Origin of the sequence: Bradyrhizobium sp. CIAT3101 (assembly GCF_029714945.1) — a bacterium.
Classification (GTDB): domain Bacteria; phylum Pseudomonadota; class Alphaproteobacteria; order Rhizobiales; family Xanthobacteraceae; genus Bradyrhizobium.
The window spans coordinates 4,591,288-4,647,217 of record NZ_CP121634.1 but is presented as its reverse complement, the minus strand read 5'-3'; the positions used below and the strand labels follow the sequence as shown (position 1 = coordinate 4,647,217).

54 protein-coding genes, 1 tRNA gene and 1 pseudogene (1 of these 56 cut by a window edge) are annotated in these 55,930 nt (G+C 64.2%); 24 read left to right on the top strand and 32 right to left on the bottom strand.

Annotated elements, in window-relative coordinates; translation table 11 throughout:
* Positions 1 to 1,390 precede the first annotated feature (1,390 nt).
* Positions 1,391 to 1,627 (top strand): hypothetical protein, encoded by a 237-nt coding sequence (locus QA645_RS21945; RefSeq protein ID WP_283053027.1) that lies wholly within the window; start codon positions 1,391 to 1,393, stop codon positions 1,625 to 1,627.
* A 562-nt stretch (positions 1,628 to 2,189) separates the two neighbouring features.
* Here the strand turns inward: QA645_RS21945 and QA645_RS21940 are convergent.
* Entirely contained in the window at positions 2,190 to 2,483 is a 294-nt protein-coding gene (locus QA645_RS21940; protein ID WP_283053025.1) for a hypothetical protein, read from the bottom strand.
* 547 nt (positions 2,484 to 3,030) lie between these two features.
* On the opposite strand from QA645_RS21940, the gene QA645_RS21935 reads away from it, so the two are divergent.
* A complete protein-coding gene (locus QA645_RS21935; RefSeq protein WP_254131504.1) occupies positions 3,031 to 3,348 on the top strand; it encodes a hypothetical protein in 318 nt (105 codons plus the stop codon).
* Positions 3,349 to 3,517: 169 nt separating this feature from the next.
* On the opposite strand, the pseudogene QA645_RS43360 reads toward QA645_RS21935, so the two are convergent.
* The 3 genes and pseudogenes from QA645_RS43360 to QA645_RS21925 form a co-directional block, all read right to left on the bottom strand.
* Positions 3,518 to 3,652, bottom strand: a pseudogene (locus QA645_RS43360) (integrase arm-type DNA-binding domain-containing protein); the annotation flags it as partial.
* A 163-nt stretch (positions 3,653 to 3,815) separates the two neighbouring features.
* Positions 3,816 to 3,905, bottom strand: a tRNA-Ser gene (locus QA645_RS21930).
* A 303-nt stretch (positions 3,906 to 4,208) separates the two neighbouring features.
* Entirely contained in the window at positions 4,209 to 4,991 is a 783-nt protein-coding gene (locus QA645_RS21925) for a hypothetical protein (protein ID WP_254193748.1), read from the bottom strand.
* 100 nt (positions 4,992 to 5,091) lie between these two features.
* Here QA645_RS21925 and QA645_RS21920 point away from each other — a divergent pair, with 100 nt between their 5' ends.
* Positions 5,092 to 5,439: a hypothetical protein gene (locus QA645_RS21920; protein ID WP_283053022.1), complete on the top strand. Its 348-nt coding sequence runs from the start codon at positions 5,092 to 5,094 to the stop codon at positions 5,437 to 5,439.
* Here the strand turns inward: QA645_RS21920 and QA645_RS21915 are convergent.
* The 11 genes from QA645_RS21915 to pncA form a co-directional block, all read right to left on the bottom strand.
* On the bottom strand, positions 5,433 to 5,759 hold the full coding sequence (locus QA645_RS21915; RefSeq protein WP_254135410.1) for a hypothetical protein: 327 nt from the start codon (positions 5,757 to 5,759) through the stop codon (positions 5,433 to 5,435). The two genes, QA645_RS21920 and QA645_RS21915, sit on opposite strands and share 7 nt — an antisense overlap.
* A 237-nt stretch (positions 5,760 to 5,996) precedes the next feature.
* Positions 5,997 to 7,847 carry a dihydroxy-acid dehydratase gene (gene ilvD / locus QA645_RS21910; protein WP_254131506.1) on the bottom strand — a complete coding sequence of 617 codons (1,851 nt, stop codon included), beginning with the start codon at positions 7,845 to 7,847 and terminating at the stop codon, positions 5,997 to 5,999.
* Positions 7,848 to 8,008: 161 nt separating this feature from the next.
* Positions 8,009 to 8,869, bottom strand: coding sequence for an ABC transporter permease (locus QA645_RS21905; protein ID WP_283053019.1), 861 nt, complete (start codon positions 8,867 to 8,869; stop codon positions 8,009 to 8,011).
* A complete protein-coding gene (locus QA645_RS21900) occupies positions 8,866 to 9,795 on the bottom strand; it encodes an ABC transporter permease (protein ID WP_254135412.1) in 930 nt (309 codons plus the stop codon). The genes QA645_RS21905 and QA645_RS21900 overlap by 4 nt, the downstream gene beginning before the upstream one ends.
* Complete coding sequence (locus tag QA645_RS21895) at positions 9,795 to 10,787, bottom strand: ABC transporter ATP-binding protein (protein ID WP_283053017.1); 993 nt, start codon at positions 10,785 to 10,787, stop codon at positions 9,795 to 9,797. Before QA645_RS21895 ends, QA645_RS21900 begins: the two co-directional genes overlap by 1 nt.
* Positions 10,784 to 11,767, bottom strand: a complete 984-nt coding sequence (locus QA645_RS21890; RefSeq protein ID WP_283053016.1) for an ABC transporter ATP-binding protein — start codon at positions 11,765 to 11,767, stop codon at positions 10,784 to 10,786. The genes QA645_RS21895 and QA645_RS21890 overlap by 4 nt, the downstream gene beginning before the upstream one ends.
* A 4-nt stretch (positions 11,768 to 11,771) precedes the next feature.
* Complete coding sequence (locus tag QA645_RS21885) at positions 11,772 to 13,409, bottom strand: ABC transporter substrate-binding protein (protein WP_283053014.1); 1,638 nt, start codon at positions 13,407 to 13,409, stop codon at positions 11,772 to 11,774.
* Between the two features lie 29 nt (positions 13,410 to 13,438).
* The gene (locus QA645_RS21880) at positions 13,439 to 14,254 is read right to left on the bottom strand and encodes a sugar phosphate isomerase/epimerase family protein (RefSeq protein WP_254193752.1); all 816 of its coding nucleotides are present in this window, start codon (positions 14,252 to 14,254) and stop codon (positions 13,439 to 13,441) included.
* A 449-nt stretch (positions 14,255 to 14,703) separates the two neighbouring features.
* Positions 14,704 to 16,737, bottom strand: coding sequence for an NAD(+) synthase (locus tag QA645_RS21875; protein ID WP_283053011.1), 2,034 nt, complete (start codon positions 16,735 to 16,737; stop codon positions 14,704 to 14,706).
* Positions 16,738 to 16,906: 169 nt separating this feature from the next.
* Positions 16,907 to 18,025 (bottom strand): alpha/beta fold hydrolase, encoded by a 1,119-nt coding sequence (locus QA645_RS21870; protein WP_283053009.1) that lies wholly within the window; start codon positions 18,023 to 18,025, stop codon positions 16,907 to 16,909.
* 13 nt (positions 18,026 to 18,038) lie between these two features.
* Positions 18,039 to 18,677, bottom strand: a complete 639-nt coding sequence (gene pncA, locus QA645_RS21865; protein ID WP_283053289.1) for a bifunctional nicotinamidase/pyrazinamidase — start codon at positions 18,675 to 18,677, stop codon at positions 18,039 to 18,041.
* A gap of 268 nt (positions 18,678 to 18,945) precedes the next feature.
* Between pncA and glk the strand changes: the two genes are divergently transcribed.
* The 3 genes from glk (at position 18,946) to QA645_RS21850 (ending at position 20,561) form a co-directional block, all read left to right on the top strand.
* Positions 18,946 to 19,914, top strand: a complete 969-nt coding sequence (gene glk / locus QA645_RS21860; RefSeq protein ID WP_283053007.1) for a glucokinase — start codon at positions 18,946 to 18,948, stop codon at positions 19,912 to 19,914.
* Between the two features lie 144 nt (positions 19,915 to 20,058).
* Positions 20,059 to 20,262: a hypothetical protein gene (locus tag QA645_RS21855; protein ID WP_128966278.1), complete on the top strand. Its 204-nt coding sequence runs from the start codon at positions 20,059 to 20,061 to the stop codon at positions 20,260 to 20,262.
* A 137-nt stretch (positions 20,263 to 20,399) separates the two neighbouring features.
* The gene (locus QA645_RS21850; RefSeq protein WP_283053680.1) at positions 20,400 to 20,561 is read left to right on the top strand and encodes a hypothetical protein; all 162 of its coding nucleotides are present in this window, start codon (positions 20,400 to 20,402) and stop codon (positions 20,559 to 20,561) included.
* Positions 20,562 to 20,702: 141 nt separating this feature from the next.
* On the opposite strand, the gene QA645_RS21845 is transcribed toward QA645_RS21850, so the two are convergent.
* Positions 20,703 to 21,080: a response regulator gene (locus QA645_RS21845; protein ID WP_254131515.1), complete on the bottom strand. Its 378-nt coding sequence runs from the start codon at positions 21,078 to 21,080 to the stop codon at positions 20,703 to 20,705.
* Between the two features lie 111 nt (positions 21,081 to 21,191).
* The gene (locus tag QA645_RS21840; protein WP_283053287.1) at positions 21,192 to 22,013 is read right to left on the bottom strand and encodes a Spy/CpxP family protein refolding chaperone; all 822 of its coding nucleotides are present in this window, start codon (positions 22,011 to 22,013) and stop codon (positions 21,192 to 21,194) included.
* Between the two features lie 485 nt (positions 22,014 to 22,498).
* Here QA645_RS21840 and QA645_RS21835 point away from each other — a divergent pair, with 485 nt between their 5' ends.
* The 6 genes from QA645_RS21835 (at position 22,499) to QA645_RS21810 (ending at position 28,736) form a co-directional block, all read left to right on the top strand.
* Positions 22,499 to 23,842, top strand: a complete 1,344-nt coding sequence (locus QA645_RS21835) for an extracellular solute-binding protein (RefSeq protein ID WP_283053005.1) — start codon at positions 22,499 to 22,501, stop codon at positions 23,840 to 23,842.
* A 130-nt stretch (positions 23,843 to 23,972) separates the two neighbouring features.
* The gene (locus QA645_RS21830; protein WP_254131517.1) at positions 23,973 to 24,911 is read left to right on the top strand and encodes a sugar ABC transporter permease; all 939 of its coding nucleotides are present in this window, start codon (positions 23,973 to 23,975) and stop codon (positions 24,909 to 24,911) included.
* A complete protein-coding gene (locus QA645_RS21825) occupies positions 24,911 to 25,822 on the top strand; it encodes a carbohydrate ABC transporter permease (protein WP_254131518.1) in 912 nt (303 codons plus the stop codon). The genes QA645_RS21830 and QA645_RS21825 overlap by 1 nt, the downstream gene beginning before the upstream one ends.
* 21 nt (positions 25,823 to 25,843) lie before the next feature.
* Positions 25,844 to 26,944 carry a sn-glycerol-3-phosphate ABC transporter ATP-binding protein UgpC gene (ugpC, locus tag QA645_RS21820; RefSeq protein ID WP_283053002.1) on the top strand — a complete coding sequence of 367 codons (1,101 nt, stop codon included), beginning with the start codon at positions 25,844 to 25,846 and terminating at the stop codon, positions 26,942 to 26,944.
* A 33-nt stretch (positions 26,945 to 26,977) separates the two neighbouring features.
* Positions 26,978 to 27,967 (top strand): hydroxyacid dehydrogenase, encoded by a 990-nt coding sequence (locus QA645_RS21815; RefSeq protein ID WP_283053000.1) that lies wholly within the window; start codon positions 26,978 to 26,980, stop codon positions 27,965 to 27,967.
* 259 nt (positions 27,968 to 28,226) lie between these two features.
* Entirely contained in the window at positions 28,227 to 28,736 is a 510-nt protein-coding gene (locus QA645_RS21810) for a hypothetical protein (RefSeq protein WP_283052998.1), read from the top strand.
* A gap of 66 nt (positions 28,737 to 28,802) precedes the next feature.
* Here QA645_RS21810 and QA645_RS21805 read toward each other — a convergent pair whose 3' ends face one another.
* The gene (locus tag QA645_RS21805; protein ID WP_283053285.1) at positions 28,803 to 29,300 is read right to left on the bottom strand and encodes a DUF1993 domain-containing protein; all 498 of its coding nucleotides are present in this window, start codon (positions 29,298 to 29,300) and stop codon (positions 28,803 to 28,805) included.
* A 129-nt stretch (positions 29,301 to 29,429) separates the two neighbouring features.
* Here QA645_RS21805 and QA645_RS21800 point away from each other — a divergent pair, with 129 nt between their 5' ends.
* The 3 genes from QA645_RS21800 (at position 29,430) to QA645_RS21790 (ending at position 31,928) form a co-directional block, all read left to right on the top strand.
* On the top strand, positions 29,430 to 30,224 hold the full coding sequence (locus QA645_RS21800; RefSeq protein WP_283052997.1) for a transporter substrate-binding domain-containing protein: 795 nt from the start codon (positions 29,430 to 29,432) through the stop codon (positions 30,222 to 30,224).
* 260 nt (positions 30,225 to 30,484) lie between these two features.
* Positions 30,485 to 31,390, top strand: a complete 906-nt coding sequence (locus QA645_RS21795) for a DUF2147 domain-containing protein (protein ID WP_283052995.1) — start codon at positions 30,485 to 30,487, stop codon at positions 31,388 to 31,390.
* 181 nt (positions 31,391 to 31,571) lie between these two features.
* The gene (locus QA645_RS21790; RefSeq protein WP_254131524.1) at positions 31,572 to 31,928 is read left to right on the top strand and encodes a hypothetical protein; all 357 of its coding nucleotides are present in this window, start codon (positions 31,572 to 31,574) and stop codon (positions 31,926 to 31,928) included.
* 61 nt (positions 31,929 to 31,989) lie between these two features.
* Here the strand turns inward: QA645_RS21790 and QA645_RS21785 are convergent, their stop codons facing one another.
* Positions 31,990 to 32,394 (bottom strand): cupin domain-containing protein, encoded by a 405-nt coding sequence (locus tag QA645_RS21785; RefSeq protein WP_254131525.1) that lies wholly within the window; start codon positions 32,392 to 32,394, stop codon positions 31,990 to 31,992.
* 18 nt (positions 32,395 to 32,412) lie between these two features.
* On the bottom strand, positions 32,413 to 33,111 hold the full coding sequence (locus QA645_RS21780; RefSeq protein WP_027536148.1) for a ribonuclease activity regulator RraA: 699 nt from the start codon (positions 33,109 to 33,111) through the stop codon (positions 32,413 to 32,415).
* A 247-nt stretch (positions 33,112 to 33,358) separates the two neighbouring features.
* Here QA645_RS21780 and pxpB point away from each other — a divergent pair, with 247 nt between their 5' ends.
* Genes pxpB through QA645_RS21765 form a run of 3 tightly spaced genes read left to right on the top strand, consistent with a single transcriptional unit; the run spans position 33,359 to position 35,923 of the window.
* Entirely contained in the window at positions 33,359 to 34,090 is a 732-nt protein-coding gene (gene pxpB / locus QA645_RS21775; RefSeq protein ID WP_283052992.1) for a 5-oxoprolinase subunit PxpB, read from the top strand.
* A complete protein-coding gene (locus QA645_RS21770; RefSeq protein ID WP_283052991.1) occupies positions 34,087 to 35,124 on the top strand; it encodes a biotin-dependent carboxyltransferase family protein in 1,038 nt (345 codons plus the stop codon). Before pxpB ends, QA645_RS21770 begins: the two co-directional genes overlap by 4 nt.
* Before the next feature lie 28 nt (positions 35,125 to 35,152).
* Positions 35,153 to 35,923 (top strand): 5-oxoprolinase subunit PxpA, encoded by a 771-nt coding sequence (locus tag QA645_RS21765; protein WP_234685658.1) that lies wholly within the window; start codon positions 35,153 to 35,155, stop codon positions 35,921 to 35,923.
* Positions 35,924 to 35,949: 26 nt separating this feature from the next.
* Here QA645_RS21765 and QA645_RS21760 read toward each other — a convergent pair whose 3' ends face one another.
* From QA645_RS21760 to QA645_RS21735, 6 genes are all read right to left on the bottom strand, one after another.
* The gene (locus tag QA645_RS21760; RefSeq protein ID WP_187434626.1) at positions 35,950 to 36,102 is read right to left on the bottom strand and encodes a hypothetical protein; all 153 of its coding nucleotides are present in this window, start codon (positions 36,100 to 36,102) and stop codon (positions 35,950 to 35,952) included.
* A 306-nt stretch (positions 36,103 to 36,408) separates the two neighbouring features.
* Positions 36,409 to 38,022 carry a sulfite reductase subunit alpha gene (locus QA645_RS21755; RefSeq protein WP_283052986.1) on the bottom strand — a complete coding sequence of 538 codons (1,614 nt, stop codon included), beginning with the start codon at positions 38,020 to 38,022 and terminating at the stop codon, positions 36,409 to 36,411.
* The gene (locus QA645_RS21750; RefSeq protein WP_283052984.1) at positions 38,019 to 39,815 is read right to left on the bottom strand and encodes a NirA family protein; all 1,797 of its coding nucleotides are present in this window, start codon (positions 39,813 to 39,815) and stop codon (positions 38,019 to 38,021) included. The genes QA645_RS21755 and QA645_RS21750 overlap by 4 nt, the downstream gene beginning before the upstream one ends.
* Positions 39,816 to 39,828: 13 nt before the next feature.
* A complete protein-coding gene (locus QA645_RS21745) occupies positions 39,829 to 40,659 on the bottom strand; it encodes a formate/nitrite transporter family protein (RefSeq protein ID WP_254131531.1) in 831 nt (276 codons plus the stop codon).
* A gap of 349 nt (positions 40,660 to 41,008) precedes the next feature.
* Entirely contained in the window at positions 41,009 to 42,172 is a 1,164-nt protein-coding gene (locus QA645_RS21740) for a CmpA/NrtA family ABC transporter substrate-binding protein (RefSeq protein WP_283052982.1), read from the bottom strand.
* Positions 42,169 to 42,759: an ANTAR domain-containing protein gene (locus QA645_RS21735; protein WP_148772657.1), complete on the bottom strand. Its 591-nt coding sequence runs from the start codon at positions 42,757 to 42,759 to the stop codon at positions 42,169 to 42,171. Before QA645_RS21735 ends, QA645_RS21740 begins: the two co-directional genes overlap by 4 nt.
* A 112-nt stretch (positions 42,760 to 42,871) precedes the next feature.
* On the opposite strand from QA645_RS21735, the gene rimO reads away from it, so the two are divergent.
* On the top strand, positions 42,872 to 44,197 hold the full coding sequence (rimO, locus tag QA645_RS21730) for a 30S ribosomal protein S12 methylthiotransferase RimO (protein ID WP_283052979.1): 1,326 nt from the start codon (positions 42,872 to 42,874) through the stop codon (positions 44,195 to 44,197).
* A 100-nt stretch (positions 44,198 to 44,297) separates the two neighbouring features.
* Here the strand turns inward: rimO and QA645_RS21725 are convergent, their stop codons facing one another.
* Positions 44,298 to 45,239, bottom strand: coding sequence for a hypothetical protein (locus tag QA645_RS21725; RefSeq protein WP_254131534.1), 942 nt, complete (start codon positions 45,237 to 45,239; stop codon positions 44,298 to 44,300).
* Between the two features lie 123 nt (positions 45,240 to 45,362).
* On the opposite strand from QA645_RS21725, the gene QA645_RS21720 reads away from it, so the two are divergent.
* Together QA645_RS21720 and QA645_RS21715 are read left to right on the top strand one after the other, a co-directional pair.
* Positions 45,363 to 46,508, top strand: coding sequence for a tetratricopeptide repeat protein (locus QA645_RS21720; RefSeq protein WP_283052978.1), 1,146 nt, complete (start codon positions 45,363 to 45,365; stop codon positions 46,506 to 46,508).
* A 256-nt stretch (positions 46,509 to 46,764) separates the two neighbouring features.
* Positions 46,765 to 47,961 (top strand): acetylornithine transaminase, encoded by a 1,197-nt coding sequence (locus tag QA645_RS21715; RefSeq protein ID WP_283052977.1) that lies wholly within the window; start codon positions 46,765 to 46,767, stop codon positions 47,959 to 47,961.
* 121 nt (positions 47,962 to 48,082) lie between these two features.
* On the opposite strand, the gene QA645_RS21710 is transcribed toward QA645_RS21715, so the two are convergent.
* The 3 genes from QA645_RS21710 to pcsA all read right to left on the bottom strand — a co-directional run bounded on the left by QA645_RS21710 (position 48,083) and on the right by pcsA (position 50,601).
* On the bottom strand, positions 48,083 to 49,057 hold the full coding sequence (locus QA645_RS21710) for a quinone oxidoreductase (RefSeq protein WP_283052975.1): 975 nt from the start codon (positions 49,055 to 49,057) through the stop codon (positions 48,083 to 48,085).
* 75 nt (positions 49,058 to 49,132) lie between these two features.
* A complete protein-coding gene (locus QA645_RS21705) occupies positions 49,133 to 49,867 on the bottom strand; it encodes a TerC family protein (RefSeq protein ID WP_283052974.1) in 735 nt (244 codons plus the stop codon).
* Complete coding sequence (pcsA, locus tag QA645_RS21700; RefSeq protein ID WP_254131539.1) at positions 49,864 to 50,601, bottom strand: phosphatidylcholine synthase; 738 nt, start codon at positions 50,599 to 50,601, stop codon at positions 49,864 to 49,866. Before pcsA ends, QA645_RS21705 begins: the two co-directional genes overlap by 4 nt.
* 128 nt (positions 50,602 to 50,729) lie before the next feature.
* Here pcsA and QA645_RS21695 point away from each other — a divergent pair, with 128 nt between their 5' ends.
* Entirely contained in the window at positions 50,730 to 51,914 is a 1,185-nt protein-coding gene (locus tag QA645_RS21695) for a UbiH/UbiF family hydroxylase (protein WP_283052973.1), read from the top strand.
* Positions 51,915 to 51,917: 3 nt separating this feature from the next.
* Here the strand turns inward: QA645_RS21695 and QA645_RS21690 are convergent, their stop codons facing one another.
* Positions 51,918 to 52,871: an AEC family transporter gene (locus QA645_RS21690; RefSeq protein WP_254193768.1), complete on the bottom strand. Its 954-nt coding sequence runs from the start codon at positions 52,869 to 52,871 to the stop codon at positions 51,918 to 51,920.
* A gap of 106 nt (positions 52,872 to 52,977) precedes the next feature.
* Here QA645_RS21690 and hspQ point away from each other — a divergent pair, with 106 nt between their 5' ends.
* Positions 52,978 to 53,310, top strand: a complete 333-nt coding sequence (gene hspQ / locus QA645_RS21685) for a heat shock protein HspQ (protein ID WP_018317973.1) — start codon at positions 52,978 to 52,980, stop codon at positions 53,308 to 53,310.
* A gap of 77 nt (positions 53,311 to 53,387) precedes the next feature.
* On the opposite strand, the gene QA645_RS21680 is transcribed toward hspQ, so the two are convergent.
* On the bottom strand, positions 53,388 to 54,224 hold the full coding sequence (locus QA645_RS21680) for an invasion associated locus B family protein (RefSeq protein WP_283052965.1): 837 nt from the start codon (positions 54,222 to 54,224) through the stop codon (positions 53,388 to 53,390).
* Between the two features lie 260 nt (positions 54,225 to 54,484).
* Here QA645_RS21680 and QA645_RS21675 point away from each other — a divergent pair, with 260 nt between their 5' ends.
* Positions 54,485 to 55,930: the 5' portion of an extracellular solute-binding protein gene (locus QA645_RS21675; RefSeq protein ID WP_283052963.1), read on the top strand. Its footprint extends 402 nt past the window's final position; only the first 1,446 of its 1,848 coding nucleotides appear in the window; it begins with the start codon at positions 54,485 to 54,487; its stop codon lies off the right edge, out of view.

Sequence of the window (55,930 nt, the reverse complement as noted above, 5' to 3'; positions counted from 1 at the left end):
AGAGACCTGAGTCGAGAATGCGAGACAATGGCGCGGTGTAGAGTATTGCGATGCGTGCTCAAACGGCCACATTGATGTTTGCCGATTTCCGATAATCGCGACGCCAGCTTCACACAAGCTAGCCCGTCGTTACCGGTTGAACGGCATCGAATAATGGAATCTGCGGTTGCTTGCCGATTCCGCTCAAAGGCGTACGCTTCAACTGATTTGCAAACACGGAGGCACCGCATGACTGCAGTCCTCGTTTTCAAAGTCGCTATCGTTGGATTGAGTGTTTTTTCGACGGCTCTTGTTTATTCACTGATTCAAAGCTTTTGAAAAAAGACCGCCTCGATGGGCGGCCCATCTCAATTCATCGTTCGACCGAACACTAACCGTTGAGCCGCTCCGAGGCAGGCTTGTCGCGGACCGAAATCCTATCGCCAAGCGTCCCACGCGCGATCGCTGTTCACGTCGCGAGTGAGCGCGCGAAGCGTCGACTAGGTCGGCTTCACTGTCCTAACCTGACGTCACGTGTGTCATTACGCGACACAAAACGTTGGCACGATCTGTGCTGACTATCCCGGACCGGGTTTTTGCAAACCCACCCGGGGCTGGAAAGCCGCCGCCCGCGATCATTTAAGCGGGCGGCGTTTTTATTCGCGAAAAACGAAAGGCCCCAGCCCGGGGCCGGCCGGCTGAGGCCTTTGCGAGCACACGGCAATACGCCGCGCGTCTCATCGCAACACCATTGTCTCAGATCAAAATGTCCCAATTCGGATTTGCGGGTGTCCGAATTCGGACAGTAGCGGAGAGGCCGACGCCAGGGTAACGACCAATCGCCAAAGCCTCTCAGTCCCGCCCGGCAGCTTGAGCTCCTTACCTGTAGACTCGGCGTTCCGGCATTTCGAGTGACAGGAAAGAAGTCGGCATGGCGGGCGCGACGCCCCCACTTCTTCGCAGTTGCAAAAACAACAAATTCGCCTGTGGCATAGTTCACAGCCACGACGTACGGCTCTGCCTAGACTTGGCCCCATGTGGAGCCTCGTCATACGAGCCCTGATCGTTGTTGCCGTCGCGTTAGTCGCGGTGACTGCCATGTACGACGGACCGTTCAAGCCGCTAGCGACCGTGGCGATGCCTGCGGTGAATGTTCCCTGACAGCAGCACTAGACACAACGCTACCGTACGCGTGAGTCGTGGGGGATTTCATATCTCTCAAGGCGCTCAACGCCTGCCTGTCGCTGATGTTCTCCGAGCCACAGCACTAGAAACACATAAGCGCAGACTGCAGCCGCAAGGCCAAAATAGAGCCTTCGCATGTCTCACTAAATGCGGCAGCTAGCCTGCAGTTCCTGCCATGCAGCCGAACCAGCTTCCGTCCATAGCGTTACCCGCAATGGACTCAGATATGATCCAACAACACCTTGCCCAAGCCGAAGGGCACGTCGCCAAAGGCAGGCAGATTGTTGCGCGCCAAGAGAGACTAGTAGCGGACCTACATATGCATGGTCACGACACCACCGATGCCTGCAAAGTGCTCGACACTCTGGCAGATGCGCTGACCATCCACGAAGCTGACGTCCAGCGCCTTCGCGATGAACTGAAGGCTGCCAGCCGGCCGTTGGCGTCCGTTACCTCGCGCTAGCCTGAATCGACGCGTGCTGCTCTGGCGAACTTATGTGCTGTGTGACCACAATTGCGGTCGCGCCTGCCAGAAGAACGCAGGCGTAAAATACGACAATGCCGCGCGCCCAATGCTTCCGAGTGACCGTGTCTTCAGACGTACCGTTCGCAGGCTCTGCCAAGAACTGGCTCGCGACATGAGCGCAATCCTGCTGGAAGTCATCCATGGGACCAGCCTCCTAGTGGAAACTGCACAACACGATCTGCTCAGGATGCTTCCGCGTAACTTCGTGAGGGGTGGAAAATGGTTTCGTTGCCTTCGCAACAGATCGCCACCAGCGCGTTATCTGGCAGGGAGACTTACCCCAAACACCAGCCAGGCCTTCAAACGCACCACGAGCTCACGTTGGAGCCCGTCAATATTCCGGCGGCCAGCGACGACGCACCACCCGGAACGGTCGGACTTGCGAGGCCACACCCGCCGCTAGACCGCGCGCCCGGAGAACCGATATAGACGGTTGGCGGGCCTGCCGGAGTAAGTACTCGGTGCGGAGGAAGGGAGCCCGCCGTTTCACGCATCTTTGCTAATTGGCGGTGCTGCCGCTCTTGGCCTTGGACGACTGCTTCACAACCGGCTTGGCCGTCGCTGCAGACTTCTTCGACGCATCATCGCCACGGGCAGTTCCCCACGGGTCGACCGGCTTCTGGTCCGGAACACTGTTGAGGGAGCGTTGATAGGCGCGCACCGCCCGAGCATCGTCTTCCTTCTGCGTCGCCGTCTTCGCCTTGGGCTCTTCGCCAGGCCCTAGAACATGCTCCTCCGCCAGAGCTGGGGCGACCATCAGGGCAAGCAAGACGGCGACGGCAATTTTGTGCATCGAGAAACTCCCCCGTTCTGCGACGAACATAACACCGCGCCGATTGCGGTAGCAATGCAGCCGAGCGTGAGTTGGGTCATTGGCGGAAGGGGTGTCCGGTCAATCCTGCTGAAATTGCCAACACTTTTTCGCCGGCGGGGCGAGCGATCTACGGTCTTAGCCACGGTGGTCACCTGAAGCCGTAGCTTGGACAAACCACCGAATGCGAGATTCTTATCCTGCCCTCAGCACAAGGCGGGCGGACACGGTTTGCTAGATCCTGTTGGCAGTGGCGGTCGTGCTCGCCCTGCTCGTCTTGTGGTTTAGGCACATCACACGCGACGTCGACGCCGAGTATTGAGCGGGCAAGTTAGCGTTAATTGGGCGGGACATTCAAACGCACAGGCGCTCCATCCAGTTGATATCGGGCCGCTGCCATCCCATGCGTTGTTTTAGCTCCGGCCAGTACCTTCAACCCGTTACAGCCTACCCCTTTTTAGCCGTGGCCTTTCCGGCCGTTTGAGATCAGGTTCCAGTTCTGAACGGAACTCTAGTCAAGCGCGTTCTCATGGCTCAGTCTCCATCCATCGTGCCGCTGAGTGCGGGCAACCGCGATGTCTATATTGTGCTTGAGGACTTCGGCGGCCGTTTGGGACGGGCCTGGTCCGAAACGGCAGAAGAGGACAGCAATCGTGCGACTTTGCTGCGGCACCTGATCGAAGGCCATTACATTCGTCCAGCTCGCATCGTCGCCTTTAACACGACGGAGGGATGGTCGCGCGATGTGACCGCGGAAATCGCGGATGAGCTGCGCCGTCGCTTTGTTGAATTCGAGGAGGTGTCGCCCTCCATGCTGGAATTCCTTGAGAGAGCGGCGAAGCACTGAGCGAACTGCCCGCTTCTCCACATCCCGCGCCGTGCGCCGCTCCCGAACGATATCGACGCCGGGGGTGCCGCGATCGCCCTTCACCTTTAGCCGCGCAGCGTCCCGAACCAATCCGAGCATCCTTGAGCGAGACATCCTTGAACGAGTCGAGGCCGTGCCAGCGCTCCTTGCCGTCTTTCCAGTAGCGATACGCCCAGCTCCTTGACGTCGGACCGGTGACGATCAGATAGAGGCCGCCACCGTCGGCATACTTCCCGGGCTTGGTCTCCCGCTCGACGTCGAGCGCCTTCAATCTTCCTGACATGCGTTCCCCTCCGTAAAACCATCCTCCGAACCCACGGTCAAAATCTGCGGTCACAGCTCGAATTGAGGAGAACACTTGCGAACATGCAAGTATAGCGTCTTCGAGCAGACCTTTGATTTTGCTGTGAATTCCGAATAGGTGCGAATAGTGGAGAACAATATACTGGCGGAAGGGGTGGGATTCGAACCCACGGTACCCTTGCGGGCACGCCGGTTTTCAAGACCGGTGCCTTAAACCACTCGGCCACCCTTCCAAGCCTTGAAATTGTTTAGCTTTTCGCCACGTCGCAGAGACCATTTCGAGGACTATGCTACCGCTTTGCTACCCAACGTCGTCGGTTCGCTTCTTTATGGCGGCTCGCATGGCGTCGTCAACCGCTGCGACCGCTTCGCCCTGCATGTTCGGCATCAGACGGCTTTAAATGTCCATCGTGATCGCGATTGACAGGAAGCGCGACCAACGGCGGCTCGTGACGCCGCCTTCGACTGATGCGATGACAATTAGGCCCGCCGGCTCTCGCTGGCGGGCCTTCAGCATGTGTGCCGTTCAGGCAGCGCTAGAACTGACTTGAAGACAAAATCGGTCCGGATATGCCGCTGTTGTTTCGGTTGTTGCCATAGCTGATCACGTTTCCGGAGACGTTTTTGATACCGGTGGTGTTGTTGAAAAGGTCATTATTCGACAGCCGCGTCGTACCACCTTGATTCAAAATACCTGTTACGTTGTTTGAGATCGCATTGTTGGTTGCAGCAATGTTGGCACCTTCGTTGTCAATCCCGGCGGTGGTATTGCCGGACAGTTCGCTATTGGCGATGGTGGCATTGATGCTCGCGCCGAGGGAAATTCCGAACCCGTTGTTGAATGACCTGAAGTTGTTGATCTGCAATTTCAGGGCGCCACCTGTTGCGGCTCCCAATCCGGCCCCGGCAACGTTCCGTGCGACGGAATCGATGATCGTGAGGGTCCCGGCAGTCGGACGAACATCCGCAATCGCCTGCTGCGAGAAGTTCGACATCGTCACGTTTTCGATTGAAACGGAGTTCGCGGCGAGAATATTGATCGCCCTGAGTCCGAGAGTTGTCCCCGCACCGTCGATGCTGAGGTTGCGCAAGACGACATTGCTCCCGGGAGAGTTGACGTTGATGCCGTTGGTACCGGAGGCAAGGATGGAACCAAATGTTCCACCGCAGTCGATTGTGATGCTTTTGAGAATTGTTACCGTTCCAAATCCGCCCGCATCGACGCAATCGATTTCGCCGCCATCTGCCGTCTGGGCAATCGCCCCGGCAAAGGTCTTGCAAGGTGCGGCGCGGCTGCACGCATTCACGTCGTCGCCCACACCTGATACCCAGGTTCGCGTCGCCTGAGCCTGGGCAGGGACTGACGAGACTGACAGACAGGTAAGACCAACAAATAAGGCCCATCCAATTATTCGGCGCATGGCTTTCTCCAAAAATCCAAGGATAAGCCAGCCGTTCGTCGTCTGCCTCAACCGCACGGTTGAGATCGATCGTCTCAGCCGCGTTTCTTACAAAACGGCTGCCGCCGCCTGCCCCGCCTTTTCGTCGGAACGGGATCTGTCAGGCGCCCGTCAGTTTGGTGCTTTAGCCTCGGTCGGGACTGGCGATGCCACCCAGGGCGTCGCCGGTCGCGAGGCCCGGTTGGATTCGCCTCCATTTCCGGGCCTCGTTTGGCTTCGCCGGCAAAACAAAACGCGGCGCCCTTTTGGGGCACCGCGTGAAATCTTGTTTGTTGCGATGATGGTTGTTGTTGCGTCGGCTCAGTAGCCGCAATTGCCGCAAGCAGGCTGCACCGGTGCGTAATAGGAATAGCCCGGCGACACCATCTCGACGCGCTGGCGCGTGGCGTATTGCGGCGGGATGCGCTCGTACTGGACGCTCGGCGGCGCCACCATCACGGTCTGCGGAACCATCACGGTGCGGTACTGCGCCGGCGTGCGATGCGCGACGGTCGAACCGGGCGACACCATCACGGTTTCGTCGACCGTGCGGTATTGCGGCGCGACGTATTGCTGCTGATAGCAGGTCGTGCACGGCTGCGGCGGTGCGTAGCAATTGTAGCAGCCGGCGGAGGCCGCGGTCGTCATGGCAAGTGCAGCGACGGCCGTGGAGAAAACGACAGCAAGAGTACGAGACATTAGGTTGGTGCCCCAGTTGCCCAAAATGGATTTGCGAAGGTCGATCGCAGTATACGCCGCAAAATCCTGAGCTGCCGAAGTTCGTTGAGGCATCCTTAATGCGAACGGCCGGTTTTCACCGGCCGTTCAGAACTTGTTGACCATGCACGACCGCAACGTTTGCGATCGCGTCTACGCTGGGTGTGCTTACTTTGTGCGACGCTTCACTTCGCGCACCGCGCCGCGCGCAGCGCTGGTGGTGAGCGCAGCGTAGGCCTGCAGCGCGGTCGAGACGTTGCGCTTGCGCGCGGCGGGCTGCCAGGCGGCGTCGCCCTTGGCCTCTTCCGCGGCACGGCGATTGGAAAGCTCCTCGTCGGAGATTTCGAGGTTGATGCTGCGGTTCGGAATGTCGATCGCGATACGATCGCCGGTGCGCACAAGACCGATGTTGCCGCCTTCGGCCGCTTCCGGCGAGAGATGGCCGATCGACAGGCCGGACGAACCACCGGAGAAGCGTCCGTCGGTGACGAGCGCGCAAGCCTTACCTAAGCCCATCGATTTCAGATAGCTCGTCGGATACAGCATTTCCTGCATGCCGGGACCGCCGCGCGGGCCTTCATAGATGATGACCACGATCTCGCCGGCCACGACCTTGCCGCCCAGAATGCCTTCGACGGCCGCGTCCTGGCTCTCGAACACGCGCGCGGGACCGGAGAATTTCAGGATCGAGGAATCGACGCCCGCGGTCTTCACGATGCAGCCGTCCTGCGCGAGATTGCCGTAGAGCACGGCGAGGCCACCGTCCTTGCTGAAGGCATTCTCGAGATTACGCACCACGCCCTTCTCGCGATCGGCATCGAGCTCGTCGTAGCGGCGCTCCTGGCTGAAGGCGACTTGTGTGGGGATGCCGCCGGGCGAGGCGCGATAGAAGGTTCTGATAGCCTCGCTCTTGGAGCGCTTGATGTCCCAGCGCTCCAGCGCCTCGTTCATGGTCGGCGCGTGCACGGTCGAGACCGACGTGTCGATCAGGCCGGCGCGGTCGAGCTCACCCAGAATGCCCATGATGCCGCCGGCACGATGCACGTCCTCGACGTGCACGTCGGCGACCGACGGGGCGACCTTGCAGAGCACGGGCACGCGGCGCGACAGCCGGTCGATGTCCTGCATGGTGAACTTCACCTCGCCTTCATGGGCGGCGGCCAGGAGATGCAGCACAGTGTTGGTCGAGCCGCCCATCGCGATGTCGAGCGTCATCGCGTTCTCGAACGCCTTGAAGTTCGCAACGTTGCGCGGGAGCACGGAGGCATCGTCCTGCTCGTAATAACGACGAACGAGATCGACGATGGTGTGGCCGGCCTCGACGAACAGGCGCTTGCGGTCGGCATGGGTCGCGACCACCGTGCCGTTGCCGGGCAGCGCCAGGCCGAGCGCCTCGGTCAGGCAGTTCATGGAGTTGGCGGTGAACATGCCCGAGCAGGAGCCGCAGGTCGGGCACGCCGAGCGCTCGATCACCTTGACGTCCTCGTCGCTGACCTTGGAATCGGCCGCCGCCACCATGGCGTCGATGAGGTCGACGGCCTTGGTCTTGCCCTGCAGCTTGACCTTGCCAGCTTCCATCGGGCCGCCCGAAACGAACACGGCGGGGATGTTGAGCCGCAGCGCGGCCATCAGCATGCCGGGCGTGATCTTGTCGCAGTTGGAGATGCAGACGAGGCCGTCGGCGCAGTGCGCGTTGGCCATGTACTCGACGCTGTCGGCGATCAGCTCACGCGACGGCAGGCTGTAGAGCATGCCGTCATGGCCCATGGCGATGCCGTCATCGACTGCGATGGTGTTGAATTCCTTGGCGACGCCGCCGGCCTGCTCGATCTCGCGGGCGACGAGCTGGCCGAGGTCCTTGAGATGGACGTGGCCGGGGACGAACTGGGTGAAGGAGTTGACGACCGCGATGATCGGCTTGCCGAAATCGCCGTCCTTCATGCCCGTCGCGCGCCAGAGGCCGCGGGCGCCCGCCATGTTACGGCCGTGGGTGGTGGTGCGGGAGCGATAGGCTGGCATGGCGGTTTCCGTCCTCGGGTTTGACCGGCCGGGCGGGAAAATATGGAGCCGCCTCAGGCCTTTCCGGCCGGATAGCGCACGGGGTGGGCCGGCGCAACGGGAACTTGGCCTGGAGGGGGCCGGATCGGCCTATCGCAGGCCTCCCCTGCTCCCGGCGCGGGCTATTGCAGGGTTGGATCGAGCTTGTCGCGCAGCCAGTCGCCGATCACGGAGACGGCGAGCGTGGTCACCACGATCGTGGTCGCCGGCGCCAGCATGATCCAGGGCGCCCGGGTCAGGTACTCGCGGCCGTAGCCGACCATGTTGCCGAGGCTGGTCATCGGCGGCTGCACGCCGAGGCCGAGGAAGGACAGCCCTGATTCCATCAGGATCACCTCGGGAAACACCAGCGTGGTCGAGACGATCAGGGTCGAGGCGATGTTGGGCAGGATATGCCGCAGGTAGATCCGCGTCGGCGTCGCCCCCAGCTGCCGGACCGCGGCCGCGTAGCCCTGCGCATTGGCGGAAATGGCGAGGCCGCGGGCGATGCGGGCATAGCGCTCCCAGCCGAACAGGCCCATCAGGCCGATCAAGAGCGGCAGCGAATTGCCGAAGAAGGCGAGCACGGCGAGTGCCATGATCAGGAACGGCATGCTGGCCTGGAAATCGGTCAGCATCAGCACGAATTGCTCGACAACCCCGCGAAAATGCGCGGCCAGAAAGCCGAGCGTGGTCCCGACCACGGCCGAGATCGCGGTCGCGCCGAAGGCGATCAGCAGCGAGATCCGGATCGAGACGAGAAGGCGCGACAGCACGTCGCGGCCGAGCTCGTCGGTGCCGAGCCAGTGCGCGACATTGCCGGGCGCCGAGAGGCGGTTGCGCAGATCGAATTGGGTGTAACCATAGGGCGCGATCTTCTCGGCCAACGCGGCGATCACCAGCATGGCGACGATCCAGGTGACCGCAAGCGCAACGGAGACCGGGATCGCCGGCAGGCCGATGCGGCGGCGGATGGTCGCGTCCTTCAGCGTCGCGTCGGTCATGCGTGGGCCCCTTTGGCGCGCAGACGCGGATCGAGGAAGCCGTAGAGGAAATCGACGATCAGGTTCGACGTGACCATGGTCAGCGCCACCAGCAGCAGGATGCATTGCACGACGGCGAGGTCGCGGTTGGCGACGGCGACGACGAGGAGGCGCCCTACTCCCGGCCACGAGAACACGCTCTCGACCACCACCGCGCCCGCGATCAGCGAGCCCACCATGAAGCCCAAAATGGTCACAGTCGGGATCGCCGCGTTCGGCAACGCATGCGACGTCACCACCTTGCGCCACGGTACGCCCTTGGCCGACGCCGTGCGGATATAGGGCTGGCCCAGCACCTCCAGCATGGCACTGCGGGTGAAGCGCGCCAGCACGGCGGCGCCGCCCAAGCTGAGTGTCGCGATCGGCAGGATGGCGTGACGCCAGCTGTCCTGCCCGCCCGATGGCAGCCAGCCGAGCTGCACGGCGAAGACCAGCACCAGCAGCAGCGCGAGCACGAAGCTCGGCACGGTGAAGCCGGCGACCGCCGTCATCATCACGGCGCGGTCGATTGCCGAGCCCCGATGCAGCGCGGCGTAGATGCCGGCGGGAATGCCCAGTGCAACCTTGAAGACAAAGGCCGGCAGCGTCAGCGCCAGCGTTGCCGGGATGCGCTCCAGCACGAGCTGGATAGCGGGCCGCCCGTCACGCATGGAACGGCCGAGTTCGCCCTTGGCGATGGCCCCGAAGTAATCGAGATACTGAAACCAGATGGGATCATCGAGGCCCCACGCCTTGCGGAAGGCCGCGAGGACTTCCGGCGGCGCTTCCGGTCCCAGGATCATCAGCGCGGGATCGCCGGATAGCCGCAGCACCACGAAGGCGAAGGTGACGACGAGCACGATCGTCAGTGCAGCACGACCGATCCGAATGGCGAAATAGCGCCCCATCACGCCGCGTCCCGCGTCTCGGCCTGCGGCCCGGTGACGAGATGGCAGGCCACCTGGCGGTCGCCGCCGACCGCCGAAAGCGCCGGCACCTCACTCGCGCAACGCGCCATGGCGCGCGGGCAGCGCGGATGGAACGCGCAGCCGTTCGGACGAGCGGCCGGGTTCGGCGGATCGCCCGCCAACACGATGCGGCCGGCGCTGCGGCGGCCGGGTGCGGGCGAGGCAGACACCAGCGCCTGCGTGTATGGGTGCTCGGGCCGGGCAAAGAGATCGTCGGCGCTGCCGATCTCGACGATGCGGCCGAGATACATCACGGCGACGGTGTTGCTGATCTGGCGGACGACCCGCAGATCGTGGCTGATGAACAGCATTGTCAGCCCAAGCCGCACCTGGAGATCGGCGAGCAAATTCACCACTTGCGCCTGGATCGAGACGTCGAGCGCGCTGACCGGCTCGTCGCAGACGAGGAAATCGGGTTTTGTCGCCAGCGCCCGCGCCAGCACGATGCGCTGGCGCTGGCCGCCGGAGAGCGCGCCCGGATAGCGCGCGCCATGCGCGGGCGTCAGCTCGACGGCGCGCAGCAATTCGCGAACGCGGTCCTCGCGCTCGGAGGCCGTGCCGAGGCCATGAATGTCGAGGGGCTCGCGGATCTGGGTCGCCACCGGCAAACGCCGATCCAGCGCGCCGAGCGGGTCCTGGAAGATCATCTGCATGTGGGCGCGCTGTGCACGCCACGCCGGCGTCCCCGGTGCGGCCATCGCCTTGCCGTCGAACCGCACCTCGCCGCGATCGGGCGGCTCCAGGCCGAGCACGATGCGCCCCGTCGTGGATTTGCCCGAGCCGGACTCGCCGACGAGACCGAGCGTTTCGCCCTTGAGGATGCTGAGCGACACACCATCGACGGCGTGCACGGCCGTAGCCCGGCCGAACATCCCGGAGCGCATCGCATAGCTGCGCGAGATCGAGGACACCTCGACGAGCGGCGCGCTCATTCGGCGGCGATCCCGAGCAGCGCACGGCGCGAGGCTTCGGCGCGGATGCAGGCGACCGCGCGATCGTTTGCGATGGGCGCAAGCGTCGGCGCCGCAACCGCACAGGGCTCGGCTGCCAGTGCACAGCGTGGCGCGAAGGCGCATCCATCAGGCATGTGCGCGGGATCGGGGACGGTGCCGGGAATGGCGGTGAGACGCCGGCGCGGCCCATCGAGCGGCGGCAGCGCGCCGATCAGTCCCTGCGCATAGGGGTGCACGGGATCGGCAAAGAGCTGGTTGCTAGGTGCCTGCTCGATGATGCGGCCGGCATACATCACCGCGACGCGGTCGCAATTCTCCGCGACGACGCCGAGGTCGTGGCTGATCAGGACCATCGCCATGCTCATCTCGCGGCGGATCGTGGAGAGCAGCTCCAGGATCTGCGCCTGGATGGTCGCATCCAGCGCCGTGGTCGGCTCGTCCGCGATCAGCAGATCGGGATTTCCGGCCAGCGCCATCGCGATCATGATGCGCTGGACCTGCCCGCCGGAGAATTCATGCGGATAGGCGGACAGCCGCCGGCCTGCGTCGGGAATGCCAACGAGATTGAGCAGCCGCAGTGCCTCGGCCTTCACGGCCTCGCCCGAGAGATCGCGATGCAAGGCCAGCGCCTCGCAGAGCTGCCTGCGGATGGTCAGCACCGGGTTGAGCGCGCTCGCCGGATCCTGGAAGATCATGGCGACACGCCCGCCCCGCACCTGGTCGAGTTCCGACGACGGCGCACCGAGGATCTCGCGTCCATCGAGACGGACAGAGCCCGAGACTTTTGCGTGCCGCGGCAGCAGGCCAAGCGCAGCGAGCCAGGTTACGGACTTGCCGGAGCCGGACTCGCCGACGAGGCCCAGGGCCTCGCCCTTTTCCAAGGTCAGATCGACGCCGCGCAGGACCGGCACGCCGTTGAAGGCAACGCCGAGCCCCTGAATGCTGACGAGCGGCGCCACGGCCTCAAGCCTCGAAATTGCCAGCGCGGAAATCCATCGCGAAAGCGGGCGAGGCCTTCCACTTGATCGACTTCGGCTTGGCCGTGAAGGTCGCGTTCTGGTGCAGCACGGTGTAGGCGGGGTCCTCGCGCTCGGCGATCTCCAGCATGCGGTGGAACGCCTTCTTGCGCGCGGCGCGGTCGGTCGAGGTCTCCAGGAACTCCGAGAGCTTGTTCAGCTCGACATTGGTCCATTCGCCGATCTGCTGCTGCTGGCCGTTCGGACCGTGCTGGGCAACGATCGACGACACCGGATCGTTGAAGGCCGCGGAGTTCGACCAGTCGCGCACGGCGCGGGTCGGCGCGCGTTCCATGATCTGCGACCAGTTCTCCTTGGTCTCGATCTCTACGTTGAGGCCGACCGACTTCCACATCTCGACCAGCACCTGCGCGGTCGCGACCTGGTTGGTGTAGTAGTTGTTGAGCAGGCGATAGGGAATCGGATCGCCCTTGTAATTGGCCTGCTTCAACAGATCCTGCGCGAGCTTCGGATCGTAAGCCGGCACGCTCCAATCGGCGTTGAACATGTCGCCATAGAATTCCCACTGCAGGCCCTTCGGCACGCGGGTGCGGCCGGCCCACAGGCTGTCGACGATGGCCTGGCGGTCGATCGCGTGGGTGAAGGCGCGGCGGACCAGCGGATTGGCAAGCACGGCGTGGTTCTTGTCGAACACGGTCAGGCGATGATTGAGGATGGTGCCGCCCTGCACTTCGAACGCGGCATTCTTCTCGATCCCGGCGATCTGGTCCGGCGGGATGTCGCAGGCGAACTGGTATTCGCCGGACAACAGCCCATTGATGCGGCTCGCGACCTCAGGCACTTCCAGGAAGCGGATCCGCTTGAGCGGCGGACGGCCGCCCCAATATTCGTCGTGCGCTTCCAGCGTCAGCGAGACGTCGGGCTTGAGCTCGACGACCTTGTAGGGGCCGGTAGTGATCGGCTTGCGCGCCCAGTCGAGATAGCTTGCGGATTCATCCCAGGCGCGACGGTTGGCGATGTCGGAGCCGTAGCGCGACAGGCGGCCTTCGATGGTGACGTCGGGCGTCGCGTTGTAGAAGCGCACCGTGTACTTGTCGACGGCATCGACGCGGACGAGGTCCGGCCAGATGCGGCGCGCAACCGCGGGCACGTCCGGCGGCAGCTCCTTGCCGGGCTTCGGCATCGGGATTTTTTCGAAAGCCTGGATGGTGGAGCGGCTCTTGGCTTCGGTCTCACCGAACATGCGCTCGCGGCTGAAGGTGAAGACGACGTCTTCGGCGGTCAGCTCGTCGCCATTGTGGAATTTCACGCCCTGGCGCAGCTTCACCTCGACTGTCTGATCGTCGATGCGGCGCCATTCGGTGGCGAGCCCCGGCACGGCCTCGAGATTGCCGCGGAAATTCTTCGAGATGAGGCCTTCCCAGATCGAGGAGAAGAACACGCGCTCGCCGACATTGGACTGCTCGCGCAGCACGTCGAGCACGTTCGCATTCGTCACCTTCTGCACGGCGATCGTCACCGACGGACGATTGTCACCCTGCCCGATCGCAAAGCGCGGCAGCAGCAGCGTGCCGGCGGCAGCGCCACCGGATTTCAGGATGGTACGACGGGTAAGCTTGCTCATGACGATGACCCCTGCCCTCTGCGATCTGGTTATTCGGCGAGACCGAGCGCGGTGAGATGCGCGGCGCCCTTGCGGACGTCGTCGTGGTTGCGCAGCTCGAGGATCAGCCGCGGATTGGATGTCAGCCGGCCCAGCGCGCGGAACAATGCGACCCAGGGGATGTTGCCTTCGCCCGGCGCCCAATGCCGGTCGGCAAAGCCGTCGGTGTCCTGCAAGTGCACATGCGTCAACATGTCACCGGCGGTTTCGACGTAATAATCGACCGGCGGCGCGCCGGTGGAGATGTGGGCGTAGTTGGCGTGGCCGGTGTCGAGCGAGACGCGCACCTTGCTGCTTTCGAGCGCCTTGGCGAGACGCACGCGGTCGCGCGGGTCCTTGTCCTCGATGTTCTCGATGACGATCTCGCAGCCGATGGTCTCGGCGCGGGCGATCACCTCCGCCAGCGTCGCCTTGACGCGCTCGACGATGTTGGCGCGGCTGTCCGGATAGAGATCGAGATTGTTGTGGTCCCAGGTCGTGAACGGCGAATGCATCACCATCTGCGTCGCGCCGAGGAATTCAGCGGCATCAAGGCCCTGCAGCAGCCGCCTGGTCACAGCCTGGCGGATCAGGGGATCGTGGCTGTCGATCTTGAAGCCCCAGAACGGGCCGTGGATGCCGAGACGGCCGGTGTGGCCTGAGAGCATCTGCTTGATCTCGGTGGCGGCACTACGCCAGTCGCCGTCGAGCAGATCGGCACGGAAGAAATCCTGAATTTCGAGATCGCGTTGTCGCTCCAGAAGCCAGTCGCGGTGAGCGGGGATCGATTTGATGGATAGTGCGGCGCCCAACACCGGCTTCGACATGGCTTGCTCCCTTGGCCGTCAGCGATGACGGGGAGCAGCGCTAGACCAGTTCAATGACAGGCCGGTGAAATGCGGATTCGGGAGATGTGGACATCGCGTCGCGCGCTTGCATCGATTTCGGGGAGCACCGAGCGCACCGCGTGCAGGCGCATGCATGCGCGCGCGAAATCAAGCGCGATTAAGTCCGTAGTGATCCGGAATGGTATCCTATGCCGATCTCACGTACATCGCGGACATCGATCGGCGGCCTTCACGGGGCATCACCCTCTGATCGCGCACCACGGGGTTGGGGGACCACTTGGGGCGGGGGCATCAAAGGCTGGGGCAAGGTTACGAGGTCCGGACTCCTAGGCACTCCGGACCTCGTGCTTTCTGAGGTTGAACGTGATTTCGCGCCGCCGGCTTGATCAGCCGTGCGGCGCGAAGTCGTTCTGGATTGCCCTCTTCGCTTACTTCGGCACGTTCCGCTCGAGATCCTCGAGCCAGGCCGCCGCACTCGAATCCGACGGCGCACGCCAGTCGCCGCGCGGCGACAGCGATCCGCCGGCCGAGACCTTGGGCCCGTTCGGCATCGCCGAGCGCTTGAACTGGCTGAAGGCGAAGAAGCGACGCAGGAACACTTCAAGCCAGCGCCGAATTTCCGGAAGATCATAGGCGCGGCGCTTGTCGGCCGGGAATGCCGGCGGCCACTCGCCCTCGGCGACGTCTTTCCAGGCCTGGAACGCCATGAAGGCGATCTTCGACGGCCGCAGACCGAAGCGCAGCGTGTAGAACAGGTTGAAATCCTGCAGCTCGTAGGGTCCGACGGAGGCTTCCGTGCTCTGCGGCTTCTCGCCTGGCTTGACCGGAACCAGCTCCGGCGAGATTTCGGCCGACAGGATCGAGGCGAGCGTCCCGTTCACATCGCCGCTGAACTGTTTCGAGGCGATCACCCAGCGGATCAGATGCTGGATCAGCGTCTTCGGCACGCCGGCGTTGACATTGTAGTGCGCCATCTGGTCGCCGACGCCGTAGGTGCACCAGCCGAGCGCGAGCTCCGAGAGGTCGCCGGTGCCGATGACGATGCCGCCATGATGGTTGGCGAGCCGGAACAGATAGTCGGTGCGCAGGCCCGCCTGCACGTTCTCGAAGGTGACGTCGTAGACCTTCTCGCCCTTGCCGAAGGGATGGCCGATGTCCTTGAGCATCTGCGTGGCGGTGGTGCGGATGTCGAGTTCCTGCCAGTTGGTCTGCAACGCCTTCATCAGCGCCAGCGCATTGGTCTTGCTCTCGCTGCCGGTGGCAAAGCCCGGCATGGTATAGGCAAGGATGTTCTCACGCGGCAGGCCGAGCAGGTCGACGGCCTTGGCGGCGACGATCAGCGCATGGGTGGAATCGAGACCGCCGGAGACGCCGATCACGACGCGCTTGGTGCCGGTCGCGCGCATGCGCTGCACGAGGCCGGCGACCTGGATGTTGTAGGCCTCGTAGCAATCCTGTTCGAGCAGGCTTTCATCGCTCGGCACGAACGGGAAGCGTTCGACCTTGCGCAGGAAGCCGATGTCGTCGGCCGGCGGGGTCACGGCGAAGCTGATTGTACGATAGAAGCCCTCGCGCTGCCGGCGGTTGTCGTCGAATGTGCCCATCAGGGCGCGCTCCTGCCTGAGCAGGTCGAGGTCGACGTCGGCGAGCGTGATCTGGCCCTCCTGCCGGAACCGCTCACCCTCCGCCAGCAGCACGCCGTTCTCATAGATCGAGGTCTGGCCGTCCCAGGCGAGATCGGTGGTGGATTCCCCTGCCCCCGCGGCGGAATAGACATAGGCCGCAAGGCAGCGGGCCGAGGTCGATTGGCACAGCAGCGCGCGCGAGCGCGCCCGGCCGATCGTGATCGGACTGCCCGACAGATTGATCAGCACGCTCGCGCCGGCCAGCGCCAGTTCGGAGGCCGGCGTCACAGGGATCCACATGTCCTCGCAGATCTCGACGCCGATGGTCAGGCCCGGGACGTCCTCGGCCGCAAACAGCAGATCGGTCCCGAATGGCGCATGGAGCTTGCCGATGGCGATCGCCTCGCCGGCGATGCCGGCGCCGGAGGCGAAATGGCGTCCCTCGTAGAATTCACGATAGGTCGGCAGATAGCTCTTGGGCACGACGCCCAAAACATTCCCGCGGTGAACGACGACGGCGCAATTGTAGATGCGATGGCCATACCGCAGCGGCGCGCCGACGATCAGCACGGTCATCAGCGCTGTGGAGGCCTCAACAATGGTGGCAAGCCCGCGCTCGACCGCATCAAGCAGCGGATCCTGCTTGACGAGATCCTCGATCGCATAGCCGGACAGGCAGAGCTCGGGAAACACGGCCACCGCGACCGACTGCGCATCGCAGGTTTTCGCCGTCGCGATGACTGCCTTCGCATTGGCCGCGGGATCGGCCACATGGGAGGTGGTGACGCAGGCTGCAACACGCGCAAACCCGTGGGCGTAGATCGAGTGGAAGCTCATCGAGCACAGCACCTTTAAATCTTGTCGGACCGGCCGTCGCCGGCTCTGCTCTCTATTTAGCCCATCGACCGGGCCCCGTGCAGGCCATCCGCCATCATGCATAACGGAATTGCGGCTGCGCCGGCCTTGGCTTGCAGGCCTTTGCTTGCAGGCTTGGCTTCAGGTGCCGTCAGGCGCTGCGCGCAAGCACGCCGGAGAGGTCGTTGCGCAGCCATTCCGCGATCCGGGGCCAGGCATGGGCGTGGGTCCGCGCGCCCATGAACAGGCCGAGATGGTTGCTCGGTTCGGAGGCCGCGGCAACGAAAGCCGGCGGCGTGCCGACGAGGCTGGCGGTCGCGAGCGCCTGTGTGGCCGGCACGACATCGTCGTCGAGCCCGGCCAGCAGGAAGACCGGAGATTTGACGTTCTTCAGATCGATGGCGCGACCGAAAGCCGTGAAATTTCCGCCGGCGATGCGGTTCTCTCGAAAGATCCAGTTGACGACCTGGAGATAGTAGGTGCCCGGCAGGTTGAGCGTCTCGGTGTTCCAGCGGTCGAAGCGCGCGAGCAGGGCCGCGCCCTCCTCGTCCGAGAGGTCTTTCTGCAACGCCGCCGCGATGTCGTCACGGTCAGGCGCCTTCGACCAGACCCGCAGCATCTCCTCGCCGCTGACATTGCCACCGCCACGTGCGACGATCTGGTCGTAGACGATCTCGGGCGCGTTGCGGGCGAGTTGCGACAGCCTGGACTCGACCGAGAGGTCGACCGGCGCACCTGCCAGCACCAGCCGCCGCACCTTGGCCGGAAACCGCGCCGCATAGAGCAGCGACAACCAGCCGCCCTGGCACAGGCCGACCAGATCGACCGGCGAGCCGATCTCGTCGACAGCGACGTTGAGATCGCCGAGATAACTGTCGATCGAGAGATAGCGCATGTCCGACGTGGCCGAGCGCCAGTCGGTGAGATAGATCCGATCGATGCCGCCCTGCTGCAACGACTGCACCACGCTGTGGCCGGGCGCAAAATCGGCAATCAGGGCCCGGTGCAGCGCATAAGGCGCGCAGACCAAGGCCGGCTGACCGGATCGCGTGCGCGAACAATCGCGCAGCCGCATGGTGGCGAGCTCCAGCGCTGCAGTGCCGGGCGTGGTCCAGGGGAGTTCGCCCTCGCCCTGCTCCGCCGGGCCGCGCTCCAGCCACCAGAAGCAGGCGTCCATGGCAAGCCGTGCCGCCGCGAACGGCCAAAACACGGGGTCATCGGGGCCGCGCCCAGCGTCGCCGGGCTGTGGACCGCTCGTCCTCGCCACCATCACCGCATGATCCTCACAAGAATGCCTCCAGGCTGACGACGGAGATGCCCCGCTCCCTGAAGCTGTGATGGGTCGCTGCCACCGAGCCGTCGAGGTCGATGCCGCGGCAGGCGTCCTCGATCACGACGACCTCGAAGCCCGCCTTGCGCGCATCCTCCGCGGAAAAGCGGACGCAGAAATCGAGCGCCAGGCCGGCGACGAAAACCGTCCTCAGCTCGCGCTCGCGCAGATAGCCGAGCAGTCCGGTCGGCGTCTTGTGGTCGTTCTCGAACAGCGCCGAATAGGAATCGATGCCGCGGCGGAAGCCCTTGCGCACCACAAGGTTCGCGCGTGTGACCGCGAGCTCCCGGTGGAATTCGGCGCCGGCGGTGCCCTGGACGCAATGCGTCGGCCAGAGCACCTGGGTGCCGTAGTCGAGCTCGATGGTCTGGAACGGCTGCTTGCCCGCATGGTTCGGCGCGAAGGAGACGTGGTCGCCCGGATGCCAGTCCTGCGTCAGCACCACATTGGCGAATTTTTGGGCGATCCGGTTGATGGCCGGGACGACCTTCTCGCCCCCGGGAACGGCGAGCGCCCCGCCCGTGCAGAAATCGTTCTGCACATCGATCACCAGCAGCGCGTCGCGGTCGGTTATCTTCATCGCAAGCCCCATGTCGTCCGTCCGGCGCAATCGGCGCCAGCCGTCATCAATGTCGATCTTCCCACGCGGCTTCGCAACCTCCGACACGCGCAACAATGTCGCGCAAACGGCCGGCTGATCCCCGCGCCGATCTCCACCTGGATGCGACGCTTTGGCCTCGTCCGTGTTGACTAGCTGTACCCGAGGGCGGAATCTCTGATATCCGCGACGTGCGGATCGCGGCGAAGGCGTGGAGGAAAAGGGTTCCCGAAGCCTGCAAGGCTACGGGAGCCGGATGGTCATGAGTATCGGCAGGACAGGCAACATTCTTCTCGCCGATATCGGCGGCACCAACGCGCGGTTCGCGCTGAGCAACGGCGAGCAGATCGGCACCATCGACTATGTGAAGGTCGCGGACCATCCGACGGTCCGCGAAGCGATCGCCGACGTGCTGCGGCGGGCCGATAGCGAGAAGCCGGTCAGGGCCGTGCTCGCCGTCGCCGGTCCCGTCACCAACAACCGCTGCGTCATGACCAACAGCCCCTGGGTGATCGACGGCAACGAGCTCCAGCCGGCGCTCGGCTTCGAGAGCGTCCACGTGCTCAACGATTTCGAGGTGGTGGCCTGGTCCCTGCCCGCCTTGCAGCCGGCCGACCTGATTCCGCTCGGCGGCCAGGACGGCATATCCGGCGAGCCGCTTCTGGTGGTCGGACCCGGGACCGGTTTTGGCGTCTCCTGCCTGGTCGAGCGCCACGGCTCCCGGCTGGCTGTGGTCACTGAGGCCGGTCACGCGACGCTACCTGCCGAGAACGAGCGCGAGGAACGCGTGATCGCCGCCATGCGCCGGCGCTTCGGCCACGTCTCCATCGAGCGCGGCGCCCTCTCCGGCTCCGGGCTCCAATCCCTCTATGAGGCGATGGCCGAGGTCGATGAAGCCCAGGTGCCGCAACGCGATGCGGCCGGTATCACCAAGGCGGCGCTGGACGGGACCTGCGAGCTCAGCCGCGCGACGCTGGAGATGTTTTGCGCCATCCTCGGCTCGGTGGCCGGCAACCTCGCTGTAACCTTCGGCGCCAGAGGCGGCGTCTACATTGCCGGCGGAATCGTGCCGCGCTTTCCGGACTTCCTTTCGGCTTCAGCGTTCCGCGCGCGTTTCGAAGCCAAGGGGCGCTTCCAGGACTATTTGCGCAACATCCCGACCCGCCTCGTCATGAAGCCCGATGCAAGCTTCGTCGGCCTGAAGACGTTCGCCGACCACAATCTGGATTGAAACGCACCCGTTCGCGCATCTTCCGTTAAGCAATTCACAGCTGATTGCATCGTACGTGCGGTTCCACGTAGGATCGTGCTTGCCCCCTTGTTTCCGATGGGAAACAATTCGCGCCTGTGTGTGGCGTAGGTACGGGGGCGTGACATGCGTAAGCAGGATGTGGGCTTCGACTATCACCGTTATCACCGGCTGCTGACGGAGGCAGACGATGACGACAAGCGCATGGCGCTGATCGAGCTGTTGATCGAGGAGAAGGCCCGGGACCGGTTGGCGGCCCAGCGCGCCTCGGACCGCGCCGCGATGACGGCCCACACGATCGCCACGGTGCTGAGGGCCGGCCGCAACTAGCGCTTGCATGATCGGCTGCCGCGCAGCGACGAGTCTGCGATCAATTGCGATTCGATTAAGGATCTCTGGCAATCCTGTATCAAACTTTGTGCGCTACGGTTCCCCCACCTGATGCAATTCAGGATCAAACAGGGGGAATGAACATGAGCATGATTTCGCTCGCCGAAATGCCGGCTGCCGTCCAGACCCGGTCGATCGACTATTCTTTTAAAGCCATTATCATCTTCTGCGGCCTCGGACTTCTCGCCTCGTTCAGCCTGATGGCGAACGGCGTGGACCTCAGCGCCGGCCTGATGTGAGACACTGACGGACCTTCCGTCGCCAAATGGCCGCCCCTGTCGGGCGGCCATTTTCGTTTGACGACGTCTCGATCGATGACAATGTCAGTGTGCCGCCCTGGATCTGCGCCTGAGATCAGCGCCCTGGATCAGTGCCTTGGATCAGTGCGAAGCCTTGGCCGGTGCATCCGGAAACAGCGAGTCGATCATGATCTTGAGCTGCTCCATCGCAATCGGCTTGCGCAGGATCGGCCGGCGCCGGAGCAAGGACGGCAGCAATTCAGGCCCATAGCCCGTCGCGAACAGGAACGGCTTGCCGCGGCGCTCGATCAAATCGGCGACGGGATCGACGTAGACGCCCATCAGGTTGATATCGAGGATCGCGAAGTCGTACTGCGCCGTCATCGCAAAGGCGCTCGCATCGCGCACGTTGTCCGCTTCCGCAACGACATGGTGGCCAAGCTCCTCCACCATGTCGGCGATCATCATCCGGATCAACGCCTCGTCTTCAACCAGGAAAACGGAGAGTCCGTCCGCCATATCAACCCCGCAGCCAATCAAGCGGAGTTAAGCATACCCGATTTGCAAGAAAGATTCACGAATTCGTGGCCTCCAAATTCCACGAATACATGCAATCCGATTCAAGCTCGATCAATCCAGGCCGCGCTCGTGGCTGAGGCGAACCATCTCCTGGATGAACACCTCCTTCTGCTTGTCATCGAGGCTTGAGAACAACGGCTCGGCGGCATCGGCGACATTGCGCTGGTCGGCAGCGCGGTCGATCAGGAATTGCGACTCGTTGCGCATTTGCTCGATGATGTCGTCCGGCGGATCGCGCTTGGCCCGCGCGATGCGCAGGTTCAGCCGCTCCGCGCCATTGTGCCCGAGATAGTGCATTGCGCTGGAGAAGCCGAACCAGTGCTTCTCCTGATCGGGCGTGAGGTTCAGCTCGGTCTTGATACGCTCGATATAGGAATCGCTGTTGGCGACGATCTGGTCGGCGGTCAGCTGCGGCGTGCCGGGCTGGGTCAGGACGGTAACGTCCTTGTTGTCCTTATTCTCATTCTCCTTGGTGTCCGAGGGCGCGTTCTTGGCTTCCTTGGTCGCCTTGGCACCCTTGCCGCCTTTGGCGGTCTTGGCGTCCTTGTCCTTGGCGCCGCCGGGCTGCTTGGAGTCCTTGGCGGCATCCTTGGATGCGTCCTTGCTCGCGTCCTTGGCAGCCGGCGCCTGGCCACTGTTGTTGTTGACGCCGAGCACGCCGGTGAAGACGCCGACCACGCCGCCGATGGCGCCGCCGAGAACGCCACCGACGGGACCTGCCGCCTTGTTACCGGCCGCGGCCCCGTCCTGAACGCCCTTGACCAAACCTTGTGCATTCGCAACCGCGGCCGCGCCGATCAGCATCGTCAGCACGGAGCCGAGTGCGAGCCAATGCCGCAGGCCAAGCCGCACAGGCGGCGCGGGGGGGATGATTTGGGTCTTCATGTCGATCTGCTTGCCTTCCAGGAAACGGCAGGCCTCCTGCCGGTTGCAACTCTACCGTTTTCGCGACGCCGAGGTCTAGGCGCGGACCATCGCTGTCCCCGTTTGAAGGCCCTGTGGCGCGAAGCGGTGATGCAGGCTCATTCGGAACTGCGGCGTAATTGCGCACGGGATCGTCTCGAGCCGTCGCACGCGGAAGTGTGCGTCGCAATAAGAGTAGACGCAGCTCATCGCCGACAGAAGCGACGGGCATTCCGTACGCAACGTTAGTTCTAGAGCGCGAGGCTTCCGGCTTTCTCGACAGACGCAATCAATCATGATGTGATGGCGCTACCAATCTGGCCGCGTTTCCGGCGCGATTGACCGCCCGGAAACGACGGCGCGAACAAGAAACGCCAACCAACAAACGCAAAACAAACTCGGGAAATTCAGAGGAAATGACAGAACGATAAAACACACCAAGGCGAGGAAACGAGATGTCACGCAATAGACTGACGCGACGTCAATTTGTAGCAGCCACTGCAATGTCCTCCGCGGCGCTCATCGCAGCGCCCTATGTCCGAGGCGCCTACGCCGCCGGCAAGCTCTCGATCGGCCTGTGGGACCACTGGGTACCCGGCGCCAACGCTGCCTCCACCGACTTGATCAACGAATGGGCGGCGAAGGAGAAGGTCGAGGTTTCAATCGACTACATCACCAGCCAAGGCAACAAGCTGCTTTTGACGATGGCCGCCGAGGCGCAGGCCAAGTCCGGGCACGATATCCTGTCGTCTCAAATCGGCTGGCAGCCGCACGCCTATGACGACTTGCTTGAACCGGTCAACGACGTCATGGAGCCGATCGTCAAGCAGAACGGCGAGGTGAACGGCACGGTCAAGTATCTCGGCCAGGCCGGCGGCAAATGGCTCGCCGTGCCGGCGACCGCCGGCAGTCAGATCAAGGGCCCCTGCTCGCGTATCGACCTGATGAAGAAATACGCCGGCATCGATGTCCAGGAAATGTATCCGGCCGGTTCACCGCCCAAGGCCGACAACTGGACGATGGAGACGTTCCTCAAGGCGGCCGAAGCCTGCCAGAAGGGCGGCTTCGCCTTCGGCATCGGCCTTGGCACGACCCCGGACAACATCGACACCGCGGGCGCGATCTTCCAGTCGTTCGGTGCCGAACTCGTCAACGCCAAGGGCGACATCACCGTCAAGACCGACCAGGTCCGGCAGGCGCTGGAATTCTACAAGAAGCTGATCGCGGTGTTGCCGCCGGACGCCCCCTCCTGGGACGACGCCTCGAACAACAAATGGCTGATTGCTGGCAAGGGCGCGCTGATCATGAACCCGCCGAGCGCGTGGGCGGTCGCCAAGCGCGACGCGCCGCAGGTCGCGGAGCAATGCTGGACGCACGGCTTCCCGGCCGGGCCGAAGGGACGTTTTGCACCTTTCCAGCCGTTCTTCTGGAGCATCTGGAAATTCTCCAAGAACAAGGACGCGGCCAAGAGCCTGCTTACCCACCTGTCCCAGCCGTCGTCGATCGAAAAGTTCGTTCAGGTGAGCGGCGGCTACGATCTGCCGGCATACGCAAGCATGACGACGCTGAAGACCTGGGCCGAGGAAGGGCCTCCGAAGGGCACGCTCTATCACTATCCGAACCCCTACAATCATCAGATATTGTCGATTGCAGCCGCGCCGGCGCCACCAAAGATCGCGGAGCAGATCTATAATCAGGCGACGCTGACCAAGTTGGCGCTTCGTTACGCCAAAGGCGAGAAGATGGAAGACGCGCTCGCCTGGGCCGAGGGCGAGTGCGAGGGCTTCATGCGGAGCTGAGCCGGGTGTGTGCCGCGGTGGTTCACGCCTTCGGGCGTGAGCCGCCGAGGCCGCCTCGCGAAACCCGCCCGTCGATGCCGCTCGCCGCGCTGGCCTTCGGCGCCCTACGTCTTACGAAGAGGCTCGTGTCATGGCCGATGTCGTCGTTCAGCAAGGTCGTCTCGCCCGCGCTGCGAGCCCGCGCAAGGGGGCCAGTCTCCGCAATGTGCTCGGGCGCAAATCGACCGTGGCATTCCTGCTGACGCTGCCGCTGATCTTGCTGATCCTGCTGCTCGTGCTCTACCCCGCATTCTACTCGGTTTACCTGGCGACGCTGAACAAGGCGATGACGAAGTTCGTCGGCTTCGGCAACTTCACCTTCCTGTTCAAGCGCGAAACGTTCTGGATGGTGGTCAAGCAGTCCTGCATCTTCGCGGTCACCGCGGTGATCTTCAAGGCGCTGATCGGCTTCATCGTCGCGCATTTCGTCCACAACATCCCGGGCAAGAAGCAACGCAAATGGCGCGGCATGCTGCTGGTGCCCTGGGTGATCCCTCCGGCGATGAGCACGCTGGCCTGGCTCTGGCTGTTCGATCCCTCCTACAGCGCCTTCAACTACACGCTCTCCTTCTTCGGCGTCGGCCCGATCCCCTGGCTCGGTGACACCTTCTGGGCGCGCTTCTCCGTGATCCTCGTCAACGTCTGGTACGGCGCGCCGTTCTTCCTGATCATGTATCTGGCGGCGCTGAAGTCGGTCCCCGACCAGCTCTACGAGGCGGCGTCGATCGACGGCGCCAATTGGTGGCAGAAGATCTGGCACATCACCTTGCCGATGATGCGCAACATCATCGCCATCACCACGCTGTTCTCGCTGATCGTGACCTTCGCCAATTTCGACATCGTGCGCATCCTGACCGCGGGCGGGCCGCTGGATACGACCCATCTGTTCGCCACCTGGGCGTTCCAGGTCGGTATCCAATCGACCGACATTCCGCTCGGCGCCTGCGTCTCGCTGTTCATGGTGCCGATCCTCGCGATCGCGGCGGTCTTCATCCTGCGCGACGTCAACAAACGCGGAAACGAAGCCTGATGAGCACACTCACGATCGACAAGGCCGGACCGTCCCGCAAGCTCAAATACGGCAGCATGAGCCGGGACCGGGCCTGGGCACTGCGCTGGTCTTATTTCTTCCTCGTGTTGTTTGCGATCTTCTTCCTGACGCCGCCGATCTACATGCTGATCACCTCGCTCAAGAGCAGCGCGGAGATCTCGGCGGCGACCAATCCGTGGTGGGTGTTTCATCCGACGCTGTCGAACTATGTCGAGCTGCTGACCTCGAACCAGTTCCTGCGCTTCTTCTGGAATTCGGCGATCATCTCGATCGTGGTCGTGATCGTGACGATGCTGATCAGCATCCCCGCCGCGTTCGCGCTGGCGCGGATGAAGTTCTGGGGCTCGGCGACGCTCGCGACCGGCGTCTTCCTCACCTATCTCATTCCCGACAGCCTGCTGTTCATTCCGCTGTTCAAGATGCTCACCGTGATCCAGGACTTCACCGGCATCACGCTGCTGAACCGTTGGTATGTGCTGATCTTCGTCTATCCGACGCTGACCGTGCCGTTCTGCACCTGGATCATGATCGGCTATTTCGCCTCGATCCCGAAGGAGCTCGACGAGGCCGCGATCATCGATGGCGCCTCGTGGCTGCAGACCCTGCTGCGGATCTTCATTCCGGTGGCGCTGCCCGGGCTGATCGCCGCGACGATCTTCGCCTTCACGGTATCCTGGGCCCAGTTCCTCTATCCCCTGGTGTTCACCACGTCCGTGGACCAGCTCGTGCTGCCGGTCGGTATCACCACGACGCTGATCAAGGGCGACGTCTTCAACTGGGGGCAGATCATGACGGGTGCGCTGCTCGGCGCAGCACCACCGCTGATCATCTACGCCTTCCTGATGGACTACTACATTGCCGGCCTGACCGCCGGCGCGACAAAGGGCTGATGTCGAAAGGTTGAGGTTTTCATGGCTGACGTTGCATTGCGGAAGGTGGTCAAACGCTACGACGATGTCGAAGCGGTGCGCGGCATCGACCTCGATATCGCCGACCATGAGTTCATCGTCCTCGTCGGGCCGTCCGGCTGCGGCAAGTCGACCACGCTGCGCATGATCGCGGGGCTCGAGGACATCAGCGACGGCGACATCATGATCGGAGGCGACGTCGTCAACGACGTGCCGCCGAAGGATCGCGACATCGCCATGGTGTTCCAGAACTACGCGCTCTACCCGCACATGACGGTCGCGGAAAACATGTCGTTTGGGCTGCGGCTGAAGCACTACCCCAAGGCCGAGATCAAGGCGCGGGTGACGGAGGCCGCACGCCTGCTGGACATCACCGATCTGATCGACCGCAAGCCGAAGCAGCTCTCCGGCGGCCAGCGCCAGCGCGTCGCCATGGGGCGCGCCATCGTGCGCAATCCAAAGGTCTTCCTGTTCGACGAGCCGCTGTCCAATCTCGACGCCAAGCTGCGGGTGCAGATGCGCATCGAGATCAAGAAGGTGCACCAGAAGGTGCGCACCACCACCGTCTACGTCACCCACGACCAGGTCGAGGCGATGACGCTGGCCGACCGCGTGGTGGTGATGAACAAGGGGCGCATCGAGCAGATCGGCACGCCGAACGAGCTCTACCACAAGCCGGCGACACGCTTTGTCGCAGGCTTCATCGGCTCGCCCGCAATGAATTTCATCCCGTGCCGGCTGGAGGATGCCGCCGGCACGCTGCAGCTCCGCCTGACCGACCGTATCGCCTTTGCGCTGCCGCCGGCCCGCGCCGCGCGCTACAACGCGCTGCCGCGCACCGACAGGCTGCTGCTCGGCATCCGTCCTGAACACCTCACGGAATCGAACGCGCATCTGGAGCCCGGCGTCGAGACGTTCGACACCGTGCTCGACGTCACCGAGCCGATGGGGATGGAGACCCTGGTTTATTTCGGGCTCGACGGCACGCCGGTCTGCGGCCGTGTCAATCCCAATGCCGGCGCCAAGGACGGGGCTCCCATGCGTTTGGCGATGGACCTCAACAACATGCACCTGCTAAACGAGGAGACCGGGGTCGTGCTGTGACGCCGGCCAAGAAACGCAAGCAGGCGGGGAGCGATGGCGACCAACAAGAAGAAGATTTTCGTTACACAAACTTTGTCGCAGGGGGCACGAGCCCTCCTCACCCAGCGGGACGATATCGAGCTCGTCGAGTTTCCAAACCTGATCTCCGCGAAGGACTTTGAAGCTCTGCTGAAGAACCATGCGCCGGTTCACGGCGTGGCGCTCGGTGCCACCGCCTTCGGCGAGACCGAGCTCGAGGCGTCCAAGGACATGAAGGTGGTGACCCGCATCGGCGTCGGTTACGACGCCGTCGACGTGCCGGCCCTCTCCCGCCGCAAGGTGCCGCTGATGGTCGCGGGCAGCGCCAACTCGCCCTCGGTCGCCGAGCAGGCCCTGTTCATGATGCTCACTCTGGCAAAACGCGCGAATGAAATGCACGCCTGCGTCAAGGATGGCCAGTGGGCCAACCGGCTCGGCATGCTGCCGTTTGACCTCTACGGCAAGACCGTGCTGATCATCGGCTTCGGCCGCATCGGCACCCGCACCGCCAAGCGCTGCCAGGCGATGGAAATGAAGGTGCAGGTCTACGATCCCTACAAGCCCGCCGCCGACATCAAGGCCGCCGGCTGCGAACCGGTCTCTGACCTCGACGCGGCGCTGCCCAACGCCGACTTCGTCACCATCCACTGCCCGAAGACGCCGGAGACGGTCGGTCTGTTCGATGCGGCGCGGATCGGCCGGATGAAGCCAAGATCCTATCTCATCAACACCGCGCGCGGCGGCATCGTGAAGGAGGCCGCGCTGTACGACGCGCTGACTTCGGGAGCGCTCGCCGGCGCCGGCATCGACGTGTTCGAAGTCGAACCGCCGCCGGTCAGCAATGCGCTGTTCGCGCTGCCCAACGTCATCATGGCGCCGCACGTGGCGGGCGTGACCGTCGAGGCCGTGAGCCGCATGAGCGAGCAGACCGCGCGCAACATCCTGAGTGTGCTGGACGGCGATCCGATCCGGCAGAACATCATCAATCAGGACGTGCTGGGCTGAGGCAAATCCGAAGGCGGACGACTAAAGCGCGATGAACTATCATCGCGCTTTAGGTTATTGTTTGAACATGATCTTTTCGGAAAACCGCTACACACTTTTCCGGATCATGCTTCGTCCGCCCGCCTTCGGATGGCCAGAATGCGTCCCATTTTGGTGCAGATCGGGCCCCAACTCAGCCTTAATCAAACCCGCGTAATGTATCCGGCCGCGGCGGCAGTGGGACAGACTTGCCGGCCGCGTCGAGCTGGAGGATGGACACTTGTCAGAGATCGACCCGACCGACCAAGCGCTGGCGACCATCGCCAGCATTTTCGAGCGCCCCGAGCCCGTTCTCGTCGTCCGCGACACTGAGACCGAGACGGAAACGGAGGCTGCCGACGAGTATGCGATCGCAGACGAGTATGAGGTCGCAGACGAGCATCACACCTCCGACGATCATCAAGCCTCCGACGAGCATCCGATGGTCGAGGAGCAGCCGCTGGTACCCGACCACACCGATGCCGATGGCTACAGCAAGGTCGGGCCCGGGCCGATGGTCGCGATCCGCCTGAAATGGACCGTCCATCGCGGCGACGACGACCAGTACTACGTGCACGAAACCATCGGCGAGCAGTCCGCTCCCGTGGTCAGCGGCCCCATGACGAGCGAGGCCGCCGTGCATTTCGTCGACGAACACGAGAGCGAGGCGCATCGGCGCTTCGAGCTGTTGCGCAGCGAGATCGCCGGCCGCAGCTCGCTCGCCGACTACGAGCGCAAGGGCGAAGCGTAACGACTTCCGGCCCTATCTCTCCGTGCACCTCTCCCCACTGGGGAGAGGTGGAAATTGCGCCGCCTACTACTTCCTTCCCAAAAAGTCCTTCTTCACGAGTTCGACGCCCGCGTGCCGCAACAGGTCGTACGCGGTCGTGACGTGAAAGAAGAATTGCGGGACGCTGTTGGTGAGCAGCAGCGTCCGCCCGGTGAAGGGCAGCTCGGTCCCGTTCTTCAGCCTGAAGAACACCTTCAGCTCCGCCGCCGCATCGATCTCGGCACGCGGCAGGCTTTCAATGAATTCGATTGAGGTGGCGATCCGCGCCTGCAGCCCGGCCATGTCGTGCTCGAGCGGAGGCAGCACGACCGGTTCGCACTGCGCCAGCAAGGCCGGCGCGATGGTGGCATGGCGGCAGGCCTCACCAATCTGCTGCGCCAGATCGTACATGTTCGGCGCCATGCGCATCCCGAGCAGGACCGCCGGATTGAACTTGCGGGTCTCGGCATAGGCAACGCCCTTGTCGAGCAGCACCGACAGGTTGCGCAGGTAAGGCACGAACAGGCCGACCGAGGCCTCGTACATCGAGATCGTCACTTCAAGATTCCCTTCAATTTCCGTCTCGCCAGAAACTGGCATCTGGTCTAAATCCACGTTCAAGGGCTGCACAATGACAGCTTGGGCTTGGGTGGAAAAGACTTGGGTGGAAAAGAGATGACCGTTCGAATAACCGTCCGAATCCTGGCGGCTTTGGCCGCGATGTTGCTGGCAGGCCTCTCGGCGCAGGCGCAGCAGCCAGCACCTTCGCGCCTCGACGAGATCATCAAGCGCGGCACGTTGCGCGTCGGCATGACCGGCGACTACAAGCCTTTCACCTATCTGGACAAGGCCACGCAGCAATTCAGCGGATTTGACGTCGACATGGCGGAGGCGCTGGGCAAGGCGCTCGGCGTCAGGGTCGAGTACGTCGCCACCGCCTGGCCCAAGCTGATGAAGGATTTCGAGGCCGACCAGTTCGACATCGCGATGGGCGGCGTCTCGGTCACGCTCGACCGCCAGAAGAAGGGCTACTTCACGATGCCGATCATGCGCGAGGGCAAGACGCCGATCGCGCGCTGCGCCGACGTCGGCAAGTATCAGAGCATCGCCGATATCGACAAGAAGGGCACCCGCGTCATCGTCAACCCCGGCGGGACCAACGAGCGTTTCGCGCGCGCCAACGTCAAGGACGCCGACATCACGGTCTTCCCCGACAATACCGCGATCTTCGACGAGATCGCCAAGGGCAACGCCGACCTGATGATGACGGATGCTTCCGAGACCCGCTATCAGCAGAAGCAGCATTCCGGCGTGCTCTGCGCGGTGCATCCAGACAAGCCGTTCGACTTCTCGGAGAAGGCCTATTGGCTCCAGCGCGACATGGCGCTGAAGGCTTTCGTCGACCAGTGGCTGCATATCTCGATGGAGGACGGCAGCTACAAGAAGATCTACGCCGCCTGGTTCGATTAGAGCTCGTTTTCCAGCGAAGTGGGTACCGGTTCGCGCAAAGAAAACGCGTCAAAACTAAAATCTAAAGTCCCGTCCCGGACGGGACTTTAACCCGCGGCCTCCTGTCGCTAGCCACTCGCCAAACTTTGGACCGGCTCCAGGGCTATTGAACCCGGAACCGCTGGAGGACGACTCATACCGTGACAGTGATCTAGATCACTTTTCGCGATCGAACCGGGGCGTAAGCGTCGGTGTGGGGACCACCTGTTCGGGAGATGGAAATGAGGAAATGGTTGGCCACGGCCGCATTCCTTTTGCTGGCGAGCACCGCTGCGCAGGCGCAGTACACCTTCGAATATGGCGGACGCACCATCCGCATCGATCCGGATCGCGGCACGGTGCAGATTCCCGGCGTCTACGACAACACCGGCCAGGGCAAGGCCAAGAAGGCCAAGAAGAACGACACCAAGCCGGACCAGCAGGCCCCGCAGCAGGCCAAGGTCGATCCGCAAACGCCGGCCGCTCCCCCGCCGGCGCCGGCTCCTGCTCCTGTCGCCGCGCCCCCGGCGGCCGAACAGGCTCCTGCCCAGACGCCGGCGCCAGCGACAGCAGCGCCTGCCGCCCCGCCAGCTTCTCCGGCCACCACCGCCAACAACGCGCCGGCTGAAGATGCGATGGTGCCGCCGCCTCAACCGGCTCCGAGCGCCGTCCCGACGGTGGCCGCGGTACCGCCGGCACCTCCGCCGCTGGCTCCCGCCGTCGCAGCCGCGCCTCCGGCGCCGCCCGCGCCAGCTTCCCCGGCTCCGGCGCCGTCGCCTGCCCCCGCGCCCGTTCAGTCCGCCGCCGTCGCACCGCCAGTTCCGGCGGCAGCGCCCGCGCGCGATCTCAATTCACCACTCGGCGTCTGGCTCACCGAGGAGAAGGAAGGCAAGGTCCGCATCGAGCAGTGCGGCAATAACCTCTGCGGCTATTCGGTCGACAGCAAATCGAACCAGAACGGCGAACAGGTCCTGATCAACATGAAGCCCGGCAAGGACCAGAAATGGTCCGGCCGCATCCTCGATCCCAACACCGGCTCGACCTACGACTCGACGATCTCGCTGAAGGCAGGCGACCGCCTGCGTGTGCAAGGCTGCGCCTTCGGCGGCATGTTCTGCGGCGGCCAGACCTGGACGCGCGTGAACTAGATCCGCACCCCCATTTTCTTCGAGAGACAAGGGGCCCGTGATCCGGGCCCTTTGCTTTTGCCGGCAATGTCGTTGCGATGTGCGTCACCTCACAGAGAACCCTTCGCGCGTGACAGCCCTCACATCGCCGGTTCCGCGCCCGTGACACGATCCTCGCATGGTCAACCCCAAGGGGCGCGTCATGAACGGATTTCGCAAAGGACTCTTCGCCACCATCATCGCCATCGCCTTCCCGCTCACGCAAGCGGATGCCGCGGGCTCGACTTTCGACGGCACATGGAATGTCCGCATCTCGTCATCGAGCGAGACCTGCGGCAACGGCGCGACTGTCGCGATCGGCATCAGCAACGGTCAGATCGCGTCGAGCAGCGCTGCGGTGACAGCGTCGGGCCGCGTCGCGGATGCCGGTGCCATCAACGTCAGCCTGAGCACCGGCATCAAGCACGCCGTCGGCTACGGCCGGCTCAGCGGCACCTCAGGCTCCGGCACCTGGCGCGGCGCCCTGTGCTCGGGCACGTGGACGGCGGAGCGGATGTAGGTCCAGGCCGAGGATGGGTGACGCATCGCCCCAGGGCGATGCGTCTTGTCGGAAAATGGCGCTAGCCGAGCGGCGCGCCGTATTCGGCGTCCGTCACCGGCTCGAGCCAGGTCGAGAACACGCCGTCGAGCGCTTCCTGCATGGCGATGTGGCACATGCTGTTGCCCGGCGAGGCGCCGTGCCAGTGCACTTCATTCGGCGGGATCCAGACGGTGTCGCCGGGACGGATTTCCTTGACCGCGCCGCCCTTGGTCTGGACGCGGCCGACGCCCGAAATCACGTAGAGCGTCTGTCCAAGCGGATGATGGTGCCAGTTGGTGCGGGCGCCCGGCTCGAACGAGACGCGCGAGACGTTCAGCCGCGCCGGTGCCGGCGCCATGTTGATGGGGTCCTGCAGCACGGTGCCGGTAAAGTTTTCCTTGGGCGCGCGGCGGGTCGGCCGCGTGCCTGCGAGCGTGATGTCCATGGGATACCTCGTTTCCTGTTACTTCTTGCTGGCGGCGTAGCGCGCCTTGGTCTCTGCGTTCATGGGATAGAGGCCCGGCAGCACCGCGCCGTTGTTCACCTCGTTGACGATCCAGGCTTCCATCCGCTCCTGCTCGACGCCCTCATTGAGCACGTGCTCGAGCATCGCCTGCGGGATCAACACGCAGCCGTCCTGGTCGGCGACCACGATGTCGTTCGGGAACACGGCAACACCGCCGCAACCGATCGGCTCGCCCCAGCCGACGAAGGTCAGGCCCGCGACAGACGGCGGCGCGGCATAACCGTCGCACCACACAGGAAGGTTGGTACCGAGCACGCCCTCCACGTCACGCACTACGCCGTCGGTGACGAGCGCGGTGACGCCGCGCTTCATCATGCGGGCGCAGAGGATGTCACCGAAGATGCCGGCGTCGGTGATGCCCATGGCATCGACCACCGCGATGCAGCCTTCCGGCATCGCCTCGATCGCAGTGCGGGTCGAGATCGGCGACGACCAGGATTCCGGCGTCGCCAGATCCTCGCGCGCCGGCACGAAGCGCAGCGTGAAGGCAGGGCCCACCAGGCGCGGCAGGCCCGGGCGCAGCGGGCGCGCGCCGCGCATCCACACGTTACGCAGGCCCTTCTTCAGCAGGACCGTGGTGATGGTGGCAGTGGTGATGCCGGCGAGGGTCTTGCGGGCTTCAGGGGACAGCGACATGGAAACAGACGAGCTCCGGATGGGCGGGAAAGAACGCGCGCATCTTGCGAGCCGGACGCTTGCCGTCAAGGCCCAAAGCTCTGACGAGAACGCGGCCCAGCCGGGCTGTTATGCGACGCGATAACAAGGCTTTATCGCCACCCCTTGCATTAATTTATTGGACTTGCGGGCGCATTTACGCGAAGCAAGGTGACGCGGAACTCAAGGCCGAGCCCGCGCTTTTCCAAAGGCCCGATTTCGAAATCTCATGGCCGCGACGCTCCCCCCGCCCCGCCTTTTGCCCAGTGGCGACAGCGCCGTCACGGTCGAGTTCAGCCGCACCATCGACGACGCCGCCAATGAGCGCGTGCTGGCGCTCGACAAGGCCCTTGCAGCTGCGCCCATCGAGGGCATATCCGAGACGATCCCGACCTACCGCTCGCTGCTGGTGCATTACGATCCCGGCAGGATCGGGTTCGACGCGCTCGGCGAAAAGCTGCTCGCGATCGCCAGCCAGCCGCTGCCGCCCACGACGAAAGCGCGGCGCTGGCGCATTCCCGTCGCCTATGGCGGCGAGCACGGCATCGACCTCGAGGACGTCGCGAAAGCGCTGAACACCACGCCCGACGATATCGTGGCCCGCCACGCCGGCGGCGATTATCGCGTCGCCATGATCGGCTTCACGCCGGGCTGGTCCTATCTCAGCGGCCTCGACAAATCCCTGCACATGTCGCGGCGGGAGAGCCCGCGGCTGTTCACGCCTGCGGGCACAATCTCGATCGGCGGAATCCAGGCCGGCATCCAGTGCCTGGCCGCGCCGAGCGGCTGGCATCTGCTGGGCCGCACGCCTGTTAGAACCTATCAGCTCCACCGGAATCCGACCTTCCTCACCGAACCCGGTGATCGCGTGACGTTTTTCGCGATCGACCACAAGTCATTCGAGGAGCAGGACCGCGCTGCGGAAGCCGGCGAGATCATTGCGGAGCGGGTGGACGCATGAGCAGGCTCGTCGTCGCCAGCATCGGTCCCGCAAGCTCTGTCCAGGACGGCGGGCGTCACGGCGCGCAGCGCTACGGCCTGACGGTCAGCGGCGCAATGGACCGGCTGGCGCTGGCCGCGGCGAACACGCTGGTCGGCAACGAGCCGTTCGCAGCCGCGGTCGAGATCGGCCCATTTGGTGCCACGTTCACGGCCAAGGACGGCGCCGTGCGCGTCGCCGTCGCGGGCGCGCCGCGCAACGCCGACGTCGCCGGGAAACCCGTCGCGATGGACACGTCCGTCACGCTGAAAGACGGCGAGACGCTAACGCTGGGCTTCGCCCGCGGGGGCGCATTCACGTATCTGGCGATCGAAGGCGCCATCACGGGCGAGCTGGTGTTCGGCAGCCTCGCGGTGAATGCCCGCGCCGGTCTCGGCAGCCCCTACCCGCGCCCGCTCCAGGCCGGCGACGAATTTACGGTCGATGCCGCGAGCGGTGCACCCGAACTGCGGATCGAATTGCCGAAGCCGGTGAGCGGCCCGATCCGCGTCGTGCTGGGGCCGCAGGATGACGAGTTCGACGACGCCAACAAGGCGCTGTTCCTCGACAGCGAGTGGAAGATCTCGGCGACCTCCGACCGCATGGGCTACCGGCTCGAGGGCCCGGCGATCAAGCATCTGCACGGCCACAACATCGTCTCCGACGGCACCGTCAACGGCAGCATCCAGGTGCCCGGCAATGGTTCGCCGATCGCGCTGATGATGGATCGCGGCACCTCCGGCGGCTATCCCAAGATCGCAACCGTGATCACGGCCGATGTCGGCCGACTGGCCCAAACCTCGGCCGGCACGGCGTTCCGCTTCAAGGCCGTCACCATGGCCGAGGCGCAAGACGAGGCGCGCAAATTCCAACAGCTGATCCGCACCCTGCCCGATCGCCTGCGTTCGTCCGACACGGTCGAGCTCAACATCGAGGCGCTGAGCGATGCCAACGTCGCGGGCTATGCGGTGAGCGCGGTGGATGCCGGGACCTGGCAGGTGACGGCCGAGCCGTAAACGACAAGACCAAAGGCGGAGAGCAGCCATGAAGACGATCGATCTCAATTGCGACCTCGGCGAAGGTTTTGGCGCGTGGGAGATGGGCAACGACGCCGCCATGATCGACCTCGCAAGCTCGGTCAATGTCGCCTGCGGCTTCCATGCCGGCGACCCCGACATCATGCGGCGGACGGTGGAGCTGGCGAAAGCGCGCGGCGTCTCGGTCGGCGCGCACCCTGGATATCGCGACCTGCACGGCTTTGGCCGGCACCCGATCGCGGGCCTGAAATCATCCGAGATCGAGAACCTCGTCGCCTACCAGATCGGCGCGCTGCAGGCGATCGCCACCGCGGCCGGCCACAAGGTGACGCATGTGAAGGCGCATGGCGCGCTCTCCAACGTCGCCTGCGAGGACGACATGACCGCGAAGGCGATCGCTGCCGGCATCAGGGCGGTCGACCCCAGCCTGATCTTCGTCGTGCTCGCCAACTCGAAACTGGTGAAGGCCGGCGAGGACGCGAACCTGCCGATGGTGCACGAGGTGTTCGCCGATCGCGCCTATGAGGACGACGGCAATTTGGTCTCGCGCAAGAAGCCCGGCGCGGTGCTGCACGATGCCAAAGCCATTGCCGATCGCGTGGTGCGCATGGTCCAGGACGGCGCGGTGGTGTCGGTCACGGGCAAGGTCATCAAGATGCGCACCGATACGGTCTGCATCCACGGCGACACGCATGGCGCCGTCGAGATCGCACGCACGTTGCGTCAGGCGTTGAAGGATGCGGGCATCGAGGTCGCGCCGTTCAAGCGCGGGGCGTGAGGCACATCAGGTGCCGCTGAATCTCGCTAGAACGGGTGCACCGAGAGCGTCCCGAACACGATCGCGGCAATGACGGCAAAGGCGCTGTAGAGCCCGATGTGATGGGCGTTCGCCGCGGTCCGACGCGAGAGCGAGCGCGCGTAGAAGTGCAGTCTGGCTTCCGCCGATAGTTCGCGCATGGTCGATCTCCAACGCCCCATTTGCGGGATTATGAGGGATCGACCGGGGTGGCGGGCAAGACGGCCGCGGAAATAGCGATGAGCCTTCTCTGAAGATGGCCCATCCCAGGTGCAAATTCTCTTCAGGCCCGGGTTCCGAGAATCTTATTCGTTAAGATCCAAGCCAGATGGAACCCGCTGGATGACAGCTAGATGACAGCGCGTCGTCCCGTCCAACGTGAATCGCGAAAACAACCCCATGCACAGTAGAGCGTGGCCGCCGGCGCCCTGCGCGGCGCCGGCGATTCAGGACACTCCCACCGAGGCTTAGTACACGTCAGCCTGGAAGCGGCCCTTCTTCTTGAGGTCGGCGACGAAACTGACGGCCTCGTCGGTCGAGCGCGCACCGAACTGGGCGACGATGTCGACCAGCGCACGCTCGACGTCCTTGGCCATGCGCTTGGCATCGCCGCAGATGTAGAGATGGGCGCCCTCGGCGAGCCACGTCCAGACTTCGCGGCCGAGCTCGCGCATACGGTCCTGCACGTAAAACTTCTTCTCGCCGTCACGCGACCAGGCGAGCGACAGACGCGTCAGAAGGCCCGAGGTCTTCATCGCGTTGAGCTCGTCGCGGTAGAAGAAATCGCAATCGCTGCGCTGATGGCCGAAGAACAACCAGTTCTTGCCCTGCGCGCCGGTCGCCTTGCGATCGAGCAGGAAGGCGCGGAACGGCGCAATGCCGGTGCCGGGGCCGATCATGATGACCGGAATCTTCGGATCCTCCGGCAGACCGAAACCGTGTGCCTTCTGCACATAGACCTTGAGCTTGTCGCCCTCGTTGATGCGCTCGCCGAGGAAAGTCGAGGCAACGCCGAGGCGCTTGCGCTTGCCGATGACGTAGCGCACGGAATCGACCGTCAGCGACAGCTTTCCAGGCGTCGCATTGTGCGACGAGGAGATCGAGTAGAGCCGCGGCTGCAGCGGCTCCAGCGCTTCGACGAAGGCTTCCGGATGCGGCCGCGTGCCCGAGAACTTCTGCAGCGCCGCCATCACGTCGAGCGTCGCCGCATCGCCATCGGGATCCTCGCCCTGCGCCAGCGCCCGCGCCTTCTCGCGCTGCGCACCGCCGGTGATAAAGGAGAGCAGCTCGAACAGCTTGTCCGGCGCCGGTGACAGTGAGACGTCCTCGACCAGCGCTTCGCGCAGCGTCTTGTTGTTGACTTTGGTGGTGTGGGACGCCCCGAGCAGCGCGATGATCTGGTCGACGAGGCCGAGATCGTTGCGCGCGAACACGCCAAAGGAGTCGCCGACAACGTAATCGAGCTTGCTCTCGGAGAGATCGAACTCGACGTGATAAGTCTCCTTCTCGGAAGCTCCCTTGTTGAGCAGGCGCCGCGACAGGAAGGTGGCGTCGGCCGGATTTTCGCGGGCACGGCCGAGCTCGGCCTTCACCTCCGGTGCAGCCGGTGCACTCGCGGCTGCAGCCGCCCCTGCCGCAGGCTTCGCGGCCGGCGCCTTGTCGACCTCCTCGAAGAGCTGCTTGAGCATCCGCGCCGTCTCCTTGCCGCCGGGGGCGCAGAGGTTGAGGCGCGCTTCGCTCTTGTTGGCGATCGAGTCCGAATAGTCGGCGCAATTGTAGCCGCACTGACCGCAATCCTGCTGCGCCATCGCCGCCATCATACGGCGGCGGAGCGGACGTCCCTCCGCCAGCTTCATGCGGTCGGCGATCGCCATCCCGGGATCGTGCCAGGGCGCCTCCCCGTCATCGCCATCGCCCTGCGGCGCCAGCAAAGCCACGTTGTCGATCGGCGACAGAGCCGTCGAGCCGTCAAGGCCGAGCATGCCGACGAGAAATCCGTTCAGCCACAGCCGCTGGCCCTCGCTGAACGGTGCATTGGCCGGAATGATCTCGATCTTGGGAGGCACGGACATCTGGGTCATGCTGCTACTTCCGCTTCGGCGAGTTTGCGCAAGGCTTCACCGTCATGGCGACGTGAGAAGGTGAGGAACGTCTCTTCGGGCGAGGCGCGATTGGCGAGATAGGCCTTCAAAAGCCCCTCGACGATCTTCGGCGTATCCTCGGCCTTCAGGTTTTGAAACACCTCCTGCCCGATATCGGCATCAGGACCGAAGCCGCCGCCGGTGAAGAGGTGATAGCCTTCGACCTGGTCATCCTCCGTCGCACCCGGCACCTTGGCCGCGATCAGGCCGATGTCGGAGATGTAGTGCTGCGCGCAGGAGTGATGGCAGCCGGTCAGATGGATGTTGAGCGGCGTGTCGAGATTGATGCGCTCGTCGCACCAGTCGCCGATCGCGGCGGCATGGCGCTTGGTGTCGGAGGCCGCGAACTTGCAGCCGGCATTGCCGGTGCAGGCGATCAGGCCGGCACGAACATTCGAGACCTGCGTGGCGAGGCCAAGCTTCTCGACCGCGGCGGTGACGAGCGCGACGCTCTCGTCGCGCACGCCAGAGATCAGCAGGTTCTGCCAGACCGTCAGGCGGATATCGCCGTCACCGAGATCCTGCGAAATCTTCGCCAGCCCGCGCATCTGCTCGCACGTGAGCTTGCCGACCGGCAGCGCCACGCCAACCCAATTGAGCCCGGCCTGCTTCTGCTTGTGCACGCCGATATGGGCCATGCGGTCGGACAATGGACGCGGCAGAAGCGCCTCGGCCGGCACGCGTGCGAACGGCTTCTTCAGCCGCTCCTCGACCAGCTTGAGGAAGCCGTCGTGCCCCATGATGTCCAGCACGTATTTCAGCCGTGCCTTGTTGCGGTTGGTGCGGTCGCCATGCTCGATGAAGACGCGCACGATGGCATCGGCCACAGCGGTCGCGTCTTCCGGGCGAACGACGATGCCGGAATATTTCGCGAAGTCTTTGTGGCCGGTGATGCCGCCGAGGCCGAGCTTGAACCAGACACCGGGCTCGACGCCGTGGCCGTCCTTCACCTCGACCGCGGTAAAGGCGATGTCGTTGGTCTCCTCCAGCGCGGCGATCTTGCCGGCGCCGTCGAAGGCAACGTTGAACTTGCGCGGCAGGCCGAACAGCGAGCGATCGTTGAGGATGTGGAAATGCCACTCGCGCGCATAGGGACGCGTATCCAGCAGTTCCTGCGGATCGATGCCGGCCGTCGGCGTGCCCGTGACGTTGCGGATGTTGTCGGCGCCGGCGCCGCGCGAGCACAGGCCGATATCCTGCACGCCCTCGATCAGCGCCACCGCGTTCTTCGGTTCGATCTCGCGGATCTGGAAGTTGGCGCGGGTGGTGACGTGGGTGTAGCCGCCGCCGCAGCTTTCGGCGATGTCGGCGAGGCCCGACATCTGCCAGTGCTTCAGGATGCCGTTGGGAATGCGCAAGCGGGCCATGTAGGAGGTCTGCGCCGGTGCCACCCAGAAGATGCCGTAATAGCGCCAGCGGAAATTGTCCGCCGGCGTCGGGTTGGCGTTGTTGCGCGCCTGGTCCTTCAACCGATCATACGCATCGAACGGATGCATCTCGCGCTTGAACTTCTCCTGGTCGGCGAGCTTCTTGCCCGCCGCCGTGAGCTTGTCCTGCGCCTTGATCCCTGCTGCGTCCGGCCCCGTCGGCTCAGACGGAGCGTTGGCCGCAGGCGCGCCGCCGGCTGCGAAGGCGCGCCCGACACGTCCGACCTGCATGCCGGACATGAAGCCTTCGAGATAGCGCTTCTGCTCGTCGGAGAAATCGGCCGTGGGTGCTGTATCGAGTTTCATGGGCTGAATGGACCTACTCTGCTGCCTGGACCGCGACCTGCGCGACATCGGCCGTGGGCTTGGCGGGCTTGTACGTCGCGTAGAGCGCAAGGCCGGTGAAGACGAAGCCGCCGACGAGATTGCCGAGCGTCACCGGGATCTGATTCCACAGCCACCAGTCGGAGAGGCTGACCTTGGCGCCGAGCAGCATGCCGGTCGGGATGACGAACATGTTGACGACGGCGTGCTCGAAGCCGAGCGCGAAGAACAGGAAGATCGGCAGCCAGGTCGCGGCGATCTTGCCGACCGTCGAGGTCGAGGTCATCGCCATGACGACGCCGAGGCAGACCAGCCAGTTGCAGAGGATCGCCTTGACGAAGACCGAGACCATGCCGGCGGTGCCGATTGCGGCATTGCCGATGGTCTTGGCTTCGGCCACTGCGACGATGCGGGCGGCGACGCCGGCGACCTCGACCTTGCCCATGTTGGTGAGCGCAATCGCGATCAGCGCGCCGAAGGCGAGGCTGCCCAGCAGATTGGCGACGAACACCCAGGACCAATTGGCGATCACCGCATTCCAGCTCGCCTTGCCTTCGAGGCGGGCCAGCGGAACGATGGCGAAGCTGCCGGTGACGAGTTCGAGACCGAGCAGCACGATCATCACGAGGCTGACCGGGAAGATCAGCGCGCCGACAAGGGGCTGGCCGGTGGTGAGAGCGCCGCTGAAGGCGAGCGTGGTGGCGGCGCCGAGCAGCGCGCCGGAGATCGCGCCGCGGATCATGATGTCGCGCGGGGCGAGCGCCAGCTTCTTCAGGCTGGCATCGACCATCGAGGCCACAACGTCAGAGGGTTTCGCGTAATCCATATCGAAGCTCCAGCTTGCCGCGCGCAGGCGGCGTCAACGGGTTGAACGGACGTTGATCGCTGGGAGCCGGTTGGAGGCGCATCAGCGCCCAGCCGGAACCCGGAGCGATCCGATCAGCTTCGTTGCTGCGGAAATCCACCATGGACCTGGAACCGCCGGCGCCCACGCCGGGCGGCTCAAGACCTCCTATTCAAGACGTGTGCCAACGCAGCATGAACTGCAAAGACACGTAAAATCAGTGATTTAGGATTGTGTGCGGTGCATGAAGTGGATCGCAATTCATGCTGCTTCGGGCAGCAATGGCCCAAAGAATAAGCTTCGAATCAGAATGACTATTTTTTAGGCAGGACTAAAGCGCCCGCCGTCCGACCTCGAAAGAGGCGAGATAGCCGCCCACGTCAGTGGGGTCGAAGGCCGGTCCGGCGAAGGCGCCGAACGGCGTGCTGGCCTGATCATCCCCAGCCCGCCCAAGGGCGGCGTCATAGAGGTCCGGCCGGAACACGGCCATCGCCGTCCTGAGCGCTTCGGGGCTCAGCGCCGTCTGTCCCCACCGGACCATTTGCGCGTAAAGCCAGGCGGCCTGGACCGGATCCGGGCGCCCTGCCCCTTCGCGTCCCACCAAAAGATAGCGGCCGCTCTCGCGCACCGCGCCCTCGGGCGCGATCTTCAGGCGCCCGGTGAGCGAGCGCTGGATCACTTCGGCGTCGACACCAATCCGCTCGGGCTGCGCGAGGAGTTGTGCTGCCTCAGCCAGATTTGCCGGCTGCTCGATGAACGCGGCCGCCTTCACCGCGGCGCGAACCAGCGATGCAACCACGTCCGGATGCTTGTCGGCCCAGACCTGGCGCACCGCCAGCACCTTCTCTGCAGCCCGCTCCAGAATATCGGAGACGAAATGCAGGATGTGGCCGATGCCGAGATCGACCGCGACCGAATTCCAGGGCGCGCCGACGCAGAAGGCGTCGACATGGCCGTTGGCGAGGCTGTCGACCATATAGGGCGGCGGCAGCACCACCAGGCGCACGTCCTCGTCGGGATCGACGCCGGCCGCCGCCATCCAGAACCTCAGTTGATAATTGTGGGTCGAGAACGGAAAGGTCATGCCGAAGGTCAGCGGATCGGCACCCGCCTTGCGCCGCCTGGCCACCACCTTCGCCAGCGCCTTTGCGGTCGCGAGCGGATCGAAGCGGTCGCCATCGATCTCCTCCATCAGCGCGGCGTGGAGCGCGGGCGACACCGTAATCGCATTGCCGTTGATGCCGAGATTGAAGGGCGCGGCGATCGGCACCTTGACGTGACCGAGCCCGAGCGACGACGCGATCGCCACGGGCGCGAGCAGATGCGCGGCGTCGAACAGGCCGATGTTCAACTTGTCGCGCACGTTGGACCAGGAGACCTCGCGCACCAGCTCGACTTCGAGCCCTTCGGCCGCGGTAAAACCCTTGTCGACGGCGACGATCAGGGCGGCGGCATCGACCAGCGGGATGAACCCGATGCGGAGGGGTGCGGTCATTTCAGCATCTCCGACGCGGTGATGATCGATTGCGCGATCTCGCCGATTTTCTTCTTCTCGCGCATCGCGGTGGATCGCAGCAGCACATAGGCCTCGTCCTCGGTGAGGCCCTTGACCTTCATCAGGATGCCCTTGGCCTTCTCGATGATCTTGCGGTCCTCGAGCTGCGACTTGGTCCGCTCCAGCTCCTCCTGGAGCTTGGCGAAGGCGTTGAAGCGCGACACGCAGAGGTCGAGGATCGGCTTGATGCGCTCCTTCTTCAACCCGTCGACGATGTAGGCGGATACCCCTGCCTCCACGGAGGCCTGGATCGAGGATGAATCGCTCTGGTCGACGAACATCGCGATCGGCCGCCGCACGGCGCGGCTGACCTGGAACATCGCCTCCAGCACGTCGCGGCTGGGGTTTTCGAGATCGATCAGGATGATGTCGGGGTCCACCGCATAAATACGGGCGAGCAGGCTCTGCATCTCGCGGATGTGGACGATCTGCGTGAATCCGGCCTCCCGCAGCCCCTCTTCGAGGATCGCGGCCCGGATCGGGCTCTCGTCGACAATCACGATTTTAGGCGACTGTTCGGCGCTCATAGCTCACTCGCAACCCGGCGATTCATCCATAGCATGCCGGACGCCCATGCAAAGGGTTGTAATTATGAGCAATTGGGACTAGCTCAAGCCCGTCAATCAGGCAGATTTGGATATGGATCAGACGGCTGCGCCCAAGGTCAGCTTCGTGTCGCTCGGGTGTCCCAAGGCATTGGTGGATTCCGAGCGCATCATCACGCGCCTGCGCGCGGAGGGCTACGAGCTCGCCCGCAAGCATGACGGTGCCGACATCGTCATCGTTAACACCTGTGGCTTCCTCGACAGCGCCAAGCAGGAATCGCTCTCGGCGATCGGCGAGGCCATGGCCGAGAACGGCAAGGTGATCGTGACCGGCTGCATGGGCGCCGAGCCCGAGCAGATCGAGGAGGCCTATCCCGGCGTGCTCTCGATCACCGGCCCGCAGCAATATGAGAGCGTGCTCGATGCCGTGCACCGCGCGCTGCCGCCGGCGCACAATCCGCATCTCGATCTGGTGCCGCCGCAGGGCATCAAGCTGACGCCGCGCCATTACGCCTATCTGAAGATCTCCGAGGGCTGCAACAACCGCTGCACCTTCTGCATCATCCCGAAGCTGCGCGGCGATCTCGTCTCGCGTCCGGCCAATGACGTGCTGCGCGAGGCCGAGCGTCTCGTCGGCGCCGGCGTGAAAGAGCTGCTGGTGATCTCGCAGGACACCTCGGCCTATGGCGTCGATCTCAAATATGCCGAGAGCCCGTGGAAGGATCGCCAGGTCCGCGCCAAATTCCTCGACCTCGCCCGCGAGCTCGGCGAACTCGGCGCCTGGGTTCGCCTCCAATACGTCTACCCGTACCCGCATGTCGACGAGGTCATCGCGCTGATGAACGAGGGCAAGGTGCTGCCCTATCTCGACATCCCGTTCCAGCATGCGAGCCCTGACGTGCTGAAGGCGATGAAGCGCCCGGCAGCCCAGGACAGGACGCTGGCGCGTATCAAGCGCTGGCGCGAAGAATGTCCTGACCTGGCTCTGCGCTCGACCTTCATCGTCGGCTTCCCCGGTGAGACCGATGCCGACTTCGCCTATCTGCTCGACTGGCTCGATGAAGCCGAGATCGATCGCCTCGGCTGCTTCAAATACGAGCCGGTTGCGGGCGCGACGTCGAACGCGATCGCAAATCCCGTGCCGGAGGAGATCAAGCAGGAGCGCTACAATGCACTGATGGCGCGCCAGCAGAAGATCTCGGCGCGCAGGCTGAAGCGCAAGGTCGGCACGCGCCAGCAGATCATCATCGACGAGGTCGGCCCGACGGTGGCCAAGGGCCGCTCCAAGGCCGATGCACCGGAGATCGACGGCGCGGTGTATCTGTCGAGCCGCCGCCCGTTGCGTGTCGGCGAGATCGTCACTGCGAAAATCGAGCGCGCGGATCAGTACGATCTGCACGGTAGCGTCGCGGGGTTCTGAGGTTACTGCGTCATTGCGAGCGTAGCGAAGCAATCCAGAATCCGTCCGCGGAGACAGTCTGGATTGCTTAGCCACGCTCGCAATGACGATGTGGATGCAGTTAAGCCAGCCATTTCGGCACCCAGCGCTCCGGACGCGGGGCGCGGGTGAGATCGGCCTGAGCCTCGGACAGTTTCGCCGGCTCGCCATCGATCATCGGGCGCCCATCGTATTCGAAATTGGGCATGACGCGGCCGTCGGCATAGAGGCCGAATTTCATCGCATACCAGAGCCCGAGCTCGGGCTGGGCGCGACGCATCTCCTCGCGCAGGTCGCGCAGCAGGGATTCGATTGAGGCGGCCTCCTCGAACGGCTGCGGTCCGCGCGACAGGACGCGCGCCTCGTATTGCTTGCCGACGATCGCGACCTCGAAATGGGTCTTGTCCCAGGCGTTCTTGCCCTTGGGCAGATGTGCGGCGAGCCGCCAGCCCAGCTCGGCCATCAGGCGGTGATTGGCCCAGTATTCTTCGCGATCGCGGCTCCACTTCTCGACGAAGCCGCGGAAGTCGGGCAGCTCCGAGGTGACGTCCTCGCACGGCACCGGCTCGCCAGGCGGACGCCGAGCGAGCCATTGCGCGAGCTCGACGGTCTGCGGCTCGACTTCGTCATGCGGTCGCAGGTCGTGCCAGGCCTTGTCGAATTGCTGCGAGGTCAGTTTCGTCAGCAACGCATCAAGGGACGGTGCGAGCAGCTCGTAATCGCCCTCCGAGCCCAACCCCACGATCGGGGGATCGTCACGGTCGAGGCCGGCGCCGTACCAGCCACCGACAGCCGAGCCGTCAGGCAGGCGCATGAACAGCGCGAAGCGGTCGCGCAAGGGGCTGCCGTCGAAGATCGGGGCCTGATCGGAGAACTGGCCTTGCAGGGAGAAGCAGCCGACGCTGCCCCAGGCGCGCCCGTTCAGCCAGCCGGCAAAATCCAGCAGCAAAGGCGGCGCCTCGATGCCCGGCGGAAAGGCGCCGCGAATGCTGTCGAGGTCGATCGGATAAGGCGTGTCGGACAAGGCTGAAAACTATCTGGTTGGTCCCGTACCCGTTGGTCTGTCCCGATTTGCGTCAGGTTCGAACCAATTCGCGTTCCGAGATCACAAACGCGCTAGAGGCTTGTTGGTTTCTGCGCGGCAAAAATGAAACACAATCACAAGATCCGGACCTGCCTGTGCACGATCGCCGCGGCATTGACTTTGCTCACGTTCCCGGCGGCGGCGCAATCCCTCTCGGCTTCACAGGCGCGCCAATGGTGCTTCGCCAAGGACGACAAGGTCAGCGACGACCAGCGCATGGACGGATGCACCGTCGTGCTGAAGTCCAACCCGTCGAATGCGGCCGCGCTTGCCAATCGCGGCGAAACCTATCGGCGCAAGGGTGATTCGGAGCGCGCCGTCGCCGATCTCAACCGCGCCCTCGATCTCGATCCGAACGACGTCCTCGCCTGGTACAATCGCGGCATCGCCTATGACGATCTCGGAGACCGCGATCACGCCATCGCCGATTACACGCGCGCGATCCAGCTCGAGCCCGACGATGCGCGCTACTACAACAACCGCGGAAACTCCCGCATCGCCAAGAACGACTACGAGCGCGCAATGGCGGACTACGACCGGGCCATCAAGCTCAACCCGAAATTTGCGCTGGCCTATTTCAATCGCGGCAGCACCTTGCGCGAACATCACGAGGCCGAACGCGCGCTCGCCGATCTCGACATGTCGATCAAGCTCGACCCCAATTACGGCCCGGCTTACGGCAATCGCGCGCGCATCTTCCGCGACAAGGGCGACCGCCCGCGCGCGCTGGCCGATTTCGGCAAGTCGATCGCACTCAACCCGAACAACGACCGCGACGCCTATGCGCGCGCCGACATGTATTTCGACGACCACGACTATGCGCGGGCGCTGGAGGACTATGATCGCTCGATCAAGGCCAATCCAGGATATTCCGGTGTGTTCAACGCACGCTGCATGACGCACGCGATCCTCGGGCAGTTGCAGGAGGCGCTCGCCGATTGCGATCAGGCGCTCAAGATGCGCCCGAACGATCCCTACACGCTGGACAGCCGCGCCCTCACCTTCCTCAAGCTCGGCAATCTCGACGCGGCGATCGCCGATTACGACGCGGTGCTGAGTGCGAAGCCGGGGCTCGACAACTCGCTCTATGGCCGCGGGCTGGCGAAGCGCAAGAAGGGGGATGCCGACGGCGCAGCCCGCGACATCGCGGCGGCGAAAGCGATCAATGCCGGCATCGCCGATACGTTTGCACCCTACGGCGTTCAGTAGGTCCCGCTTGACAAGCCCTGCCGTTCGGCTGTAGGGACCCGCCCCATGATCAATTCCCGGACCCATCTGCGCCAAGCCATGCGTCGTCGCTCCCGCGACGATGATGGGTTGCGCCATGTCCGACGACGCCGCTGAACCAGTAAATTCAGCATAGTTTTCGAGAAGGCCGCACCCGCAAAGTGCGGCCTTCTTGCTTTTCGCGTCCCTTTTTCATCCGCCCCCCAAAAGATCTTGGCTATCTCCAGAGGAGTTCGACATGACCACCGCCACCCATCCGTATGACGCGCTGATGGACATCACCGCACGGCCCAAGGCCGTGTTCGTCCGTGGCGCCGGCTCATACCTCTGGGACGACAGCCGCAAGCGCTACCTCGACTTCGTGCAGGGCTGGGCCGTGAACTGCCTCGGCCACTCTCCGCCGGCGGTTGCGGATGCGCTGGCGTCGCAGGCCAAGCGCTTGCTCACGCCGAGCCCGGCCTTCTACAACGAGCCGAGCCTCAAGCTGGCGCAGGCGCTGGTCGAGAACAGTGCGTTCGACCAGGTGTTCTTCGCCAATTCGGGTGCAGAGGCCAATGAGGGCGCGATCAAGCTCGCGCGAAAATATGGCAGCCTGCACAAGAGCGGCGCGTTCGAGATCATCACGTTCGAAGGCGGCTTCCACGGGAGAACGCTGGCGACGATGTCGGCCTCGGGCAAGAAGGCGTTCGAGCCGCTGTTCGAGCCGAAGGTCGCCGGCTTCAAGAAGGCAAAACTCAACGACATTGCCTCGGTCGAGAAGCTGATCGGCAGCAACACCGTTGCGGTGATGCTCGAGCCGATCCAGGGCGAATCCGGTGTGTGGCCGGCGACCGATGCGTTCCTGCGGGAGCTGCGTGCACTCACGGAGGCGCACGGGCTGCTGCTGATTTTCGACGAGATCCAGACCGGCATGGGCCGGACCGGAAAGCTCTTCCACTATGAGCACACCGGCATCGCGCCCGATATCATGACGCTCGGCAAGGGCATCGGCGGCGGCGTGCCGCTCGCAGCGCTGCTTGCGACCGAACGCGCCTCCTGCTTCGAGCACGGCGACCAGGGCGGCACGTTCAACGGCAATCCGGTGATGTGCGCGGCCGGCCTTGCGGTCCTCGACGAAGTCAGCAAGCCGGCGTTCCTGAAGCAGGTGGGCGAGACCGGCCTGCTGCTCGAAAGCGAGCTGCAAAAAGTCTCGGCCCGGCATGGCCTCGGCGGCGTGCGGGGACGCGGGCTGCTGCTCGCGCTCGACCTCAAGTTGCCGATCGCGCCCGGCATCGTCGCGCAGGCGTTCGAAGCCGGCGTGCTCCTCAACGCCCCGCAGCTCGACACGCTACGCTTCATGCCGGCGCTGAACGTCACGAAGGCAGAGATAGCCGAAATGATCGATTGCCTCGACGGGATCTTGACCAAGGCTGGCGCGGCGAGATGCGTCGCGTAAGTGAAGGTGCCGTAGGGTGGGCAAAGCGAAGCGTGCCCACGTTTTCTCTATTGTGATGAGATCGTGGGCACGGCGATGCGCGCCTTTGCCCACCCTACGAGATCTCGACCGTGACGGCGAGTTACGGCTTCAGGATCGACGCCCCGGTCGTCTTGCGGCTCTCGAGATCGATGTGCGCCTTCGCCACATCCTTCAGCGCATAGGCGTGATTGATCGGCACGTGGAGCTTGCCGTTGATGACGGCGGAAAACAGCGTGTCGGCGCCTTCCAGCAATTCCTTGCGCGTGCCGATGTAGTCGTTGAGCTTCGGCCGGGTGGCAAACAGCGAGCCGTGATTGTTCAGCTCGGCGATCGAGAACGGCGGCACCGGACCTGAGGCATTGCCGAACGAAACGAACATGCCGCGCGGCTTCAGGCACGACAGCGAGCCGGGGAAGGTCGCCTTGCCGACACCGTCATAGACGACGTCGCAGCCCTCGTTGCGGCTGATCTGTTTGACGCGCGCGACGAAGTCCTCCTCGTTGTAGAGGACGACGTGGTCGCAGCCATTGGCCTCGGCAAGTTCGGCCTTCTCGCGCGACCCGACGGTGCCGATGACATGGGCCCCCAGCGCCCTCGCCCATTGGCAGGCGAGCAGTCCGATCCCGCCGGCAGCGGCATGGATCAGCACGCGATGATGCGGTTCGACCTTGAAGGTCTTGTGCAGGAGGTACCAGACGGTCAGTCCCTTGAGCATCAGCACGGCGCCCTGCTCGTGGGTGATGTGGTCGGGCAGCTTGACCAGCTTCTCCCAGGAGATGTTGCGCTCGCTCGCATACGCGCCTAGGTTGTGGTAGTAGGCGACGCGGTCGCCGGGATGGAAATTCGTCACGCCGGGCCCGACGGCCAAGACCTCGCCCGAAGCCTCGTTGCCGGCAATGAAGGGCAGCTCCGGCGCCTTGTAGAGGCCGGTGCGGTAATAGACGTCGATGAAGTTCAGCCCGACCGCATGCTGGCGGATGCGCACCTCGCCGGGTCCCGGCGCCGGAACGTCGACGCTCTCATAGACCAGTGCTTCGGGGCCTCCGACCTTGTGCACACGGACGGCTTTGGTCATCACCTGACCTCCTCTTCTCCAAGGCCAGCGAAAGACATAGCGCCTGCCTTGTCAACTCGACCCAAATTGGAGCGGCTAGACGGACGGCTTGCTGGCCCTCCTGCGGTTACGCTTCGCCAGCACATTGAAGAACTCGACCGCCGCCGAGAACGCAATTGCGAAATAGATGTAGCCGCGCGGAATGTGGAATTTGAATCCATCCGCAACCAGTGCGACGCCGATCAGCACCAGGAACGCCAGCGCCAGCATTTTCGTGGTCGGATGCTCCGCGACGAATCGCGCCACCGGTCCCGACGAAATGTACATGACCAGGCACGCGATCACGACGGCGGCGATCATGATCTCGAGGTCCTGCGCCATGCCGATCGCGGTGATGATCGAGTCCAGCGAGAACACGATGTCGATGACGATGATCTGGACGATCACCCAGAAGAAGGCGCTGCCGCCGGATTGCTTCTTCCCGTCGCCGTCATCGGCCTCGACCTCGGCGTGGATCTCGTGCGTCGCCTTCGCGATCAGGAACAGGCCGCCGCCGATCAGGATCAGGTCGCGCCAGGAGAAGTCATAGCCGGAGAACGACAACACCGGCGCGGTCAGGCCGATCAGCCAGACCAGCACGCTGAGCAAAATGATGCGGAACACCAGCGCCAGCGCCAGCCCGATCTGGCGGGCGCGATGGGCCTGCGGCTCGGGGATGCGCGAGACGATCACCGACAGGAAGATGACGTTGTCGATGCCGAGCACGATCTCGAGCGAGGTCAAGGTCAGCAGCGCGGCCCAGGCCTCCGGGCTGGTCAGCAGATGCATCATGCGAAGGACCTTGCGAGGCGGATCAGCGCATCGCTGAACGCGATCCAGAGCGCGATCGCGCAGAGCGCAACCGTCACGCCGGTGCCGACGCGAAAATCCATCTCCAGCGCGTAGAGCCCGAGCAGCGACCAGACCGCAATCAGCGACATCGTCAGCCAGCGCAGCCGCACCACACGAACCGGATGCAGAACGTGGAACGGCACGAAAGTCAGCACCACCAGCGCCGCGACCAGCAGCGTCGACGACAGCGGCGGCCAGTGCAGCAGGAACAGATAGAACGCCGCCGCATTCCACAGCGCCGGAAAGCCGCGGAAATGATTGTCATCGGCCTTCATGCGCAGATCGGCGAAGTATAATGCGCTAGTGACGATGATGGCGATGCCGAGCAAGGGCGCCGCCACCGGCAGCAACAGGCCGCTCGCCACGATCGCATAGGCCGGCACGAAGACGTAGGTGACGAAGTCGACCACGAGGTCGAGCACGTCGCCCGACCAGTTCGGCTGCACGTTCTTGACGTCGAGCCGGCGCGCGATCGGCCCGTCGATCGCGTCGATGATCAGGGCGACGCCGAGCCAGCCGAACATCGCCGCCCAGTGCTCGCGCACCGCCTCCAGCATCGCCAATAGCGCGATCGCCGCGCCGAAGGCGGTGAAGATGTGCACCGAAAAAGCCGCGGCCCGGATCGCGGGCGTCGGCTTGAGGGAATCCTCTTGGCTGTCGATCTGAGTTTCCATGGCTTCTGCTACCAGAACGGGACCGATTTGCACATCCGCCGTCGCGGCATTGGGTCGCGCAATTCGTCATAAAAGCAGGCAAAATAGGTGGGCTTGAATTTGTCGCGGGGCGTGTCAAATGTCGTTCCATGACAGACGCATCCACGCTCTTTGACGCGGCCATTATCGGCGGCGGACCGGCCGGCCTTGCGGCAGGAATTGCACTGGCGCAGGCCGGTGCGCGGACCGCGCTGGTGGCGCGGCGCCTGCCCTATGCCGACAACCGCACCACCGCGCTGCTGGGTGCCTCCGTCGACCTCCTGGAAAGCCTCGATGTCTGGTCCCGCTGCAAGGACAAGGCGGCCGGCCTCGAGGTCATGCGCCTCGTCGACGACACCGGGCGGCTGTTCCGCAGCCCCGAGGTCCGGTTCTCCTGTCATGAGATCGCGCTCGAGGCGTTCGGCTACAACATCGACAACCGCTCGCTGATGCTGACGCTCGAGGCGCGCGCGGCCGAGTTGCCCAACCTCGTCCGTTTCGACGACGAGGCAGAGAACGTCGTCATCGAAGCCGATGACGTCGCAATCCGCACGGCGTCCGGACAATTCCTGTCCGCGCGGCTCGTGGTCGGCGCCGACGGCCGGCACTCGCTGTGCCGGGAGGCCGCCGGGATTGCGGTGACGCGGCGCGACCTGACGCAGACGGCGCTGACCTTCAACGTCAGCCATGCCCGGCCGCATCGCAACGTCTCGACCGAGTTCCACACCCCGCACGGCCCCTGCGTGTTCGTGCCCCTGCCCGGCAACCGCTCCAGCATCGTCTGGGTCTCGGCGCCTGCGGAGGCCGAACGGCTTCGCTCCCTGAGCGACGAAGAGCTCTCCGCGGCGATCGAGAAACAGTCGCATTCCATCCTCGGCCGGATGACGGTCGAGCCCGGCCGCAACCTGTTCCCGCTGGCGATCGAACGACCAAACTCCTTCGCGCGCGACCGCATCGCGCTGGTCGGTGAAGCCGCCCATGTGGTTCCCCCGATCGGTGCCCAAGGCCTCAATCTCGGACTGCGGGATGCCGCCGACATTGCGAGGCTCGCCGGCGAAGCCATCGCCGCCGGCCAGGATCCCGGCGCAGCCGACGTGCTCAAACGCTACGACCGGGCGCGGCGTCCGGACATTCTGAGCCGGACCTTTGCGATCGACATCGCCAATCGCTCGCTGCTCAACGATTTCCTGCCGCTCCAGCCGGTCCGCGCCGTCGGCATGCACTTGCTCGGCGCCATCGGCCCGCTCCGGCGTTTTGCCATGCGCGAAGGGCTGACACCGACCTGGCGGAAGTAGCGTTCACGGAAACACCAGCCGGCCGGTCTGCAGCAACCACATCACGGTGGTCAGCGTGACCACGGATGCGAACGTCCCGAGCAGCACGGCGACGGAGGCGGATTCGATCCAGGCATCGTTCTGGCGGGCAATCACGAACACATTCAGCGCCGGGGGCAGCGAGGCCATCAGGATCGCAGTCGCGGCCCAGGGCTGCGCGAACGGACCGAACGCCAGCATCAGGCCAAACGCCGCGAGCGGATGGATCAGGAGCTTGACGGCGATGACGCCCGGCACTTCCCAGGGCACGCGGTCGAACGGCCGCAGCGCCACCGTCACGCCGAGCACGAACAACGCAGTCGGCGCTGCGGCGTTCTGGAGGAAGATGATGGTGCGGTCGAGCGCCACCGGCAGCTCGATATGGAGCGCGGCGACGGCTGCGCCAAAGCAGGCAGACATGATCAACGGGTTGAGCACGATCTGTTTCAGCACGACACCGAAGGCATGCACGATCGAGGGATGATCGCGGTCCGACAGCTCGATCAGCAGCGGCACGATCGTGAACAGGAAGATGCTGTCGCAGCAGAAGATCAGCGCAGTCGGCGCCGATGCCCTCGGCCCAAGCACGGCCAGCGCCAATCCTGGCCCCATGTAGCCGATATTGCCGTAGCCGCCGGAGAGACCCGCCAGTGTCGCCTCACGCAGTGTCAGGCCGCCGAGCACCTTGCCGACGACCAGCGCCAGCGTGAACGCGGTAACCGTCGACAGCGTGGTCGCAACCAGGAACGGCGGATTGTTCAATTCCGAAAATGGCGTCTTCGACATGATCGCGAACAGCAGCGCCGGCAGCGACACGTAGAGCAGGAAGAAGTTCATCCAGGCGAGGCCCGATTCTGGCAGCGACTTGGCCTTGCCGCAGGCGAAACCGACGAAGATCAAGCCGAAATAAGGTAGCGCCAGATTGAGGATATCGACCATTGATGAAGTGACTTCTGAAGACCTGGGGGTTATCTCCCGCGCAACCGCGGGCTAATTCCAGATCAGGGCACTAGCATCGGCCACAATCCTGGTCTATCGACGGGGAATGATTAAAGCGCGGACCGCCAAATTCCAGATCGGACAGGTCGTTCGCCACCGGATCTTCTCGTTCCGGGGGGTGATTTTCGACATCGATCCGGAATTCAACAACACCGAGGAGTGGTGGCTGTCGATCCCTGAAGAGGTGCGGCCTCACAAGGATCAGCCGTTCTATCATCTGCTCGCGGAGAACGCGGAGTCCGAGTACGTTGCCTATGTGTCCGAGCAGAACCTCCTGCCCGACGAATCCGGCGAGCCGATCCGACATTCCCAGGTCGCCGAGATCTTCATCAAGAACAAGGATGGCGGCTACCGCCCGCGCAATCCTTCACTGAACTGAATTTCTCCGCCGACAAGCGGCCAGCAAAAAAGGCGCTCGAACCGAGCGCCTTTTTCATGTCCGGGATTTGGTCCCGATTACTTCTGACCCGCCGGAGCTGCACTGGGTGCACCAGGCGCGCCGCCGTTCTGCTCGAGCTTCTTGCGCTGCTCGTCAGCCTTCTTCTGAAGCTCTTCCTGGAGCTTCTTCTGGGTTTCCTCGAACACCTTCGGATCGGTCGGCGGACCGTCATAGGCCTTCTGGAATTCGCCGGTGAGCGGCAGCGGCAGGGTCAGCGGCGCACCGTTGGCGTTGATCGCCTGCACCACGAGGTTCTGGCCCTTCTTCATGTTGGCGAGAAGCTCGGGCGTCGCCTCGTAATCCGACATACAGCCGTTCTGGAAGCAGATCACATACGGGCTCTGCAGCGGCGGATTGTTGTCGACGATGACGCGGGTGCCGTGCACGAGCTGCATGCCGAGCGGCAGCGTCACGCGCAGGATCTTCTTGGGCTCGCCTTCCGGCTCGATGATCACGGCCGCGATGACAGGCTGGCCCGATTCGATGCGGCCGTCCTTGCCGGTGAAGCAGACCTGCTTGGCGTTGGCGTCCTGGCCCTTCAGGCAGAACTTGGTCCAGGGGGCGTAGATCAGCTGGATCTGCTGATCCGCGGGCTGAGCGCCCTGCGCCGCCGGAGCGCCCTGCTGGGCCGGGGGCTGCTGGGCCTGGGGAGCCGGCGCGGGAGCCGCAGCTGGCGCCTTGGGGGCAGCCTTGGGAGCGGCTTTCGGGGCAGCCTTCGGCGCGGCGGGCGCGCCCGGGGCCGGCGCGGGGGTCTGCGCCTCCGCAGCAAACGGGACGACCAACGCCGTCGCCGTCAACAGGGCGAGAACTCGCCCGCGCGGCCGGACGGACGCGGCCAAATAACGGAAATTCATTGCAGAAAACCCTTTCTGAACGGGAAGTGCCCGAACCGCTCCGAAACGCCGAACCAAGCCGCCTTGGGCGCGGCTCTCTCCCCGTCAATTGAGGCAGATAAGTGACGGGCTCGGCGCTCGTGCGCGATTGCGTGCCTTCTTAACGCGGTCGACGGAAAGATCAATGCCGACAAGCGTCTTTGCCCACTTCCGGGCAGGCGCTCAGTGAAATCCCTGTGATAGGATTCAGCTCCTGACGGCCCTCGAATCAACGTGTCCGAATGTTCATGTTCCAGCGCCTGCTCGAGGGCCCCAGCGTCCGATTCTGCAGCATCGCTTTGGCCCTCGCCATCGGGCTGTCGGCGTTCGGCGGCGCGCGAGCCGAGGAGGCCCACGCGATCGCCATGCACGGCAAGCCGGCGTTGCCGGCCGATTTCGCCCACATGCCCTATGCCAACCCCGATGCCCCCAAGGGCGGCCGGCTGACCTGGGGCATCCTCGGCACCTTCGACAGCCTCAACCCCTTCATCGTGAAGGGACTGGCCGTGCAGCCGATCCGCGCCTACGTGGTCGAAAGCCTGCTCTCGCGCGGCCAGGACGAGCCGTTCACGCTCTATGGCCTGCTCGCCAAGACCGTCGAGACCGATGACGAGCGCAGCTACGTCACGTTCCGCATCGATCCGCGCGCGCGCTTCTCCGACGGCAAGCAGGTCACTGCCGAGGACGTGCTGTTCTCCTGGCAGTTGCTGCGCGACCACGGCCGTCCCAACCTCCGGCAATATTACGCCAAGGTCGCCAAGGCCGAGGCGCCCGATCCCCTCACCGTCCGCTTCGACCTCGCCGGCGCCAACGACCGCGAGCTGCCGCTGATCCTCGGCCTGATGCCGATCCTGCCGAAGCACGCCGTCGATGTCGCGACCTTCGAGGAGACGACGCTGACCGGGCCGATTGCCTCGGGCCCGTATCGCGTCACGGCGGTCAAGCCCGGCGCCAGCGTGACGCTCTCGCGCAATCCCGATTATTGGGGCCGCGATCTCCCGATCAATCGCGGGCTGTTCAATTTCGACGAGATCCGGCTCGACTATTTTCGCGAAGCCAACGGCCAGTTCGAAGCCTTCAAGCGCGGCCTCTATGATTTCCGCGTCGAGCACGAGCCGTTGCGCTGGCACGACGGCTACGATTTTCCGGCCGCCAGGAACGGCGACGTGATCCGCGACACCATCAAACCCGGTGTGCCGCAGCCTTCCGAATTCCTGGTGTTCAACACGCGCCGTCCGATCTTCGCCGACATCCGCGTGCGCCAGGCGCTGACGCTGCTGTTCGATTTCGAGCTGGTCAATCGCAACTATTTCTTCTCGCTGTATTCGCGGGTCGCCGGCTATTTCGCGGGATCCGACCTCTCGGCCTATGGCCGCCCTGCGGATGCACGCGAACGCGAATTGCTGAAGCCGTTTGCCGCGCAGATCCCGCCGGACATCATGGACGGCAGCTACCGCCTTCCCGTCACCGACGGCTCGGGGCGCGACCGGACGACGCTGCGCGCTGCGCTCAAACTCCTGTCCGACGCCGGTTACGATCTCGACGGCACCGTGCTGCGCAACCGCGCGACCAAGGCCCCCTTCACCTTCGAGATGCTGGTGACGACCCGCGACCAGGAGCGCATCGCGCTCGCCTTCCAGCGCGACCTCAAACGCGCCGGCATCGCGCCGAGCGTGCGCTCGGTCGAT

Bases quoted from the DNA above. Each gene is read 5' to 3' on its own strand.
- QA645_RS21710 (WP_283052975.1), bottom strand. From the start codon at position 49,057: ATGACCAAAGCCGTCCGTGTGCACAAGGTCGGAGGCCCCGAAGCACTG.
- ilvD (WP_254131506.1), bottom strand. From the start codon at position 7,847: ATGCCAGCCTATCGCTCCCGCACCACCACCCACGGCCGTAACATGGCG.
- QA645_RS21795 (WP_283052995.1), top strand. From the start codon at position 30,485: ATGAGGAAATGGTTGGCCACGGCCGCATTCCTTTTGCTGGCGAGCACC.
- QA645_RS21735 (WP_148772657.1), bottom strand. From the start codon at position 42,759: ATGAGCGCCGAACAGTCGCCTAAAATCGTGATTGTCGACGAGAGCCCG.
- QA645_RS21785 (WP_254131525.1), bottom strand. From the start codon at position 32,394: ATGGACATCACGCTCGCAGGCACGCGGCCGACCCGCCGCGCGCCCAAG.
- QA645_RS21715 (WP_283052977.1), top strand. From the start codon at position 46,765: ATGACCACCGCCACCCATCCGTATGACGCGCTGATGGACATCACCGCA.
- QA645_RS21900 (WP_254135412.1), bottom strand. From the start codon at position 9,795: ATGGGGCGCTATTTCGCCATTCGGATCGGTCGTGCTGCACTGACGATC.
- QA645_RS21875 (WP_283053011.1), bottom strand. From the start codon at position 16,737: ATGAGCTTCCACTCGATCTACGCCCACGGGTTTGCGCGTGTTGCAGCC.
- pncA (WP_283053289.1), bottom strand. From the start codon at position 18,677: ATGGGGCTTGCGATGAAGATAACCGACCGCGACGCGCTGCTGGTGATC.
- QA645_RS21850 (WP_283053680.1), top strand. From the start codon at position 20,400: ATGAACATGAGCATGATTTCGCTCGCCGAAATGCCGGCTGCCGTCCAG.
- QA645_RS21705 (WP_283052974.1), bottom strand. From the start codon at position 49,867: ATGATGCATCTGCTGACCAGCCCGGAGGCCTGGGCCGCGCTGCTGACC.
- QA645_RS21885 (WP_283053014.1), bottom strand. From the start codon at position 13,409: ATGAGCAAGCTTACCCGTCGTACCATCCTGAAATCCGGTGGCGCTGCC.
- QA645_RS21935 (WP_254131504.1), top strand. From the start codon at position 3,031: ATGGCTCAGTCTCCATCCATCGTGCCGCTGAGTGCGGGCAACCGCGAT.
- QA645_RS21680 (WP_283052965.1), bottom strand. From the start codon at position 54,224: ATGAATTTCCGTTATTTGGCCGCGTCCGTCCGGCCGCGCGGGCGAGTT.
- ugpC (WP_283053002.1), top strand. From the start codon at position 25,844: ATGGCTGACGTTGCATTGCGGAAGGTGGTCAAACGCTACGACGATGTC.
- QA645_RS21835 (WP_283053005.1), top strand. From the start codon at position 22,499: ATGTCACGCAATAGACTGACGCGACGTCAATTTGTAGCAGCCACTGCA.
- QA645_RS21690 (WP_254193768.1), bottom strand. From the start codon at position 52,871: ATGGTCGATATCCTCAATCTGGCGCTACCTTATTTCGGCTTGATCTTC.
- QA645_RS21920 (WP_283053022.1), top strand. From the start codon at position 5,092: ATGGCTTTCTCCAAAAATCCAAGGATAAGCCAGCCGTTCGTCGTCTGC.
- rimO (WP_283052979.1), top strand. From the start codon at position 42,872: ATGGATCAGACGGCTGCGCCCAAGGTCAGCTTCGTGTCGCTCGGGTGT.
- QA645_RS21940 (WP_283053025.1), bottom strand. From the start codon at position 2,483: ATGCACAAAATTGCCGTCGCCGTCTTGCTTGCCCTGATGGTCGCCCCA.
- QA645_RS21855 (WP_128966278.1), top strand. From the start codon at position 20,059: ATGCGTAAGCAGGATGTGGGCTTCGACTATCACCGTTATCACCGGCTG.
- QA645_RS21830 (WP_254131517.1), top strand. From the start codon at position 23,973: ATGGCCGATGTCGTCGTTCAGCAAGGTCGTCTCGCCCGCGCTGCGAGC.
- QA645_RS21780 (WP_027536148.1), bottom strand. From the start codon at position 33,111: ATGTCGCTGTCCCCTGAAGCCCGCAAGACCCTCGCCGGCATCACCACT.
- QA645_RS21825 (WP_254131518.1), top strand. From the start codon at position 24,911: ATGAGCACACTCACGATCGACAAGGCCGGACCGTCCCGCAAGCTCAAA.
- QA645_RS21915 (WP_254135410.1), bottom strand. From the start codon at position 5,759: ATGACGACCGCGGCCTCCGCCGGCTGCTACAATTGCTACGCACCGCCG.
- QA645_RS21870 (WP_283053009.1), bottom strand. From the start codon at position 18,025: ATGGTGGCGAGGACGAGCGGTCCACAGCCCGGCGACGCTGGGCGCGGC.
- hspQ (WP_018317973.1), top strand. From the start codon at position 52,978: ATGATTAAAGCGCGGACCGCCAAATTCCAGATCGGACAGGTCGTTCGC.
- pxpB (WP_283052992.1), top strand. From the start codon at position 33,359: ATGGCCGCGACGCTCCCCCCGCCCCGCCTTTTGCCCAGTGGCGACAGC.
- QA645_RS21755 (WP_283052986.1), bottom strand. From the start codon at position 38,022: ATGACCCAGATGTCCGTGCCTCCCAAGATCGAGATCATTCCGGCCAAT.
- QA645_RS21790 (WP_254131524.1), top strand. From the start codon at position 31,572: ATGAACGGATTTCGCAAAGGACTCTTCGCCACCATCATCGCCATCGCC.
- QA645_RS21745 (WP_254131531.1), bottom strand. From the start codon at position 40,659: ATGGATTACGCGAAACCCTCTGACGTTGTGGCCTCGATGGTCGATGCC.
- QA645_RS21750 (WP_283052984.1), bottom strand. From the start codon at position 39,815: ATGAAACTCGATACAGCACCCACGGCCGATTTCTCCGACGAGCAGAAG.
- QA645_RS21945 (WP_283053027.1), top strand. From the start codon at position 1,391: ATGATCCAACAACACCTTGCCCAAGCCGAAGGGCACGTCGCCAAAGGC.
- QA645_RS21695 (WP_283052973.1), top strand. From the start codon at position 50,730: ATGACAGACGCATCCACGCTCTTTGACGCGGCCATTATCGGCGGCGGA.
- QA645_RS21895 (WP_283053017.1), bottom strand. From the start codon at position 10,787: ATGAGCGCGCCGCTCGTCGAGGTGTCCTCGATCTCGCGCAGCTATGCG.
- QA645_RS21815 (WP_283053000.1), top strand. From the start codon at position 26,978: ATGGCGACCAACAAGAAGAAGATTTTCGTTACACAAACTTTGTCGCAG.
- QA645_RS21720 (WP_283052978.1), top strand. From the start codon at position 45,363: ATGAAACACAATCACAAGATCCGGACCTGCCTGTGCACGATCGCCGCG.
- pcsA (WP_254131539.1), bottom strand. From the start codon at position 50,601: ATGGAAACTCAGATCGACAGCCAAGAGGATTCCCTCAAGCCGACGCCC.
- QA645_RS21760 (WP_187434626.1), bottom strand. From the start codon at position 36,102: ATGCGCGAACTATCGGCGGAAGCCAGACTGCACTTCTACGCGCGCTCG.
- QA645_RS21805 (WP_283053285.1), bottom strand. From the start codon at position 29,300: ATGTACGAGGCCTCGGTCGGCCTGTTCGTGCCTTACCTGCGCAACCTG.
- QA645_RS21880 (WP_254193752.1), bottom strand. From the start codon at position 14,254: ATGTCGAAGCCGGTGTTGGGCGCCGCACTATCCATCAAATCGATCCCC.
- QA645_RS21770 (WP_283052991.1), top strand. From the start codon at position 34,087: ATGAGCAGGCTCGTCGTCGCCAGCATCGGTCCCGCAAGCTCTGTCCAG.
- QA645_RS21765 (WP_234685658.1), top strand. From the start codon at position 35,153: ATGAAGACGATCGATCTCAATTGCGACCTCGGCGAAGGTTTTGGCGCG.
- QA645_RS21845 (WP_254131515.1), bottom strand. From the start codon at position 21,080: ATGGCGGACGGACTCTCCGTTTTCCTGGTTGAAGACGAGGCGTTGATC.
- QA645_RS21800 (WP_283052997.1), top strand. From the start codon at position 29,430: ATGACCGTTCGAATAACCGTCCGAATCCTGGCGGCTTTGGCCGCGATG.
- glk (WP_283053007.1), top strand. From the start codon at position 18,946: ATGAGTATCGGCAGGACAGGCAACATTCTTCTCGCCGATATCGGCGGC.
- QA645_RS21905 (WP_283053019.1), bottom strand. From the start codon at position 8,869: ATGACCGACGCGACGCTGAAGGACGCGACCATCCGCCGCCGCATCGGC.
- QA645_RS21740 (WP_283052982.1), bottom strand. From the start codon at position 42,172: ATGACCGCACCCCTCCGCATCGGGTTCATCCCGCTGGTCGATGCCGCC.